This window comes from Gordoniibacillus kamchatkensis, assembly GCF_000829455.1.
GTDB classification, from domain to species: Bacteria; Bacillota; Bacilli; order Paenibacillales; family NBRC-103111; genus Gordoniibacillus; species Gordoniibacillus kamchatkensis.
In genome coordinates, this window is record NZ_JXAK01000020.1 from 57,136 (window position 1) to 102,134 (window position 44,999).

A 44,999-nucleotide genomic window follows, 5' to 3' on the forward strand; every position below is an offset into this window, starting at 1 on the left:
AATGCGGTTCTCGGCAGCTACGAAGACTTGGCCAATCTCGTCCTGTTTCTTTCCGCCGACGAAGCGCGATATTTGAACGGAGCGGATATCCGAATGGACGGAGGATTTTTGATGCACTACATGGATTTTAAAATGAAGCGGCCGGGGGGATCGGTATGAGTCTTTCCGGAAAAGTCGCAGTCGTTACCGGCGCCGGAACGGGAATCGGCAAAGGAGTCGCCATCGAGCTGGCGAAGCGCGGCGTTAAGGTGGCCATTTCGTACAATTCCAGCGACGCCGGAGCGAACGATACCCGGCAGCGGATTGAAGAGATTGGCGGAGAATCGGTTATCGTCAGGGCCAACGTAGCGATTAAGCAAGAAATCGACGATATGGTGAACGCGGTCGCGGATCATTTCGGCGGAATCGACATCTTGGTGAACAACGCCGCCCTGCAGCTCAATTACAACTTCGAGCATAGTGACGAACAGTACGATCGAATGATGAACATTAATCTGAAAGGCTATTGGCAGTGCATGCAGGCCGTAGTCCCCTATATGAAGGCCAAACAATCCGGCAGAATCATCAATATTTCTTCCGTTCACGGCAAGCGGCCGACCGACTTCGATACCGTCTACTCAATGACGAAGGGCGGCATCAAAATGCTCGGAAGAGAAGCCGCCATCGAGCTGGCCAAGTACGGCATTACGGTCAATACGATTGAGCCCGGCGCGGTCAACGTCGGCAAACAGGGAACGAAGGAAACGAAGCCGATCGTCCCTGCGGAAGCGGCGGATAGGCTGAAGAAGGAACCGCCTCGCGATATCCGCAAAAAGTTCCCGCTAGGCCGGGTCGGATTGCCCAAGGATGTCGGCAGTCTCGTTTGTTATCTCGCATCCGACGAGACCGAATTTTTGACCGGCGCCGCAATACGATTGGACGGCGCCAGCATGCTGCTGTGAAGCGGTCCTTTAAACGGAAAACCGGCATGCCCATGAAGATGCGCATTCATGGGCATGCCGGAATTTCTTTGCTGCATTGCGCGATAACCAGGCCCGGGCGTTCTACAAGTATTTCTTTAAATTTTGGGCGCTGATTCGAGCATTTTCGAGCGAGTCGGGTTCATTCCAAAGTTCGGTCACTGCCCATTTGGTACCGCATTCCTCTGCGGCTCTTACAATGGGGGCAATGTCCAGCACGCCACTGTCTCCGACGGCACATCCGAAATGATAATCATTCACCGTATCGTGACGTACTAAAATATACTCGCTGTCTTCATCCTTCGAGAGAGGACGATAATCCTTAAAGTGCAGGATATCCACATAACCCTTATACTTATGAAGATACTCCGCCGGGTCCACACCGCCGCAAATCATCCATGCCGTATCAAATTCAGGCTGCAAATATTCGAGGCCTACATCTTCAAACATGCCATCGACGGTATAGCGTCCTTTGTAATCATGCAAATATCCGTAAGCAGCACAATGGACCTGCAGCTGAACGCCGTTGCTTTTAAAGATCTTGGCAGCCTTTTCAACCTTTTTGATGATTTCAATCTGTTTCTTATGAGGCGTCCTGTCTCCATAGAAAGCGGGTCCAATCGCTGCATAAGGTATTTCGAGTTCCACGCATTCTTTTAAAATCGGATCGGGATTTTCAAAAAGCAATCTGGAAGAGGCGTGGTATCCAATCCCCTTTACATCGTTTGCTTGAAGTGCCTTTTTTACTTCTGCCGGCTTAACCCCAAACAGCTCTTCCACCGTGCCGCGATCGTTTATAGCGAATTCAAAGCCGTCATACCCTAACTCTTTGACAATCTCAATCGCTTTGCAGATGCCTTCTTTCATGCACACATCATGAATGCTCCACATCTGCAGGCCAAGTTTCATTTTGCCCATTGCGTTATCTCCTTTATCATTTAAAATTGGCTTATTTCTTCAAACAGCACTTCCCTGTTCAGTTTTCCGGAAAGGTAGAAAGCCTCCATAACGGCAACGACATTGAGCACTTCTTCCCGTTTAATGATGCATTCTTCCTTGCCGTCGAGAACGTCGATGATATGTTCGATGAGCAGATCGTGCCCGACTCCCTTGACAGCGCCGGGTTTGGCAATGTCAATGTCGGGAACGGTATCCGCCTGATATTGATTCATGCTCGTATAAATCGCAATCGGATGATCTCCCTGGGCTTTCTTATTATAGACCAAGCCCCCCTCTGTCCCGGCGATCCGATACCCGTCAACAGGCGGAAGATTGAGCGCCCACGAAAATTTGAAATTGACGAGCAGGTCGCCTTCAAACCGCATGCTGCCTGCGGCATGGTCTTCGACGGCGAACTCGCGGTAATCATAAGCTCTGGGCACATATTGTAAATTGGTCCCGGTTTTCGATTTTCCCGCGTTGGGATCGGCATTGGCGATCTTGGTCCACGTTTTGCCGGAGACCGATATCAGCTTGGGGTTTCCAAGAATAAACATCAGAGCATCCACATAGTGAACTCCAACATCGCAGAACGGTCCCCCGCCATTTTCTTTCGCCAGGTGGAACTGCCCCCAAGTAGGGACCCCCCTGCGGCGAACATTTTCAATTTCCGCAAAATAGATGTCCCCCAACCGGCCGGAATCTACCAGATCTTTAACCGCTTGAATAGCGCCCATCCGATTGTTTTGACAGGCAATCAGCATACGCCCCGCCTTATCCGCTTCTTCGTACATCTCCCGCGCATCTTGCAAATTCAGCGCAATCGGCTTCTCGCACAGGACGTGAGCCCCTGCCCGAAGAGCCGCTATCGTCCATTGCTTATGGGTTTTGTTTGCGGTGCAGACCGAAACCAAATCCGGCTTACACTCATCGAGCATTTGCTGCGGATCGGTATAATAGTTAGGGATTTGAAACAGCTTGGCAGCATGGATGCACGCCTCTTCCCGGTTATCGGCGACAGCGACAATTTCTACCCTTTTGCCCAGGCCCAAATAGGCCGGAATATGAGCGGTTCCGGCAATAAATCCGGCACCGATAATGGCTACGCGGTAAGTATCTCGATTGCCCAATGTGTTCCCTCCGTTAGCTGTTTTTCTTTTTATCTTCCAAAAATTGACTGAATTGCTTCTGATATTCAGCTACATACTTGTCAAGGCCGGCTGCTTTTAATTTCTTAAGAGCGTCCGGGAACGCTTTGTCATAATCCACAAAACCATATTTGATCGGCAATATGAGCTGCTTGTACAAATTGCTCAGATTGGTATACTCCTCGGCCACCGGAGTCGTATCGAACCTGAAACCGACTACAGGGCTCATCGTGACAGGCTCTTTAATCGGGTCTTTAAAGATATGAAATACTTTATCCGGAACGGTCGTCTCTATGCGTCTGTAATTGATATCGGGAATCATCCAGTTATCAAATTGGTACAGGTCTTTTCCGTCCTGGCCTTTCATAGGGGTAAACCGGTCCGATCCCGAGGCCGTATACGTTTTCCCCTCGATTCCATACATGAACAAATCGTGATTCTCTTTACTGCTGTAGAACCAGTTCAAGAACATCAAACCGGCTTCCGGATGCTTGGACGTTACAGGTATGGCGTTCGCGTTCAAATTGTAAAAGTAACCGAACAGGCCTTTTTCGGGATTCAGAACGCCATCCCCAAGTACGGCTTGAGGGTAGTTTTTGCTCATGGCAACCAGGTTCGAGGAATAATCGAAAGATTCGAAGCCCATGGCAAACCTTCCGTAGGAAGCTTCGCGACTAATATAATCTTTGTCAAGGGTAAGAAGATCAGGGTTGATCAAGCCCATTTGATTCATTCTTCTGTAAATCTGGGCGTCTTTCTTGAATTCATCCGATTCGAACCAAGAATGCACACTGCCGTCCTGATCGACCTCGATCAACTCCGAGTTCGTATTATCCACAAAGAAAGGATATTTCGCGTAAGTTCGATGCAGCCAAGAGAAAGGGCGGGTCATCGGATTATACACATAGGACATCTTGCCCTGCTCTTTAAAAATCGCATCTTGAAGCTTTTTGGCCGTATCGATCACTTCATCGACGGTTTTAGGTACAGGCAGCCCCAGCTTATCCAACAGGTCTTTTCGGAAATAAAACGCGCCGTCGGATTTGCCGTCCTTATTGGTCGTATGGGCCGGGACAGCGAGAATCTTTCCGTCAACCGTTACCTCGTCCCACATCGACTTCGGGAAATGTTCGTACAGCTTCGGATATTTCTTCAATAAATCGTTGAGCGGAATAATGGCATGCTTTCCGTATAAAACCCCTACAGGTTTCAAGTCCTGCATCACATGGAGAAGTTCGAACTCCTCGCCGGTCGAAAGCATCAGGTTCGATTTTTGATCCCAGGCATCCCAAGGTATGCGAATGAGCGAAATTTCGATCGGTACGCCGTCCGCTTTCAGTTTTTTGTTGACTGCATCCATGACTTCGTTTTCCAAAGCAAAATGATTCCCCGGGCTCAAATATCTCATTTTGATGACTTCATTCGAGGAGCTGCTTCCCGGCTCGGAGGCTTCATTGTTCTTGGTGCAGGAAGCCAGAAGCGAACAAGCCATAACGCCTGCTAGAACTATCGCAATTCGCTTTTGCCGAATTTTCACCCGTATTCCCTCCATGGATTCAATCTGTTCGCTCAGCTTACGATCAATATACAGTTTCGGCATCAAATAAGAAAACGACAATTTATGCAAAAAATCTTTTCCACCGAACCCCCTCCTCTCAGCCTTTAATTGCCCCAACAATCATGCCTTTGACAAAATATTTCTGTAAAAACGGGTAAAGCAGAACAATTGGACCTATAGTAACGATTGCTGTGGCCATTTTTAAACTTTCCGTAGGCGGATTCATCGCTATGATGGATGTTACTTCCGAAAGCATTTTCGAATCGGACTGAATTTTAAACAATGTCATTTGGAGCGGGTACAAATTGGCGTTATCCAATAACATAACCGCGTTAAACCAATCGTTCCAATAGCCTAAGGCGTAAAACAACGAAACTGTCGCAATGGCGGGCAAACAAAGCGGAAAGTAAATTTGAAACGCAATCCTGGTTTCTTTAGCTCCATCCATTTTCGCCGACTCCATAAGGGAATCCGGCAATCCCCGGATAAAATTGCGCATCAAAAATAAATTAAAAGGTGAAAAGACCAATGACGGTATGATCAGCGACCAAATATTGTTATAGAGGTGCAGCAGCTTGCACATCAGATACCACGGCACAAGACCGGAATTAAAAACGGTGGTGATGAAGAAAAATAACGCCAACTCGTTTCTGTACTTCACATGCCTATTGGCCAGGGCATAGGCCGCCAAATAAGTAATAAGAAGCGCGAGAATGGTGCCTGCGGCCGTAATAAAGACTGAGATCGCATAGCTTTTCAGTATAGGTGAACCAGGGTAAAAAATGGCGCGATACGCAGAAAGCGAAATTTCTTTCGGGAAAAATGAATAGCCGTAAGTGCCGATAGATTTCTCGCTTGCGATCGAGTTCGTAAATACCAAAAGAATTGGAAGGATGCAAATTAACGAGAAGAGCGACACGACACAAGTAATGAAGAGCTCGGACAATGTGAAGTTCTTTTTCATTACCGGAACCTCCCTAGAATAACGCTCCGTCAGGATATTTCTTTTTCGCCAAGGCGTTGCTTCCATAAACCATGAAGAATCCTACGGCTGACTGGAACAACCCAACCGCCATAGCCAGCGACGGTTCTCCTGTTACGCGCATCATTCTGAACACATAAGTATCAATGACATCCGCTACCGGCAACAGAAGGCCGTTATCTTTAATCAGGGCATACATCATGCCGAAGTCCGCAAAAAAGATTCTTCCGATTGACATCAAAGCCAGTATTGAAACGGTAGGCATGAGCAAAGGAAGCGTGATATGCTTCATTTGCTGCCACCGGTTGGCCCCGTCAATAACGGCCGCTTCGTACAATCCTTCATCGATGCTTGTGATCGACGCCAAATAAATAATGGACGTATAACCGGCGTTTTTGACGATATATAAAGCAACCAAGATCACATACCAAGCGTTTGGTTCGGAGTACCAGCGAACTGGGTTCCCGCCAAAGGCGGCGATCCAATGGTTCAACAAACCGTTCGTGCTCAAAAGCGCGTATAAAATGTAGCTCACGATAACCCACGATATAAAATGCGGAAACAGCATGAACGATTGTGCGGTTTTCAAAAACAATTTCTTTTTTACTTCATTAAACAAAAGCGCGAGGGCTATAGCGACGACCGTGCCGCAAACGATAAACAACCCGTTCAATACGATGGTGTTTCTCGTCACTACCCAGACTTCGGACGATTTGAAGAAAAACTCAAAATTTTTGAACCCGACCCACGGGCTTCCAATTCCCTTCGTGAAATCATATCTTTCAAAAGCTATGACCATATAGGGAAGCGTGAAATAGCCGAATAACAACGTATAAATGACGGCCGGCAGTAAAAATAGATAGCACATTCTGTTGGCGCATATTTCTTTCACAACTTTTTGTAACCCATTCAAACACATGTCCTCCTTCTGTTGAAATGGTCTAGCTCCGCAAAGATACGTTGCGAGGATAAATGGCAAGGCCTTACACAATCCAAGTTTATGGAACGGCACAAGTTCGGTAAACTCCAATTATTCGATTTTAGTGTAAATATTCGGTTCAAACCCGTTGCAATAATAAAATTTAGAGGCCGTCATCATTTTTGAAGTTTACCTATTGTCCGGACGTGCGATATACTTCATTGAAAAAGGAGGTATGACATGATTTATCGAGCAGAGGAAACGCGTTACGGCAAAATGAAGTATCATCGGGTAGGTAAATCGGGGCTGCTGCTTCCCGCCATTTCCATCGGGCTATGGCACAATTTCGGGGAGGTCGATACGTTTGAGAACGGTCGGGCCATATTGCGGCGAGCTTTCGATTTAGGAATCACCCATTTCGATCTGGCCAACAATTACGGCCCCCCGGCCGGTTCGGCGGAAGAAATGTTCGGCAGGATGCTCGCTTCCGATTTCGCGCCTTACCGCGACGAGATGATCATCTCCACGAAAGCGGGGTATTATATGTGGCCGGGCCCTTACGGCGAATGGGGCTCGAAAAAATATCTCGTCGCCAGCCTTAACCAGAGCCTGAAACGCATGGGTCTGGATTACGTTGATATTTTTTATTCGCACCGTCCCGATCCGGACACGCCGCTCGAAGAGACTATTGGAGCTCTTGATTTGATTGTTCGCCAAGGAAAAGCGCTGTATGTCGGCATCTCCAACTATAATGCGGACCAGACAGCGAAGGCGATCCGGATTGCGAATGAGCTGGGGACCCCCCTCCTTATTCACCAGCCTTCTTACAGCATGTTGAATCGTTGGATCGAAGACGGGTTGCAGCAAGTATTGGAGGAAAACGGAACCGGCTGCATTGTGTACAGCCCTCTGGCGCAAGGAATGCTGTCGGATAAATATTTGAACGGGATTCCGGCTGACTCCCGAGTAGCCAAATCGACCGGCTTCCTGAAACAAAGCTCGATAACGCCGGAGGTCGTAACGAAGCTGCAGAAGCTGAACCGGATTGCCGCAGAGCGCGGACAATCGCTCGCCCAAATGGCAATCGCTGGGTGCTTCGCGGAGGCCGCGTAACCTCAGCCCTGGTCGGCGCAAGCCGGGTAAGCCAGCTTGAAGATTGTGTTGCGGCCTTAAACCATCTGAGTTTCACTGAAGACGAACTATCCGGTATCGAACAAATTTTGAGAGGTTGATTTCGTTTCCAACAATCAATCCCCCCGGTATAGAGCCGGGGGGATTGATTTTCTCGGTTATGTGCCGTGTCTCTCGCGATCTTCGGCCGCCAGCAAGTGTGCGTGTTGTTCCCGATAGACCGCGGGGGAGATGGCATATGTTTTTTTAAATAAGGTGTAGAAATAATTCGTATTCAAGATCCCAACTTTTTCGCTGATAACGACTATAGGATCGTCCGTCTGCACAAGCAGTTCCTTGGCTTTCTCAAGTCTGATCGTTTTCAAATAATCGTTAAACGACGTCTGCGTATATCCTCTGAACAATTTCCCCAAATAACCGGGAGACAGCTTTACTTTATCGGCCATACTCTCGATTCCCAGATCGGGCCGGGCGTAGTTCTCCTGCAAATATCGGCAAACGATGCCGACTACTTCGTTATTTTTGTCGGCAGTTCTTTTCTCCATCAATGACTGGATCAGCCCGCAAAAGTTCCGGAGTAACGACGCTATTTCCGGCAAAGTTTCTTGCTGCTGCAGCCGGTGTACAATACTGTAGCATTCTTTGGAATACTCCTGCATGCTGCAGAGAGTGCCATCGAACTCCTTGAGTAACGTAATAAGCAGCTGATTGGCGTACGATAACACTTGATAATAGGCCATTTCGCTCAAATTGGCCATAAATTGGTCAAGCGACTGATAGATTTTTTGCGAATTGTTTACGCGCAACGCTTCGATTAATTTTTTTTCTGTTGCAGCAGGATACTGGTGTTCGCGCTCCGCATAATTTTGTACCATATTCGCCTGAATAATAGATCCATATCCGAATAACAGGCGATATTTGGCGTATTCTTGTGCGGATTGGTAAGAAAGACTGATCTGGTTTTGGTCGGAGACCGTATTCCCGATACTGAACGTGACCGTAAAATGGAAATAGTTTTGAATGACATTTTGGATTTCTTTCATGGTTAATATGATGTTCGTTGATAGTTTTACGCTTTTGGGCTGCAGCAAAACAGCAACCGTTTCTTCGTCCGCCGCAATCGGTTCATTGACAACATGTTTTCCCAGGAGTTCCTGACTAATATTGCAGAGAGAAAAGCGAAAGAGCCCGAGCTGTTTTCGGCTATGGCATTCGCTTAACTCGGCATACCGATCGATTCTTAACAAGACCACGACAAAGTATGGGCCGGTAAATTGTTGTTGAAAATCGGCCTGTATCGTGTGAGTACTCCAAAGATCATGCAGCGTTCCTTTCAGAGCATGCTCGAGATAGGTTTTCTTGAGCATAGGTATCGACTGTTTCATCTCTGCTTCGATATGGCTGGCCTGATCGACCACATTCGAGAACGCTTCCGATAACAGGGCATATTCATCGTATTTTCGATTGATATCGGATCCCAGCCCTCGCGAAAAGTCCCGAACCCGATGAATCAGTTTGCCGAGAGGATTGTAAATTCTGTTCGTCGCAATGTAGGCAAGCACAACGCCCAATACGATCATGGCAAGCGCAATATAAAGCGTAAAGTTGCGGATTGTCGCAATATCGGAAATGAGCAAGCGATAAGGTTTCAGGCTCACGAAATACCAGTTCGGCTCTTTGGATTTAACGTACGTGACGAGCTGCTTTTCCCCATTGATCGACGCTGTGAAATAGCCGGAGCTGCTTTTGGAAGACAGAATATTGCGGATATACGGCTTATCTGAGAAATCGCTCATAAATTCTCCGGAGTTGGTGTGAGACAGTACGATCCCATTCGAGTCCATAACGAACACGTTATTGTCTATACTTTGAATGGCCCGGATCGTTTGCTGAATATATCCTTCATCTACATGAATGATAATCGTTCCTCTTCCTTGATAATCCGAAGTCAGAGCGTAATTGGGCCTTAATATGAAGGTGAGCACGTTCATGGTATTGCTGTTTTCAACAGAATCCAGCTGAAGCTTCTGGGGATAAAAATCGATATATTGCTCGACATTGTCACCGGTTATTCTTTTTTCCTCGATACCTCTCAGGACGTAAGGCGGTCCGGCCGTATTTAAATACCGCTTGGTGTTATCGTTATAAACACCGATGTATTTGATGAAGGGATTGAGCGCTTTTATATTTTTTAGTACGTCCATGGCATCGCGGTCTTCAAGCGGGTCAATGCGTTTGTTCATGATGGCAGTCATTATATGATTATCGTTTAGCATTTGATCTCCGATTGTAAGAACTTGCTGCTGGACAATGCTCGAGGTATAGCTGGTTTGACGGAGCATGGAAACAACATTGTCGCTAATAGACTGTTCCGTTTTTACCGCAAAAACCATATATAAAGTGCCGCTTATCAACAGTATGACCAACGCGACAAGCAGTATAAAATAAATAAGCATGTTTCTATATACGGAGTAATGAAACCACAGCTTCCAATTGGTCATGGCAATGGCTCCTTTATGTATAAATCTCTAAAAAGATAGTAGGGTTTCTTCTGACTTTTTGCAATGGAATCGGAACCCTGTTATCAAAAATTGTAGGTTTATCCCGAAATTCGAGTAAGAAAAGCTCTGCAAGGCAAAACGCCAAGCCGGTCCTTGCGGAGGCTTGGCGTTTATTTTCGGCTATAGGTCGGCTGGCTTCCCTGCTGCTTTTGGAACCGTGCGGCTACACCTTCGCCGCTCCTTCGCGTAAGTCGCTATTGCGGCAACAGCTCCGATTAGGGCAAGGAGACTTCCAGCCAAATACGTCGTATGCGGCCCGAGATGCTCCATTGCATAACCTCCGGCGGAACTGCCGATAATGCCGCCCAAGCCGCCGAACGTAACGGAAAAAGCGGCTTGTCCGGTTGCCCGCAGTTCGGCAGGGACGATGTTCAATAAATATTGAATCGAGGACACCAGAAATAATGGGAACGTCAAACTGTGAAGCAGCTGGGAGACGATGAGCCAGGCAGGACTGTCCGCTTGACTGTAAACCGCCCAACGAACGGTATATGTGAGCGTAGCGACGATAAATATGCCAAGCTCATTCCATTTCTTCATCAGCTTCCCTACGAACATAAGAGCCGGGACGGTGCTTACCGTAGCTGCAAGCCAGGCAATGCCGAGCTGCGTATCCGTAGCTCCCAGTTGGTTAAGATAAATGGCCAGCATGCTGTCGTTCATCCGATGCGGTATCCCGACGGCAAGAACAAGCAGCAAAAACCGCAGCAGCTTCGGACCCGCGAACAATTGCCTCAGATCGGACAAGCGAACGGGCGGCGATGCGGATGTCGTGTTTTGGAGCAGCAAGGTTGCGGCAATGGCCAAGCATGAAGCCGCCATATAGATCATCCACAGATGCCGGATCCCGATGTGATCGACGATGATGCCCAGTACGAGAGACGAGGTCCCGACACCCACTTCCCCCCAGAGGCGCATCCGGCCAAACTCTTTATTGTTTTGCCTCGCATAGGCAATGCAGAGCGTTTCGGCCAATGGACCGGCTGAGCTGTTGAAAAAGGAAAATAGCGCATAAAACAACAAAATGAACAAAAACGTTGAGGCTGAAAAGAACCCCAGACTTATCAAAAAGCATGAAAGGAGCAGCACCAGCAAAATAGGTTTGACGGTCTTCTTTTTATCGCTAACGTATCCCCAGGCAGGTTGGGCAACTAAGGCTACCAACGACCCGACGGCGAGAATGTTGCCGATTTGTCCCGAATTCAGCCCTTTGCTTTGCAGGTAAGGAGCCATAAAGAAACCCATGACGCTAAAAGTGGAGAACAGCAAATACATAAACAAGCAAATTCGAATCATGTCACTTCTCCCTACTCCTGCGATAGCCTTGATCTTCACAACCACATCATAAAGTTACATGGATACCGCTTATGAGCATAGGCGGCAATATTATGATTTTGTTCGTTTTTTTCGGAGGAATTTTGCATGTCCGGGGGTGAGCTTATACTTGGCTGATGCAGTAAAAAATTCAACAAAATCATAAATTTACGGCATCGAATCGTGCCTGTCTCCCTTTGTATGATTAGGAATGAAAAGAACAATTACAGCAAAGGAGAATGTTCCATGATCAACCAGGAAACCTACGAAAGCACACTAGCTCACGTGAATACGAATTCCAAGCCGTCGGAGCTGCGAATTACAGACATACGTTTCGCCGATATCGCCGGTGCCCCGATGCATTGCAGTTTGATCAAAGTGTATACGAACCAGGGCTTGGTCGGCTTCGGCGAAGTGCGGGACGGCGCGGATAAGCTGTACGCCCTTCAGCTCAAAAGCCGTCTCATCGGCGAAAATCCGTGCAATATCGACAAGCTGTTCCGCCGCATCAAGCAATTTGGCGGGCATGCCCGGCAAGGCGGCGGCGTCAGCGGCATCGAAATCGCGCTGTGGGACTTGGCAGGCAAAGCCTACAACATTCCCATTTATCAAATGCTGGGCGGCAAATTCCGCGACAAAATCAGAATGTACTGCGACACGGACGTCGACGGCAAAAATACGGGCATCGCCATGGGGCAAGCTTTGAAAAAGCGGATGGAAAAAGGCTTCACCTTCCTGAAAATGGACCTCGGCCTCGGCATTCTCGCTGGCGAGCCCGGCACCGTCAGCGCCCCTCTCGGGTTTATGGAAGAGCTGAGAGAAGTTGCGAAGCAATGGTACAACCGGAAAAACTCCCAAATGCCGGAGCATGAGCTTCGCCGGCTCCGCAGCCGGTTCTACGACCTTTACAACATCGCGCACCCCTTCACGGGCATTCATATTACCGAGAAAGGCCTTGACGTGCTGGAGCAGTACGTTGCCGATGTCCGTTCCGTTGTCGGCTATGAAGTGCCGATCGCCATCGACCATTTCGGCCATATCGGCGTAGAAGATTGCATCAAGCTGGGCCGCAGAATTGACAAATTCAACCTTGCCTGGATGGAGGACATGATTCCTTGGCAGTACACGGACCAATACGTCCGGCTGGCCAATTCGGTATCCACGCCGATCTGCACGGGCGAAGACATCTATTTGAAGGAAAACTTCAGACCGCTCATCGAATCCGGCGGCGTATCCGTTATACATCCCGACGTCCTGAGCACCGGCGGCATACTCGAAACGAAAAAGATCGGGGATATGGCTCAGGAGCACGGCGTGGCTATGGCGATTCATATGGCGGAAAGCCCGATCGCCTGCCTGGCCGCCGTTCATGCTGCCGCTGCCACGGAAAACTTCCTGGCGCTGGAGTTCCATTCCAACGACGTGGACTGGTGGGACGACATCATCATCAGCAAGCTGCCGAAGCCGCTGCTGCAAAACGGTTTCATCGCCGTTCCCGACGCGCCCGGACTCGGCATCGAGGAGCTGAACGACGAAGTGATCGCCCAGCACTTGCACCCCGACATTCCCGGGCTTTGGGAAGAGACGGATTCGTGGAACAACTATTACGGGAATGACAGGCTGTGGAGCTAATCAAATCGTTCATGCAAAAGGGGTCAGGTCATCTTACGATGCACCTGACCCCTCGCTCTATCCCGCCTCATGCCCCTGAATCTCTGTACTCGCTTGGCGAAAGCCCTACTTTTCTTTTGAATATTTGGCTAAAATAGCGCGAATCTTTGTAGCCGACCTTTTCCGCCACTTCATAATTTTTCAAATGCGTGCTTTTCAGCATCTCCTTCGCCTTGTTAATCCGGATATCCGTTAACTGTTCGATAAACGTTTTGCCGGTGTTTATTTTAAACAGGGAGCTTAAGTAAGTAGGCGTCATGTAAACTTTTTGCGCTACGTTGAACAACGTTGCATGCTGGCATTCCTGTTCCATGTAAAGAAGCGTTTTCTTGATAATGCTTCGCTGGCTTTCTTTTTCGTTTTGCATCAAAGCTTCCCGCAATACGGCCAAGTAGCCGGTAACGTACGTTTTCACTTGATGCATCGTTTTCATTTGCACTACTGCTGTGATTTCGCATTTCTTGTAACCGCTTGCGACTTCCGGATCGGCAACGACCCGTTGTTCGATTCCGAGCAAAAGCCGGATGGTCAGCTCGTAAATCGATTTTGAGTCGACAGGCCCGTCTTGCAAAATATGCCCGTAGAAACAGTCGACGGCTTTCTCGATCTCATCCATATCCCGCGCACATGTCAAGCGCTCGAACAGTTCTTTTTCTTTGTCGGCGGGATATTCGTCAATATGATGATACCGGGTCGTTTCGTTGTAGTAGGCGACTTCTCCGTCGCCTGTATAAAATTTGCCCTGCAGCGCCGCCAAAGCTTGGCGGTAAGAAAGGTGCACATCGGCAAGCTGGGAACAAGGTTTGCCTACGCCGATATTGACAGGATGGGAGAACGCGCCGTTTACCCTTTTGTGCATCACCTCGATGCGCTCCCGGGAAACCCAGGAGAACAACAGGCCGAGCCGATCTTCCCCATCCATAAAAATAACGCTGTTGCCGGTATCGCATTCATGCTTCTGCAAATAATCTCTAAGCTCTTTCAAAAACTTGCGTTTTTCTTTCTCCTCGGGGAACGTCCCGGCACTCTCAACCAATGCAAGCGCAGGAAAGGTGAAGTACGGATTTAATTTCAAATAAGAACAGATTTCCTTAAACCGATGCTTATAATGGTTTTCCCTGGATACCAGACTGGTCAGGAAACGGTCTCTCATCAAGTCCAACATCTCGTCATCGCTCAAAAACAGTTCTTTATTCAGCAAAATCCATTTCCCCTTTCGGAACGCGGGTGCAGATCCGGGCGTTCCTTAGTTTAAATGAATCCTATGTGCGCATGCTTGATGTGCTCGAGAAAGTGCTTTTCCGCCTTGCCGACGTTTCCCGACCTTAAGGATTGGATCAGAGCCATATGCCCCTCGGCCAGCTTGTCGGTCGAATGCCGTTTATTGGATATAGCCATAAACCACATCACTTTGGCGCTCATATGCTCCCAGGCTTTCAGAATGGCATGATTGCCGCAGTTTTTGTAAAAGAATCCGTGAAACTCCGTATCGATCTCCACGGTTTTCATCAAGTCGTTCCGTTCGATCGCTTCGCCCATGCGGCACACGACGTCTTCCAAATATAGGAGATCCCCTTCCGTAAGGAGGGGCATCGTTTTCCGCACGGCAAATACCTCAAGCATCCCCCTTAAAATATAGACATCATGAATTTCTTTGGCTGTAACGTTGGCAACGACCGAACCTTTGTTAGCTTTGCCGATAATTAATCCTTCCTGCTTTAATCTTTCCAGCGCTTCGCGTACGGGAGCCTGGCTGATTTGAAATCTGCCTGCAATATCCATGACGATGAGCCGCTCGCCGGGAGGCAGAATCCCTTCGAGGATCTCTCGTTTTAGCGTGGAATACACTTGCGCGCTTATAGAATGGGGGAGAATACACATCACGTCGTCAAACAATTTCCTTCATCCCCTTTATTATCGATTATCGATAATACAAAATAAAAAAATTAAGCGCTATTAGGTTCAGCGAGTCGTTCGTCGCCCATTAAACAGCTCTGCAGCACCACGCTTTCTTATGCAGGCGTTAATTATCGATAATCGATTATCTATCGTACTTTTATTATAAGCTCCCTTCCTTCATTTGGGAATAGCGAATTACGCCATCATTTGTCGAACTCCAATTTTGTTTAAAAGAAAAAGACAAGGCTGCCCTTGTCTCCCGATTGCGCTTCATTTAATTCGTATATCGTTTATAGAAATCCAATCCGCGGATCAACTTATGCTCTGCCTCGTCAATGTTGCCGGATTTAATGATGCCTAGCAGCTCGGCATGCGAATTCGGAATGCTGTAGCCGGAATGATCCTGGTTCGTTACCGAGATAAACCGCATAATCTTAGTCTTGATGCCGTCCCAAATACCGAGGAAGAGATCGTTGCCGCTCCGTTTGTAAAAATGGCCGTGAAACTGCATATCGAGCTCCACCAGACGGTACGAATCGTTTTCATCGACGGCCGTTTTCATATCGCGCAAAATTTGTTCCAAAAATTCGATGTCTTGCGGAGTCATCACTTTCATCGTTTCGCGCAGCGCATATCCTTCGATAAGCTGCCGCAGCTCGTATATATCGCGAATTTCTTTATGTGTGATCTCGGCAACGACGGACCCTTTGTTCGTCTTTCCGACGATTAAACCTTCCTGCTTCAGCCGCTCTAACGCTTCGCGTACAGGGGCTTGGCTGATGTCATAGATTTTGGCGATATCCATAACAATAAGCCGGTGTCCGGGGGGAAGATCCCCTTTCAATATTTGCTTTTTTAAAGACAAATACACCTGTTCGCTTAAGGAAGTAGGGGTTAGCGCATTTTGGGCCTTATCCATTAAAGGGGTCGGAGCCTCCAATCAGATGGTTACTGTGTTGTCAACTTTTAGATGAATTTATCTTAATGAAACATATCCCCGTTCGTCAAGTAGCGGCTCATCCCGTTGCAAACGGAGCGGTTATACGGAAAAGACCGGAAATCCGCCAGCACACTGATGGGTTCCGGTCTTTTTAATTCAGATATCGCTTTACCGGGGATCACAAAAAGCGCTTCATGCTCCCGCCGCAGCCGCAGCTTCCATTAACCCTTTGATATAGCCGACGCCGAATAAACGGCCGAGCAGCTCGTAACCGGGGTTGGCATTGTCTTCGCCTTCCATCGTCGGCACATGGTCGGGCCTTGCCGGGCCTTTAAATCCGACCTCGTAATACGTTTTCATCGCTTCCAGCATATCGGTTTTCCCGTCGTCGTGGAACGTTTCTTCGAACTTCTCGGCCGTGCCGCGCACGTCCCGGAAATGGACGAAGAAGATTTTGTCCTGTGCGGCGAATTTGCGGATGACGGCGGGAATATGTTCCCCGGCTGTCGCGAGCGTGCCTTGGCACAGCGTAATTCCGCTATATTCGCTCGGCACCAAATCGATGGCGCGCTGCAAAGCGTCGGCGCTGCGCAAAATTCGCGATACGCCGCGTATCGGGGAAATCGGCGGGTCGTCGGGATGGAGCGCCAGCTTCACCTTCGCCTTTTCGGCGACCGGCACGATTTTCTCCAAATAATACTTCAGGTTGTCCCAGAGCCGCTCTTCCGTCACGATCCCCGCTTCGGTTAACGGTGCGTTTCGCATCAAGGAATGATCGTAGCTGGATACGAGCGCCCCGCCTCTCGTACGGGTTGTCGTCGAAGTGCGAAACCAATTGAACTGGGCCATAAAGTTATAGCATAGCACGGGAATCCCCAAAGCCCCCATGTTGGTAATGAACTGCTGCATCACTTCGATTTCTTCGTCGCGCCCCGGCAGGCCCAGCTTGATTTTGTTCGTGGGCGGAGCCGATTCGATGACGGCCAGCTCGAGCCCGAAATTTTCGAACCGCTGCTTCATGTGCAGCAGATTCATATAGTCCCACGGCTTCCAGCCGTTTTCTTCCCTCGGCAGCGGCCCTACGGCATAGTTCACTCCCATCTGCTTGGCAAGATGCCAGAGCCGGTTCGGATGAGAGGGAAAAAATTCGGCAAGCTGCATCTTTCAACACTCCTCCGTTTGAGCTTTATTTTTTGCTGAGCTTGGCTTCCGTTTCCTTGCCCTTGGCGACGATTTTCTCGTAGGCTTGGTCGAGAGTTTCCTTATTGAACCGGACGGCATCCATTTCCGAAGTATACGTTTTGACGAAATCTTCCCATCCGGGAGGGGCCGGGTAGAAAGGCAGCGCTTTGCCGAGCGCCACATCGAGCAAAGCTTTGCCGATCTTGTCCGTCGGCTGCAAATTCGGCTCAAGCTCTTTATAAATTTCATCGTTAATCGGAATGCCGCGCGTCGTGCCGAGCACTTTCCCGGCTTCCTTATCCGTAATAAACCACTTGATGAACCGCTTGGCCTCATCTTTATATTTGGAAGTCGTGCTAACGCTCAGGAAAATCGTAGCCTGCGCCCAGCCGCCGCCGGAAGGGCCGACAGGGTTGTTGACAACCGCGACTTTGCCGGGGAGCAGCTGCTCGAGGACGCTTACCGAGCCAACCGTTTTCCCGGTCGTCATCACTGTGCCGGAAGCCATCGGGTCGGCCTCGGATCATTTTCTTTGAACGCGGCCTGCACTTCGGCGGGAGGAACGACGCCGTCTTTGCGGAACTGCGCGTAGGTTTGCTGATACTTGTACCATAAGTCCTTATCCAGATTGAATTTCGTTCCGTCTACCATCATCGGCCCTTTTCCGTAGGAAGTCTGATAAAATTGGTAGGAGTCCCACCCGCTGGAGCCGTCGCTGATCGGATATTTGTCTTTGGGCAATTTCTGCCGCGCTTCTTTGGCGAAGGCAAAGTAGTCGTCCCAGGTCCAATCTTTGAACGGCAGCTTGATTCCCGCCGCTTCGAGTTCGACTTTATTGTAAGCAATCCCCGCCCCGTTATGAGCGAGAGGAATGCCGTAGAGCTTCCCGTTTATTTTCAGATTCTCAATGATTTTCGGATCGACGATGCCTTTCAGATCGATACTGGACAAGTCCTCGAGCAGCCCTCGCTTCGCATAATCCTGAATGTAAGCGCCGTCCATTTGCAGAACGTCCGTCATCGATTTGGATGCCGCAAGCGTCGTCAATTTCGTCCAGTACCCGTCCCATGCCAAATATTCCGGCGTAAACTTGACGTTCGGATTTTGCTTCGTGTACAAATCAAGCGCCTTCAACGTAGCTTGATGCCTGGCGTCCGGCCCCCACCACATCATTTTCAGGTTCACCGCTTTATTGGATTTGCCGGTATCCCCCGCATCGGATTTCGCACCCGCATCGGATGCGCCTGAGCCGCTCTGTCCGCTGCTGCTGCAGCCCGCCGCCAAAGCCATCCAAGCGGCAAGGGACACTACCGAAACCGCTTTGCCCCATTTCTTCCCGACATTCATCTTCTCGTACCCCTTTCGTCAAATGAAATGTATATTGGGTCAGCCTTTGATGCCGGTCGTCGCAATGCCTTCCACAAAATGCTTCTGGGCAGCGAAGAAGACGATAACCGAAGGCAGAATCGAGAGCAGCGACATGGCCAGCAGCTGCCCCCATTGAATTTCGAACTGGTCGACAAACATCCGCAGCCCGAGGCCCACCGTATATTTTTCGATGGAACTTAAATAGAGCACCTGTCCGAAGAAGTCGTCCCAGCTCCAAATAAACGTAAAGATCGCGACGGTGACCAAAGCCGGCTTGATCAGCGGGAAAATAACGCGCAAAAAGATGCCGTAAACCGAAGCTCCGTCGATCTTGGCCGCTTCGTCCAACTCTCTCGGAATGCCTCGTATGAATTGAACGAGAAGGAAGACGAAAAATGCGCCGCCGCCGAGAAAATGGGGCAAAATGAGCGGAATATAGCTGTTCACGAGCCCCAGATTGTTGTACATAATGTATTGCGGCACGATCGTCACCTGCCCCGGGAGCATCATGGTCAGAAGCAGAATGGAAAACCAGAAACCGCGAAGCTTGAATTGCAGCCGGCCGAAGCCGTAAGCGACCAGTGCGCTCGTAATGATGGCCCCTAGCACGTTCCAAAATTCCATCGCCAAGGTGTTTTTGAAAAAGGTAGTAAACGAATATTCTGCGGAAAAATTCCAGCCTTTCGTGAAATTTTCCCACATCGGCTGCTCCGGCCATATGGTCGGCAAGCTCATTTCCGAATTTTTCTTCAAAGAAGCTCCGAGCCACCAAAACACCGGATACAGCATCAGCAGCGACGTAGCGAGCAGCATCACATGGCTCCCGGCGTGAGAAGCTTTGAAGCCGGATCCCCTCATTTCGCCCGTCCCCCTTCCGACTCGTAAAATACCCAGTATTTGGACATCAGGAAGTTGATTGCCGTAAGAGCGGCAATGATGACGAGCAAGATCCACGCAAGTGCCGAGGCATAGCCCATCTGATAGTTTTTGAACGCCTTTTCGAACAGGAACAGCGCATACATATAGGTGGAGTTTACAGGACCGCCATTCGTAATAACGAAGGCTGACGTAAACATTTGAAACGAGCCGATAACGCCCAGGACCAAGTTGAAAAACATGACAGGAGACAGCATAGGAAGCGTAATATTAAAAAACCTGCGCACTTTCCCCGCTCCGTCGACCGCAGCGGATTCGTACAAGTCCTGCGGAATTTGCTTGAGTCCCGCAAGAAAAATGACCATCGTCGAACCGAATTGCCACGCATTCAAAAGCACGAGCGTTCCGAGCGAAGTATCGGGATTGGTCAGCCAGCCTACGCCTTTGATGTGGAACCATCCCAATACGTGGTTGATATATCCGTTCAGATCAAACATGTTTCTCCAGAGCACGGATACCGCGATGCTGCCGCCAATGAGCGAAGGGAAATAGATCGCCGTCCGGTAAAAATTGATGCCCCGTATACTTTTGTTCAGCGCCATCGCCACCATAAGCGAACAAAACAATTTCACCGGCACGGAGAAAACGACAAACGTAAACGTTACGCCAAGCGACGTTCGAAACAGCTCATCTTTAAACAATATTTCCGAGTAATTGCCGAGCCCCACCCATGTCGGATCTTCCAGCAAGGAGTACTCCGTAAACGAAAGGTAAAAAGACCGTACGATCGGCCAAAGCGTAAGCAGGAAAAATCCGATCAACCAAGGAGCTATGAACAGATAACCGGCCGCATTATGTTCGTTTGAGTTCGCCATCCGTTTCTTCCGAACAAGCCGATGTCTGAATGAACCCCTTTGTGCGGACGCTTGAGGATTCATTTTTGACCTCCCTTCAGTTTATATGTTGCCGTAAGCGCTTACAGATGAACGCTGTATTACTAAAATATCAAACCGCTTTTCCCATGCACAGCAGACATTTTTATGATAATGTTTGTTTTTTTAACAATGCGTTTGCGGGAACCAGCTCAGCCAGTTGTCGTTCGGAATCCAGCCTGTCGAAATGACTATTATCGCGTATAATGTGGATACGAAGGACTGCTGATCGAGGTGGTTTCATTGCGTTTACAACGATTTCGTCCTATATGGGGTACAGCCGCGGCGGAATTGCAGGAGCGGCTCGGCAACACCAATACGGCGGAAGAGAAGGTCGCTTGCTTGCAAAGCTTTTACGCCGGCAATTGGAAAAATCCGCTCGCAGCAACGCATTCGTCGAATTTGCCGTCCGGCACATTATGAATGGCCAAGGGCAAGTTTGGGTAGAAGAACTATGCAGGCAGGCCGGTTACACGAGACGGCATTTGGATCGCACATTTGCCGAGCTCGTTGGCGTCAGCCCGAAACAGCTTGCAGGCATCGTGAGGTTTCACCGATATTATCGAATGATGAATGCCGCCGGCGGTACAAGCTTTTCCCAGCTGAAGGAATGGTACGACGCCTACTACGACCGTTCCCATTTCGTGAAGGAGTTTCAAAAATATACGGGCCTCTCGCCTCGGGAGTACAAGATGCGGCCTAACTCCTTCGGAACTATCTTTTTGCAATAACCTGAGGGCTGCCGAGAAGCTATGTCCCATTTTTACAATTCCATCGGCTTATGATGCGCTATACTTGGCATGAAAGGAGATGGGAGCTATGGATAGCAAGCTGTTTCTACATCAAATGGAGTTTTCACGGAAAGGTCTATTTCGAGTCATTGCGGATGTGACCGAGGAGGAAGCCAGGGTCGTCCCGCAAGGGTTCAACAATTCAATTTTGTGGAACGCGGGTCATATCGTCTTGTCCGTCGAGCAATTTCTTTTTTTCGGAACGCACCGGCAAGCCGCTTTGCCCTCCGCGTACATGGGCTTATTTTGGCGTGGCACCAAGCCTTCGGAGTGGAAAACCGACCCGCCTTCGCTGCAAGATGTCGTGCAGCTGATAAAGGAGCAGACGCAGCGGGTCAAGCATGAGTTCCAAGAAGCTTTGGACGCTTCCCTGCCCTCGCCGATGGATTTCCCGGGGATGCCTCCAATCCGAACCGTCAGCGAACTGATGTGCATGACTCTATACCACGAAGCGCTCCATATCGGCTATATCAAGGCGTTGTTAAAATCCGCTCGCGCATCATAAATATGAGCTCGTAAATAAAAATGGGGGCTGTCCCTAGCAGGATTTATCCTGCAGGGACAGCCCCCATTTCCAACCTCGAAATGGATACAACCGTCATTGAACATAGCCAAGATTTTGCGTTACGCGGAAGTTTACTGAAGTGAAATCGCCGTCTCCAGAGCCACTTCCATCATTTCCTTAAACGTCGTTTGCCGCTCTTCGGCCGTCGTCTCTTCTCCGGTGAGCAAATGATCGCTAACCGTTAAAACAGTTAGCGCACTAACGCCGTATTTGGCGGCAATGGTATAGAGGGCGGCCGTTTCCATCTCGACGCCGAGCACACCGTAATCCATCAGCTTTTGCACGATGGATTTATCGTCCCGGTAGAACATATCCGACGTGAAGATGTTTCCGACATGCAGCTTCAGCCCTTTTGCCGTTCCACGGTCATAGGCCTCCTTTAGCAGCTGGAAGCTGGCGATAGGCGCAAAATCGAAGCCGCCGAAAATATTCCGGTTCATGCCGGAATCCGTACAGGAAGCTTGCGCGAGTATAACGTCGCGCACGCGAACGTGCTCTTGCATTGCGCCGCACGTTCCTACGCGAAACAGATTTTTGACGCCATATTCGCTGATCAGTTCGTTCACATAAATGCTGATCGAAGGGACTCCCATCCCTGTGCCCTGAACGGATATGCGCTTGCCGTTGTACGTTCCCGTAAAGCCGAGCATGCCCCGGACGTTATTGTAGCAATTTACATCCGTTAAATACGTTTCCGCTATGAACTTTGCCCGCAGAGGATCTCCGGGCAATAAAATCGTTTCGGCAATATCTCCTCGTTTAGCTCCAATATGTACGCTCATGAAATGGTTCCTCCATATTTTCTTAGTTTCGTCGTGATACATCATATCATAAGATTGAACTCGCTTCACGAGAGCAGGTCGGCCTGCTGCTCTTTGCGCCAATCCGATGCGGCTGCTCCTTCCTGCAGCATAAACCATCGGCTGAACGAATGGACGCTGGCAAAGCCGACGGCTTCGGCGATCTGTTTGATCGGTTTGTCCGACGAGCGCAGCAGCCATTTCGCTTCGGTGAGTCTGCACTGCTGCTGATATTGCTTGGGGGACATGCCGTATGCCGCCGTGAAAGCGCTGCGGAAAGCGGACTCGGACAGCTTGGTCCGTTTGGCCAATTCGGCAACGCGAATGTCGCGGTTCAAGTTGCCGCGAATGTAATCGGCGGCGTCGGGCACCGAAGCCGCGTGATCCGTCCTGCTCGCATGCTGCAGTAAAAACAGCAGCAGCACCCTGGTCCACGTTCCGTAACAGTCGGCCCTGTCGGCGAGCGGCCTGGAGGCGATTTTGAGAAAGCTGCGATACAGCGTTTCGTACATGTCCAGCTCGCTTCGCGGCAGGGCGACGAGCGACAGCTTGCCGGGGAGCGCGAGCCGCCCGAACAGCTGCAATAGGGAAGGCGTCATCCGGTTCGCCTGAAAAACGCCGAAACGGATCGGGGTAACGGACCAGAACCGGTGCGGCAAGCATGGCGGGATCAGCACGACATGTCCGGCGGCAATCGGCAACGTCAGCTCTCCGGCCTGAACCATACCTTGTCCCTCAAGCACTACGGAAAATTCGGCATCGTCGTGAGCGTGGAAGCCCATATCCCAGCCGCGGTCATGCGAGACGATGCCGCTTTTGATGGCAATTTCGGACAATGGATCGCACCTCGCCCGTCTCGTCGTGTTGTTCCGATACTTCATACAAACAAGTCTATTATAACAGGCGTTTCGGTTACATGCTTCGGCGATTTCGCTAAATACTTCCTTTGTCCCTCTTTCTATACTTGAACATGTAACGATACAGGGCGGAGGGATTTCAATGAAACTGACTATGGGAAATGCGGAACTGACGATGGGGACGAAGTATTTGACGGAGCTGCGAAGCTCGAACGAGCTGCTGCACGATACGGAAGCGCTGCGCACCCGTCTGAACGAGGACGGCTATTTGCTCCTTCGCGGCTTTCATGACCGGGAGCAGGTGCTGAAGGCGCGGCAAGGCATTCTCCGCAAGCTGGCGGCGATGGGCAAGATCGATGCCGCGCACCCGCTGGACGAAGGCGTCATAGCTCCCGGCGCGAAAGGCGCCATGTTCGGCGGACCGGCCAACCCGAGCGATCCGGACATGCAACCGTTCTACAGTCTGGTCAGCGGCCGGAACGTCATGAGCTTTTTTGACCGGTTGCTTGGCGGGGAGTCGATAACCTACGATTACAAGTGGCCGCGCGCGGTCGGAAGCGGCGACAATACGGGAGCCCACTATGACGTCGTCTATATGGGGCGCGGTACGAAACTTGTTTACACGATGTGGACTCCTCTCGGAGACATTCCGTATGAGCTCGGTACCTTGGCGATGTGCCTCGGCTCCCGACACTTCGAAAACATCAGGCGGACGTACGGCGAAATGGACGTCGACCGGGACAACGTAGCGACAGGCTGGTTTTCGAACGATCCTATCGAAATGGTCGAAAAGTTCGGCGGGCAATGGGCGACGACTTCTTTTGCCGCGGGGGACGTTATCATTTTCGGCATGTTTATGATGCATGCTTCCACGAACAATACGACGAACCGATTCCGGATCAGCTCGGATACGCGCTACCAGCTCCGCTCGGAACCGGTTGACGAGCGCTGGATCGGCTCCAAGCCGAAAGGGCATTACGCCTGGGGACGGGGCGACGTGAAGAGCGTGGAACAAGCCCGCAAGGAATGGGGCGTGTGAACGTCAGAGCTGGTGGGCGCGGCAGGAACAGCTTTCTTAGATCGAACTGACGGCATGGCCCATTAACGTGCCAAAAAAGAGCGCCACGCGTCCGAATCCGGATGCGTGGCGCCCCGCCCTTTGCCATGTAACGTTTTGCGGCGCCCGCCGACGACCTTCAATTGCCGTCAACGCGCCGTCATGCCAAGCCGTTCGTACACTTCCGCGGGAGCCTGCATGTCGGCGAGCGCCACCAGAAGCAGTTGCTTCATGCGCCGCAGCTGCCCTGGTTCGCGGTCAAGCAAGTTATCGTTCTGCCACGCATCCTCCTGTACATGATACAGTGCCGTTTCATAGTGCGATTTAAAAAATGCTTTGAACTCTTCCGGCACCTTCGCTTCATATTTCCACACCATCGCATCCGTATAGGGCAAATACCGGCCTGCCTCGACCTTGTCCGGGACGTTGACGGGGAGCATGGAAGCGACCGGATTCATGTACATGGTGGAGTAGTTGTAGACGGGCGCCTCGGTGTTTGGAGCGACATGGTACGTATACTCCCCGTCCGTAATATTGACCGCCTTGCCGAAATAGCCGTACAGCGCCCAATCCCTGACCGACTCCGCCTGTCCGAGTACAAGGGGAAGCAAGCTGCGGCTGTGCACCTGATGCTTGATGCCGATACCCATCGCCTCCAGCATCGTTGCGTATACATCTACGGAAGACGACAATGCCGATATCCGCTTGCGGTTATGGGTGCCTAGCGGGTGCCAGACGATGAGCGGAATGTTGGCCAGCACGTTGTAGGTCGTGCACGCCGGCTTGCCCATCCAGCCCTTTTCCCCGAGGAAATGCCCGTGATCGGAAGTGACGATCACCATCGTGTTGTCCCAAAGCCGGTGCTCGTCCAGCTTGTCCAGCACTTTGCCGAACCATTTGTCCACCAAAGTCAGCTTCGCCGCAAATTGCGAACGAACGAAAGCAACCTGCCGTTCGTTCAGCTTGGCGTGCCCATCCAGCTGCGTGTTGCCGTAAACCGGCCATAGCGGCATGTCCGGATCGTGAATATTCTCTTCCGTGTATAAGGACGCGAATTCGTCCGGATTGTGAAACGGCTCGTGCACGTCGTAGCTGTCAACGACCAGCATGAATTTTTCGTGGGTATGATTGCTCTCCAGCCATTCGGCGGCGCTGGTAAACACTTTGGGCGCGAAGAAATCTATTTCTTCCTTCAGGTGCTCCACATTTTTGGCATAGGCGAGCCGGTTGAAGGGCGCCGTCTCCGGCTGGCCCCCGTATTTGAGCTGCTTGAGAAACGGAGTGTCCGGATTTTGCAAAGGAGCCGTTTTCCACGCATCCAGCTCGTGTCCCCGGATCAGCTCGAAGCCTTGGTAATCGCTGAAATAGCCATGGCTGCCGTTGTTGAAATGGTGAAATTGATCCGTTATAAATTGCGTCACATACCCGTTCTGGCGGGCCGCCCGCGCTACCGGCACGTCGTAAGCTTCCACCGGCCCCCACGCTCTCCACAAAAACTCCTGAATGCCCGTATAAAATTCGCGGCGAGCCGGAATGCACGGCAGGCTGCCCACGTAATGCTTATCGAAAACCGCAGCCTTGGCGGCAAAGCGATCCAAATTCGGCGTCTTCACGTCGAGTTCAATCGGTTGACCGTATGCCTTTAAAAAATGACGGTTCAGGCTGTCGATCGTAATAAAAATGACATTCATCGCCCGTCCACTCCTTCTCTACACTACGTATTTGCCTTCTTTCATCGTTACTTTGGCGAGGCTGCCCGCAGCAACGCCCGGAAGCTCGACGAGCATCACCTCGTCAATGGCGTAAATTTGCTCTATGGCCTCCGTCAATTGTACAAGCTCCGGTTTCTGCAAGCGGAAATGGAAAAGCGTCGTCTGCGTTTGAGCGCTGCTGTCTTTTCCCGATTCTATCTTGACGCTCGCGATACGAATGCCCGATTGCTGGAGCCTGGCCGTGACTTGCCCGAGAATCCCGGGCCGGTCCGCTCCGATCCGGACCAGCATTTCTTGCCGCTTTCGCCTTCCTAGAAGCCGCTTCTCCCACTTATTCAAAAAAAACAAGCTGACGAGCACGAGAAAAGTCACCACGACGGCGCCATAATAAAAACCTGCCCCAACGCATAAGCCAATAGCTGCCACGACCCAAACGGATGCCGCCGTCGTGAGGCCGGAAACGGTCGCACCTGTCCGCATAATCGCTCCCGCGCCCAGAAAGCCGATGCCCGAAATGACTTGCGCCGCCAGCCGGGCGGGATCCATTCTGACGTTCGGCTCGCCGGCGAACTCGCCGAAGCCGTAGATCGACAACAGCATAATCGTCGTAGATCCGAGACATACCAGAATATGCGTGCGAAAGCCGGCCGCATGATTGCTCCACTCGCGCTCCATGCCGACGAGCCCCCCGAGCAGCAGCGAAACAAGGACACGAAGCGTTAACTCGAAATGCGAAATATGCCATATACTCGTACTGACCGTTGCCACTAGCGCATCACTTCCCGTTTCACCTTACTGATATAGCCTGCAGCGGACTTGCTGTCCGTCTCCCGCCGCTACGAGGGGAATATCGTGCTTACAGGCTTCCGCAGCAAACGGGCAGCGGTGCCGGAAGCTGCAGCCGTCGCTTGGCACGCCCGCCTTGAGGTCGATCACCTCGATAGTTGCCTCCGGGTCCTTCCACGGATCGGGAGAAGAGTGCAGGAGCAGCCGCGTGTAAGGGTGCTTCGGATTCGCAATGACAGCCTCCGTCTCCCCCGACTCCACCACTTGCCCGGCAAACATGACGATCATTTTATCAGCCATATAGCGCGCGCTGCCCAAATTGTGCGTAATCAGTATATAGGCCATTTGGCTGTCCGCCTTCAGGTCGAGCATCAGGTTCATGACATCGACGCCAATGGACACATCGAGCATGGAGGTCGGTTCGTCCGCAACGATAATTTTCGGATTCAGCCCGAGCACCTTGGCAATCACGACGCGCTGCTTCTGCCCGCCGGAAAGCTGATACGGGTGCTTTTCGATAAATTCCTCCGCGGGCGTTAAACCTACCTTGGTCAGCAGCTCCAGCACTTTCCCCCGCACATCGTTCACCTGCTTGTTATGAAGCTGCAAAGGTCTGCCGATAATATAGCCGATCGTATGCTGAGGGTTAAGGGCGGCGAACGGGTCCTGAAAAATCATCTGCACATGGCGGGGCAGCTCTTTTTGCAGCTGCCGGTTGTGCCGGAGCGAAATCCCGTCGTAAATAATGTCGCCATCGGTCGGGGGAATCAAGTTCGCGACCATGCGGGCGATCGTGCTTTTGCCGCTCCCCGATTCGCCTACAACCGCCAACACTTCCCCTTGCCGGACGGTAAAATTCACATCTCTGACCGCATGGAATTCGCTCTTCCGAAACAGCTTGCGTGTTGTAAACGTTTTACTGAGCCCTTTCACTTCCAGCAGAGACCTGCTCATGCGCGATTTCTCCTTCCGTGTAGAGATGGCAGGCTACATACTTCGACCGGCCCGTTTGGCCCGCCGGTTCGGCCGTATGGCATTGCGGCATGGCATGCTTGCAGCGGGGCGCGAATCTGCAGCCGGGCGGCGGCGAGATCAGATCCGGAGGACTGCCCGGAATGCCCTCCAGCTTTATTTTGGGGCCGGTAAGCGCAGGAAACGCACCGAGCAAGCCTTGCGTGTAAGGATGCTGCGCCCCCTTCAGCAGCTCCCCGCGGCCGGCGACTTCGACCAGTTTTCCCGCATACATGACGCCGATACGGTCGCACATTTCCAGCATGAGCGGCAAATCGTGCGTAATAAACAGAACGGAGAACCCGAATTTTTGCTGCAGCTCCATCACTTTCTTGATAATGCCGTTCTGGACTACGACATCGAGCGCTGTCGTCGGTTCGTCCATAATCACGAGGCTCGGCTCTAGCGCCAACGCCATGGCGATGACGACACGCTGCCGCATGCCGCCGGAAAGCTCGTGCGGGTAGCTGTTCAGCCGATCCGGAGGCAGGTTGACCAGTCCGAAGAGCTCCTTGCACGCTGTAGAGCGTCGCCGGCCGACATTTTGCGATGCGTCACAATCGTATCGACCATCTGCTCGCGAATACGCATCACCGGGTTCAGATTGTTCATGGCGCTTTGCAGCACGAATGAAATCCGCGACCAGCGCAACCGGTCAAATTCGGCATCCGTTAAAGCGGTAAGTTCGGTGCCCTCCAGCCGGATGCTGCCTTTCGTCAATTGCGCAGGGGGGCGCAGCAAGCGACTGATGCCGAACGCGGTTGTCGATTTGCCGCAGCCGGACTCGCCGGCCAGGCGAATATTTCGCCTTTTCCGATCGATAGGCTGACATGATCAACTGCCCGGACGTTACCGCGATGGGAAACATATTCGATGCACAGGTCTTTAACTTGAAGTAAATCCGGCACGTTATTCTCCTCCTGACGATGAAGCAAATCTACAACGCGGCGTTGCCCCGGTTGGCCCGGTATTTTTCCAATATCCCGTTCCCGATCAGAATAAACCCGAAGCAAAGGAAGGCAATGGAAAGACCGGGAGGCACGATCCACCACCAAGCTCCGTACATGATGGCATTATTGGCGTTAGCCAAAGAGAGCATTTGGCCCCAGCTTACGCTGAGCGGATCGCCGAGACCGAGAAAAGTGAGCCCGGCCTCGGCCAATACGGCCCCGGTCGCCAGCAGCACGAGGTTCGCTAAAATAATCGGAATCAGATTCGGCATAATTTCCTTGAACATAATTTCCCAGTCGCTCATGCCGACCATTCGGGCCGCTTCCACATAACCGCCGCTTCGTTCCGCCATCGCTTGGCTGCGAATGCTTCGCGCCATGCCGAGCCAGCTGATCATCCCGATAATGAGTATGGTTGTGCCGACATTAACGCTCGGAAGGAAAGAAGCCAAAATGATGAGCAGTACGAGCGCAGGGATAATGTTGAACAAATCCACGAAGCGCATAAGCACCTCGCCGATCCATCCGCCCTTGAAGCCCGAAAGCAGGCCGACCGTCACACCCAGTACGGTAGCGAGCGCACCGGCGCAAATCCCGACGAGAAAAGAGGTGCGGGTGCCGTAAATCAATTGGCTGAGCACATCTTGGCCGTAGCTGTCCGTTCCGAGCCAGTGCCCGGCGGACGGCTTCATCCAGGTCGGAAACCCGAGCTTGTTGACGGGATACGGGGCCAAATAAGGGCCAAGCAGCGCAACTACCGCAAACAGCACAAACAAAACGAAGCCGGCCTTGCCTTTCTTGCCCGGGATCAACGACCAAAGCGAAGCTGTTTTGCGAAGTACGGATTCCATAGGCTATGGTCCTCCCTTTATTCCAGCGCTACCCGCGGATCGATCAAAGGATAGATCAAATCGGCGAGCAGGTTGAAGAAGATGACGGATACGGCAATACAAAGAAAGATGCCTTGGATCAGCGGAAAATCGTGATTGAGCACGGCGTTCAAGGTCAGCATCCCGACGCCCGGGTACGAAAAGACGATTTCCGCCGTAAGCGCTCCGCCGATCACATGGCCGAGCGAGTTCATCAGCCCCGTGAACGAAGGCAGCAGCGCATTTCTGGCACCGTACATATACTTTCTGCGCCTTACGGATACGCCTTTGGCTTTGGCCAGCAGCATATAATCCTCCGAAAGCACGCGCATCAAATTGTTGCGAAGCACGAGGATATGGCCGGCGATCGATGCGAGCATTAGGGTCGTAACCGGCAGGATCGCATGGTGCAAAATGTCTTTCGTCTTCCCCCACGGCGTGAAGATGTCATGCTGCGCCGCCATGGCCCGCCCCATCGGAAACCAGCCCAGCTTGAGGGAGAAAATAAGGATAATGACTATCGCTACCCAAAAGTAAGGAATCGAATTGAGAAAGAAAGAGCCGAACAAGGTGGTGTTGTCGAACGCCGAACCTGCCTTCCAGGCGCCTTTGACCCCGATGAGCCAACCGAGCAAATAACTGAGGAACGTTGCGGTTAACACAATGCCGAGCGTCCACGGCAAAGCCTTCATGACGATCTCCAAAACCGGGGTAGGATAGTTGACGTAGGAGATCCCCAGATTGCCGTGCAGGAGCTGCCACAAATATTGCTTGTATTGATACAAGAGACTCGGATTATCGAGGCCGAATTGAACTTTCAACGCCTTGATCGTCTCGGGCGAGCCGAGCCCCCGGGACGAGGCCAAGTAATCGGCAGGGTCTCCCCCGACGACGCGGGGGAGAACGAAGTTCAGCGTAATGGCTGCAAAAAAAGTGACAAGAGCAAAGCCTATTCGTCTCAATAAGTAAGAAGAGTTATATCGCATCGCTTGCCCTCCCGGCTGTTCACTTTTTCTTCATCGTCCGGATGGCGATTGCGGAAGTGAGCGGCACTTGCTCGTTCAGATCGGTCAGCCGATCCGTCCGATAAATCGCCTTCCCGCCGACGGTGTACATAACGGCCAGCGGCGCAAGGTCGGCGATTTTTTTCTGTACTTTCTGATACAATTGTTTCCGTGTGTTCGCGTCCGCCGACGCGGCTTCATCGAGCCATTTATCCACTTCGGCATCGCGGAAACGCATATAGTTCAAGCCGGGGGTCGGAGTGCCGGACGGCGCCGTCGCTTTGCTGTGGAAAATTTCAAGCTGCGCTTGCGGATCGGAAGGCGCATTGATGACGAGCTGCACGATGTCATAGTCTCCGCTCATCATCAATTTCGTCAGCTCCGGGACCGTTGCCGTTTTGATCGTTGTTTCGATGCCGATTTCTTTCAGATTCGCGGTAATCATCGCACCTTGCTTGTTTTGAGTGGCGGAGTTGGCGGTCATGTAGTAGGTGAACGATAACGGCTTGCCGCCCTTTTCATAGATGCCCTTCGCATTTTTCGTGTAGCCCGCATCGGTTAAATATTTTTCAGCCGCCTTCAAATTAAACTGATACTCCGGATTGTCCGGCAAGCTTTTGTTGACAAGGTCGCCGAACACAATGGATAGGTATCCCGGATTCGGAATAAATACGCCGTTAAACTCGGTCGATTCTTTCAGCGTTTTGCGGTCAATCGCCAGCTGGATCGCTCTGCGCACCGCAACGTCGTTCAGGCCCGGCTTTTCATTGTTCATAACCAAGTTGTAACTAAGGGGCGCAGGATACAGCTGCATCTTGCTTACCGGATTCTCCAATACTTTCGGCAAGCTTGCGCTCGATATTTGCGCAGCCAGATCAATATCGCCCTTCTCAATCGCGAGCGATAGCGACGCCGTATTGTTGAAGCGGTTAATGATCAATTGGTCGATATTGGCCGCGCCCGCAAAGAAGTCCGGATTTTTCTCCAAAATGATAGCGCTCTCATTTATGCTCTTGAATTTGTAAAGGCCTGTCCCGACAGGATTCTTGTTTTGGAACGCAGCCGCGTTTTCTTTCTCGAAAATGTGCTTGGGCATAATGTACGTATTGGGGGCCGACAAATAGTACGGCAAAGACGGAAATTTGGCGCCTAATTTGAATATAACCGTGTCTTTGCCTTCCGCGACAACTTCCTTCAGCCGTTTCTCTCCCCACAGGTTCGTTAAATCCAAAGCTTTGTTGTCCCTCAGCACGTTAAAGGTGTAGACGACATCGTCCGCTGTAAACGGCTGCCCGTCATGCCACTTGGCCTTCGTGTTCAGTTTCACTTTAAACGTCAGGTCGTTGTCCAGCCACGAGCTTTCCAGCGCCAAATCCGGCTGAATTTCTCCCTTGACCGCGTTGAAGTAAAACAAATGGTTGAAGACGTAATCGAAGAAGTCCGGGTACGTCGCGGTGAGATTCCCCGTCGGCAGCAAGGGATTGAAGTTGGTTACCGACTCCGGATTGATAATACCGGACAAATTGATGAACGTAGGCGGACCGGACGGCTTTGGCGAGCTTGTTGCGGCATTATTCCCGCTCGCTGCTGTATTGCCCGTTCCTGTGCTCCCCCCCGAGCATCCCGCCAGCGCGCTGAGCGATAGTGCCAGCGAAAGGAGCAGCGCGGCTGTTCGTGTTGTTTTCCCGATTCTCATTTCGTGAAAAACCTCCCTTTGTGTTATCGTCGGGCCTGAGTCAGGCTCGCATTCCCTCAAGCCACGGTCCGATCATAGCCGGGCGGGGCGAGCGCCGTAAATAAACGATTTCTGATATGTTTAACGTCTTCCCGTTTGGCGCTTGTTCGGCGGGAGGGTAGTTTTCTGACATCATGAACCTTTTTGCAATTTCAATAAATTTCGTCATCCTTCAGCTTGTTCGGCGCATGATGCTCGCGGTATTCCCCGGGGGTCAAGCCTTCGTATTTTTTAAAAATCCGGTTGAAGCTTTGCTGGTTCGCGTAGCCTACCGATTCGCCGATCGCCTTCACACTGAGCGAGCTTTCCAGCAGCAGTTTCTTGGCCCGCTCCAGACGAAGCGAGATCAAATATTCCATAAAGTTCATGCTGATCTCGTGCTTAAACAACCGGCTCACATAAGAAGGATCCATGTTTAACTTATCGGCAATCCCGCCCAGAGAAATATCTTTGTCGAAGTTGGCTTGAATGTAAGCGACGATTTCCTGGCCCACATTGCTTTTCTTGGCTTCGTATAACTGATTCAGGCTCTCTTTTGCCTCACGATAGTAGGCTCTGAACCACTCTGACAATTGATCGATAGTCTCCTGCTTCATCACCTTGTCGTACAGCTGGGGCAGCCCTATATCCCCCTCTGGCGTTAGTCCGAGCTCCAACGATCTTTGATACACCTCTTCCGTCAACTGCAAGTAAGCGTGCTGGATAAATCCGAACGGATAGCTCTCCAGCGTCTTCATAAAATCATGAAACGCTTCCAGCCCCGATTCCGCCCGCGAATCCTCCGCTTCCCTCAGCTCGGCGAGAAGGTCTCGCTTGAATTCCTTCAGCCGATTCACGACGGAGATGCTTGGGCCGTGCTCGCCCTTCATCGACGAGTGGACGGCGATGACCTCATAGCCTTTGAAGGCCCGTATTTCCAAAGCCTCGAGCGCCTCCTGATACGACACAGGGATATCCCCGCTATGCGGTTTCATGCTGCCGATCCCGATGCTCACTGTGATAGGCAAATAGCTGCGGATGTGCTGCAAAATGGTTCTCATCGCATCTACCGATTGTACGGAAAAGTCCTCCTTCGAAAGCTCTCCGCGCAAATTACAGATCAGAATGACATCCTTGCTTTCCGTATTGACGGGCATTACGTGAAAGTAGGTTTCGGCCAGCTCCTCCGCCAGCTTGGAAATAAAGTACCGCAGCAAGCTTTGGTCTTGGCTCGAATAGGCCGACACAAACGTCGGGTAATTGTCAATCCGCAGTATGGCGACAAAGAAAGCGTACCGGGTGACCGGCATCCCGTAATATTCGAAATTGCGGTTTCTATCCTCGTGGTTTCTCGTCTGCTCATGCAGCACGGAGCCGAGAAAGCTTTGCCGCAGCACCGGCATGTTTTCCTTCAACCGGTGCTCCAATACTTCTCCTTTTTCCTTCATCGTCCGCATAGCCGAAAACAAAAACGAAAATTCGCTTTTATCGTCCTTGCGAAAAGCTTCCCCCGCATCCTTGCGTTTATTTTGCGCATATTCGAACAGGGAGTAGATGGGCTGATAAATAGCCTTGGCCATTAATAAAGCACATATTACCGCCACGATCATGCTGAATGCAGCCAACACATACATGAACGTCTGTATCTTCTCGCCGCGCGCGAGCATAATGCGGGTAGGCAGCACATCGATGTACTTCCATCCGGTGTAAGGCGACGTAACCGAACTGAAGGACAACTCCGTATCGCCGATGGATTGAGTGAACGAATCGATATCGCTACCCAGCAGCTTTTGGATCCGGCCGAATTGTTCGGGGGCGACTTCTTGTCCGCTTTTATTATTGTAGGCGTGCAGGCCATCCGGGCTGACCATCCATATTTCCTCCCCTTCCCTCAGCAGGCGGAAAGACGGGCTTTGGAAGACGGATTGCTGATTCACATTGACGACGATCGCCCCGGAAAAGTCGTTCCCGACGAGCGGAACAGGACGGATTAACGATACCTGCGACGACTGTTGCGGATTCCCTCCAATCCCCGCCTGGGAGCCGCGTACGACCCATTTGCCTTCCGTGCGCTTCATCCTGTTGAAAATCGGGAGCCAATCCTTATCTTGGAAATCGGCGATCTTTTCCATGCCGGTAAGGGTTACCTGTACCATGCCCGAATTTTTATAATAAACATAGATGGAAGTTATGTAGGGAGACGAGGCATAATAATTATTCAAATAATCCTGCACGGTCGAAAGTTCCTTGCTCATGTCCTCAACGCTGCCGGCCGCCATTAAGTCCGACAGCTTCCTGTCCTTGGCGAGTTGAATCGCCATTTTATCCATATCGTCCAGAAGGTTGTCCATCAACCGGCGGGTTTGCTCCAGCATTTGCAAGCTGGATTGCCCGACCTCCTTTTGAATCGACGATTGGCTGTACCAATTTCCGAAGAAACCGACAACCAATACGGGCATAACGACCAAGGCGAGTAGACTCAATAAAACGCGGAAAAACAAGCTGCGAAAACGAAAATTGGTAAATGCGAGACGCAGCAGGGCTACCATCGACCAGATCCCCCTCTATTTTGGAGCATTCTATATCAACCATGATAATTCGAATGCTGCACTCCCGTCTATCATTGTTGGCGGCGGCAACTTCCGGCGCGGGCATTATTATAAAAATCGAAAAACCCTGTACCAACCGGTACAGGGCTTTTCGCGCTTCGGAAGCGATTATTTTTTCGTTACAAGCTCCAAATCAACCGGGATAAATTTCTCCACTTTCTCCCCTTTTAACACTTTCAAAGCGGTTTTTACGGCCGTGTCGCCGATAGCTGCCGGTTTTTGCGCTACCGTGGCAGCCATTTTACCGTCATTCACCGCTTTTACCGCATCGTCCGTAGCGTCGAAACCGACCACTACGATGTTTTTCCCGGCGGCTTGAATAGCTTGCAAGGCACCGAGCGCCATTTCGTCGTTGTGAGCGAATACTGCCTGAATGTCTTTATTTCCTTGCAAAATGTTTTCCATAACCGACAAGCCTTTGGCACGGTCAAAATCGGCCGGCTGCGAAGCTACGACTTTTACGCCATCCTTGCCATCCACCGCATCGTGGAACCCTTTGCCGCGATCGCGGGCAGCGGACGTTCCGGCAATCCCTTGCAGCTCGACGATATTTCCTTTGCCTCCGAGCGTCTTGAGAATAAAATCGCCGGCCATTTTGCCGCCTTTGACGTTATCCGAGGCGATATGCGTCACTACGTCGCCGCCATTAGCCGCTCTGTCGACGGTAATGACCGGAATGCCGGCTGCATTTGCCGACTTGACAGCCGTTACGATCGCATCGCTATCGGTCGGGTTGATCAAAATCAAATTGACTTTTTTCTGAATCAGGTCTTCGATGCCGCTGATTTGCTTGGCCGTATCGTTTTGGGAATCCACGACAATAAGCGAGGCCCCTGCTTCCTTGGCGGCCTTATCGGCGCCGTCCTTCAATGTGACGAAGAAAGGATTGTTCAAAGTAGAAACGGATAAACCAATCGTGATTTTGTTGGACGCGGTACCGTCTTTGGCCGGCTCGGCCGTCTTGCTTCCGCTTTCGAGCTTCGATTGTGTCGAACAACCGGCAAGTACCATAAATACGGCAACAATTAAGGCCAAAATCACATTCGTTTTTTTCATTTTCCCATGTCTCCCTTGGTGTCATATTTAGCTTCGCGATTTCGAGCGGTCCAACAACACTGCGATCAGAATGACGGCGCCTTTGACAACCTGCTGATAAAAAGAAGATACGTTCAACAGATTAAGACCGTTGTCAAGCACTCCGATAATCATGGCGCCGATTAGCGTTCCTACCAACCACCCCCTGCCACCGGATAAGCTGGTGCCTCCCAAAACGACCGCAGCAATGGCATCCAATTCATAGGAAGTGCCTGCCGTCGGCTGGGCCGAATTCAACCGCGAAGTCAAAATAATTCCGCTGAATGCAGCCAGCAATCCGCTGATGGAATAGACCCATATTTTAATGTTGGAAGTGTTGATCCCCGATAGCCATGTCGCGTCTTCGTTGCTGCCCAAGGCGTAAACCCGTCTTCCGAACGTCGTATGTTTCAGCACAATGTAGAGCACGATAAAAGAGCATACCATCCATACGATAGGCATCGGAATATTGAAGAAGAAGCCTCTGCCGATCAGCGCGAAAGCATCGCTCAATCCGGTAATCGGTCTTCCTTGCGTATACACCAGCGTCAACCCTCGAAAAACCGTCATTGTAGCGAGAGTAGCGATAAACGGCGCCACTCTGCCCTTAGCCACCAAAAGCCCATTGACGGCTCCCATCAGCGCGCCGCAAACAAGTCCTGCCAGAACGGCTACCCAAGTGTTCGTTCCTCCGGCCATCATCCCTGCGGTAACAGCGCTTGACAAAGCCAAGACGGATCCAACGGATAAATCAATCCCGCCGGTTAGGATGACGAACGTCATCCCAAACGCAATCAACGCATTGATGGAAATTTGCCGAAGGACGTTAAATATATTCGAAACCGTAAGAAAATCGGAATTCACGATCGACAGTACGATAATGATCAGCAGCAAACCGAGCGTTGGACCCAAACTCTGTATTTTGACCGCCGCTTTTGAATTCGCTTTCATCTTCGCCTCGTTTAACAAAGCGTTTCCCTCCCTGTAGCGCACAGCATAATATTTTCCTGACTCGCTTCCGCTCTTGCAAATTCCCCTGTAATGCGCCCTTCATGCATCACCAGTATGCGGTCGCTCATCCCCAGCACCTCGGGAAGCTCGGAAGAGATCATAATGATCGCGACCCCTTGCGAAACGAGTTCGTTCATCAAATCATAAATTTCTTTTTTGGCCCCGATATCGACGCCCCGTGTAGGCTCATCCAAAATTAGCACCTGGGGCTTGGCGGCAAGCCACTTGCCGATGACCACTTTTTGTTGGTTGCCGCCGCTTAAAGAGCCCGCTTTTTGTTCGCCGTTCGAGGTTTTAATCAGGAGCTGCCGAATCGAATTTTCCGTCAGCTGATTTTCCTTCTTGTACTTCATAAAGCCGAAGCGGGATAAGGCGTTCAGATTAGGTAGCGCCAAATTTTCTCTCACGGATAAAGAGAGCAATAACCCCTCTCCCTTCCGGTCCTCGGTAATCAAGGCGATGCCCGCCCGAATTGCGTCAACCGGACTCTTGATGGCTACCGGCCTCCCGTCGAGGGATACTGTCCCCTTATCGGCCGGGGCAACCCCGCAAATCGCTTTGGCCAGCTCGGTTCGCCCCGCGCCCATGAGCCCCGCGATCCCCAAAATTTCGCCGCTCCGCACAGCAAAAGAAATATCGTGCAGCTTGCCTTTCAGCGACAATCCGCTAACCTTCATTTTCTCTTGCCCCGGCTGGACTTGAACTTTAGGAAAACGGTCTTTGATTTCACGGCCGACCATCATTTTGACGAGCCGGTCCATCGACGTGTCCGAAATTCGTTCTGTCCCTATATACTGCCCGTCCCTTAAAACGGTAACCCGATCGCACATTCGGAATATTTCTTCCATGCGGTGGGAAATATAGACCATGCCCACCCCTTTAGCTTTCAGGGTCGTAATGACTTCGAACAGCGCATCGATTTCCCGGTCCGTAAGTGCTGCCGTCGGTTCGTCCAACACCAATACTTTGGCGTCCATCGAAAGTGCTTTCGCAATTTCTATCAGCTGCTGCTGGCCGACGGACAATTCGCTGACCTGCATGCCCGGATCCAGTTCAAGCCCGAGCTGCCGCAAATACGACCTCGCTTCGTCTTTCATTTTTCGCCAATTGATCCAAGGGGTTCGACCCACTTTAAATTCTCGGCCTAAAAAAATATTTTCCATGATGCTTAGATGAGGAATAAGGTTCAGCTCCTGATGGATGATTGCGATCCCCAGGCGCTGCGCAGCCGAGGGAGAAGCAATCTGGACGGTCGAACCTTCCACCGCAATGCTGCCGCGATCCATCCTATAAATGCCGCCGACTATTTTCATCAGCGTCGATTTTCCCGCCCCATTCTCCCCCATAAGCGCGTGGAGCTCGCCTTTGCGCAACTCGAATTGGACGTTTTCGAGCACTTTCACGCCGGGAAAGCTTTTACAGACGTCTTTCATTGCAAGCAATATTTCGGACACCCGGATCACCTCCTAGAAAATAACACCCGATTCAAGGACAATATTGGCATATGGCGTACATTCTCCGGTACGGATCACCGCTTTGGCCTGATGAGTCAACAATTTAAGCTCCTCGTGGCTAAGGGTGCTCTCTGCAATGCCCGACATGGCCGTTTGAATTTGGCGATGAATGTCGGGATTGCGGGTTCTCGTCTCTTGCGCGATGTAATATTTTTCGACCTGCATCTCCTCCAGAACAGTCCTCAGCGTATCCATAAAGGAGGGCGTTCCGTTCTTCAATGCCAAATCGATTCGTCTGACGTGGCTGGGAATCGATAATCCGCTGTCGCAAATCACGATTTTATCGGTATGGCCCAATTCGCTAATCGTTTGGGAGAGCAAGCTGTTCAATGTCCCTATCTTCTTCATGCTGTTCCTGCCTCCAATGATTGTGTAAATCGCTCCACTTCTTGAATGGTCGGCATTCCTTCCTGCGCTCCGTATTTGGTCACCGCTAACGCGGACACTCGGGATGCAAAGGCAACGGCTTCTTTCAAGGTATAGCCTGTAGACAGCGCGTAAGCCAGTCCCGCATTGTACGAATCGCCGGCTCCTACAGTATCAACCACGGGGACTTTGTACCCCGGCAGTTTGCCGAATTCGCCGTCTTCCGTCAAATAAGCGGAACCTTCGGCTCCAAGCGTCGTGATGACATTGCGGACACCTTTATTTTTTAGAGCCAACATGGCTGCTTGCAAGGAACCTGGCTCCGTCTCCAAGTCGAGTCCGGTTAACACGCCGAGCTCCGTCCGATTCGGTGTCATATAATCAATGAGCGGATACAGATCTTCCGGGAGAGCTTGCGCCGGAGCCGGATTCAACAAGATGGGCTTCCCGAGCTCGCTCGCTTTTCGCACCGCGTAATCGACGGTCTCGACAGGAATTTCCAGCTGAAGCAAAATCAGATCCGCAGCGTTCAGCAGCTGCTCGTGCAGCTCGATTTCTTCCGGCCTCAATTGCCCGTTGGCTCCCGGAACGACGACAATGCAGTTGTCCCCGCCCGACAACAAGATGGAGCGATGCCGGTTGCCGCATGCGGCACTTGCTTGACCGCATTTCGCGTTACGCCATTTCTCTGCAAAGAAGACAACAGCTCTTGACCGAAAATGTCGTCCCCGACCGCGCCGATCATCGTGCTGCCTGCTCCCAGCCGGGCGGCGGCGACCGCTTGATTGGCGCCTTTCCCGCCTGGCAGGAATTGGACGTTTTCGCCCAAAAGAGTCTCGCCAACGTGGGGGAACGCCGGCGATTTAACAATAATATCCATATTCAGACTTCCGATAACGACTAGATTTGGTCTGCTCATAGTTGCGCCTCTTTTTGCGTTGATTTTCTCGGGACAAGCGTGACATCCAATTCATAAATTTCGTTCGTATCCAGACTGCCTTCGATTTTCTTGATCAATAATCGGGATACGATGGCGCCCATTTCGTAAATAGGCTGGGCAACCGTAGTTAATTCGGGCTCCATGATTTCCGCCATTTGAATTCCGTCGAAGCCGCATACCTTCACTTGATCCGGCACCCTGATTTGCATACGGTGAAGCGCTTTTAGAGTCCCAATAGCCATAAGGTCGTTACCGGCGAAAATCCCGTCGATATCCGGGTGGCCGTGAAGCAGCGTCTCTGTCGCTTGCATCCCTCCGTCGATTCGGAAGTTTCCCGGCACCATCAGACTCGGGCTGTACCAAGGCAACGATTTCACGGCATCTTCGTACCCTTTCATTCGCTCCTGCGCCGTAATCAAATCCCTCGGCCCATAAATATGAGCTATTTTACGGCAGCCGGACTCCAATAAATGCTCGACGGCCAGCCGGGCACCTTCCCGGTTTTTGGAGCGGACCACGCTGCAAATATGGTTGTCGGGCGCCCGGTCCAGGCACACGATAGGAATGCCGTTCACATTGATTTGCTCCGCGTCGTGCTTATTCAGCGTATTGGATGCGAATATGATGCCGTCGATATATTTCTTTTTGAGCAGCTCGATATAGGTTCGTTCTTTCGCCCCCTGATCGTCGGAATTGCAAAATATGACGGTATACCCGTATGTCGACGCCACATCCTCCACGGCTCTTGCGAGCTCCGGAAAAAAAGGGTTGGAAATGTCGGGAAGAATAAGCGCGATCGTTTTCGTTTGTTTCCCCGCCAACCCCCGCGCAACGGAACTTGGCTCATAGTTCAATGTCTCAATCGCTTTTTTGATTTTAAGCTCCGTATCGATGTTGACATATCCCGTTTTGTTTAAGTAACGCGATATGGTGGCGACGGAAACACCCGCCAGTTTGGCGACATCGCGAATCGTAGCCATTTGCTCTCACCCGGCTTCCAGCTGATATAAGTAAACGGTACCATATATGTTTCATTAGTACAAAGATTGATAAAAATTGATATGTTTCAAATTTCAAATCGTATATGTGGTACCGGTTACACATTCAATATAAATCGGTATCGGCAAATAGTCAACTCCTAAAATCCGATTACCGTTATTTGCCTCCATCATTGGATTCAAAAAACAAAAAAACTCTTCCGAAGAAGAGTTTTTCGCGAATATGCAATGCGGTCGAGAGGACTCGAACCTCCACGGCTGTTACACCACTAGAACCTGAATCTAGCGCGTCTGCCAATTCCGCCACGACCGCACGATAGTATCGGTTGCCGCTGCCACGCCGCTTGCGCTGGCGCAGCCCGTTTCAACCGGCGAAAGTTATAGTACCACGGCCCCGGGGGCACTGTCAAGCTTGCCGCAAATCTAAATATTGGCGGCTTGCTGCTGCGCTGCCGCGGACTTGTCGATGCGCTTGGCGCGCACGAGAAAAGCGATGGAAATAAGCGCAACGCCGTTGAGCGCGAACACGAACGGAATGGAGATGGCGCTGCCGAGAAAGCCCCCGACCATCGGCCCGATCATTATGCCGATCTGGTTGGCCGACTGGTTCAGCGAGAACGCCCGCCCGCGGTACGACGGCTCGGTCAGCCGTACGATAAGCGCATTGAGCGACGGATAAACGGCCGCGAAAAACAGCCCGTACACGAAGCGCAGCACCCCGAAAGCGATATAATGATGAAACGCGATTTGCAGCAGGTTGCCGATCCCGCCGCCGATGAGGCCGAAGAACAGCATCCGCCCGTATCCGAACTTCGTCCCCAGCTTGCCCCATTGCGGCGAGGCGAGTGCGGTAGCGATTCCGACTGCGGAAAAAATGATGCCCGACGCCACCTTCGCATCGTTCGCGTTGACGCCCAGCTTCAACACGTACAGCGTAAGCAGCGGCTCGACGATCATGACGGACATCGAAACGATCGACACCATGCCGAAGACGGATATGAGCAGCCGGTTATGGGATAGCTCCTTCAGGTCGCTGATTACGCCGGCGCGCTTGCCCGAGCGCTTGAAGTTCTCTTCTTTCGCGCCGAACCAGGCGATGAAAAAAGCGAACAGGACGACGCACCCCGCGACGAGAAACGACTCGCGGTTGCCGACCCAGCGGCTGACGAAGCCGCCCACGACCGGGCCGACGATGCTGCCGACGGCGTTCGAGGTCGCCATGACGCCGAGCGCGTAGCCCACTTTATTTTCCGGCGTATTCGTTCCTACCATGCGATCGCCGACGGTACATAGCCGGCTAGCAGCCCTTGAAACAAGCGGACGACGATGAGCTCGTACGGATTATGCACAAAATAGACGATAAAATACAGTATAGCGAGACTTAATCCGGAGCGGAGCAGCATCGGCTTGCGTCCGTACTTGTCGGCGAGCGAGCCCCAGAACGGGGAGATCAAGGCGCTGGCGAAAAACGTAATGCCGAAAACAAACCCCGACCACGTCTCAAGATGGTCGTTCACGCCGAGCTCGTCATGCAGAAACAAAGGCAAAAACGGGATAACGATCGAATACGCGGTGCTGCAAAAAAAGACGCCCGTCCATAGTACGAGCAGGTTGCGTTTCCAAGAAAAGGACATGCTTTCCACCACTTCCTGTCCGTTCATGTATGGCTGCTAGTCGTATCATATCACGTTCGGACAGCCGCGGGTGATCACGGTTCGTTGTCACCCGTGAAAGAAAATTTATTTGACACACTAACTAAACCGATTTGATCGCTTGTATGATACCGTTTAACAGCTGTTCCGGCATCTCCACATCGGATGAATACGCCGTAGCCGCGACGATAAGCTGCAGGGCGGGAACGACAAAAATCCGTTGTCCGAAAGACCCGGCCGCATAGAACGTATCGTATTGCTTCGTTTGGCCTTGGACCAGCCCGGGAGCGAGCGGCTTGAGCCACCAAAAATAGCCGTATCCGCCTTGGCTGCCGTCCGGATAATTGAGCCATGCGCGCTTCATCAGCGACTCTCGGATCCAGCGTTTCGGAATGACCGTTCTGCCTTCCCACAGTCCTCCCTTTAAGTAGAGCAAGCCTATTTTGGCCATATCGCGAAGGGTTAGCGCCATCGCCCAAGCACCGATGCTGTAGCCTTGCGGATCGGAATTCCACAGCACATTCGTGATGCCGAGAGGCGCGAACAACCGGGACTTCGCATAGTCCAAGAGCGGCTGCCCAGTCGCTTTGTGCAGCACGGCCGACATCAAATGCGCATCGCCGTTGCTGTAGTTATATTTCGAGCCGGGGGGGTATTGCTGCGGCTGCTCCAAAACAGTCCGAATCCAATCCGGCGAATACATCATCGCTTCCGACGATTGATTGCGGTCATCGGCCCACTCCAAGCCCGAAGTCATGCTGAGCAAATGCTTGATCCGGATTTGCGATTTGAGCGGATGCTTGTTCAGCTCCGGAAAAAAATCGGCGAGCCGCTGGTCGACGCTTTTCAGCTTACGGTCGGCCAAAGCAATGCCGGCCAGCGCGGACGTGATGCTTTTCGTTACCGAATACATGTTTTGCGGCTTATCGGCGCCTGTTCCCTCGCTGTAATGCTCGGCCACCAGGCAGCCGTTACGGACGACGGCAACGCTGCGCACTTGGCGCTCACGGAACGCTTCAATCGTCCGCTCGATCGCGGCCGAATCCATCCCTTGCGCTTCAGGCGACGTTACCTTCCATCCTTCTGTCGGCCAGTATGAAAGCGAATCGGCGTTCGCGGCGGAAGGGCCGGACGTTCCGGCGGCCTCTGTGTTCGACGTACGCCACGGTTTCTGGTGTCCGCCCCCTGCCACAGCCGGCAGAGCGACATCCAATCCCCTTCCTGCGCGCTTTTTCTTTTTCATTCCACTCGTTATCCTTCCGATAATAAAAATTTTATGTTTGTCATGTCAACATGTTACTCCTCATATATGAACCGTTTGTGAAGCTAACTTAAAAATTTGCTGAAAGGAAGCTTAATTTAAGATTAAAAAAAGAACCCTTCGCGGGATCCGTTTGGCTGGAATATGCAGCTAAAACGCTTTGCGGCGCTACCGTTTAAAGGGCTTGGAAGCGGCTTCGATTTTGCTTGACAAATCCTTATTTGAAAACGGGATTATATGACTAAAATCGATAAGCACGCTCGTTGAATAGCGCACGGCCCGGAGGGCATGTTAGGAGAAGGATTCACAACGTTGCGGCAGAGGAGGAACCGATCATGAAGAAAGAACAAATTCGCGCGCTGGAGCCGAAATATACCGGCAATACGCGTCATCTGAGCGAAGGGGAAGCGGCGGCCATCGTCCATGACCCGGCGAATGAAGCGGCCGGCGCCGGTTTGCCGGACGCTCCGTTACTGCCTCTCGGAGCCGCCACATCCGCCAACCGCAACCCATAATCAGGCGGCGAAAACGTCTACCGCAGCCCGGCCCTCTGTGCTATACTTTTTACAAAGCGTCAATATGGAGCTGCTATAGGGCAAGGGGGATTTGCATGAAAACGTACTTCGTCCGGCTGTTCGAACGCATCGTCTTCTTGGGATTTACGTTCGGCTTGCTGTGGGTGCTGTTTATTTTGGCCGATAGAGGCAGCGGAAGCTCGCTGCTCGGCAGTGCGAAATATTATTTTTGGATGGTGCTTCCGCTTGTCGTGTTCGGCATCATCTACCATGCGGCGGAGCTTTTGTTCAAGCGGGGCGGCAACGAAGCCGCGGAATAAAACGCCCGTGCGAAAAGGCCGGATCCCTGTCATCGGGGATCCGGCCTTTTCGCATTCGCGGCTTCGCGCGCATAAGCCTGGTAGCGGCGCCCTGCGTCAAGCACGGCGTCGTAAACGGTGCGGCCGATGAGATAGCCGACTTCGGTCGCGGTGCCGGCATAGCGGTGCAAAGGGCCGCGGCCTGTGGCCGCGACGAGCACCGCATCGGTCGTCGTGCCCGTGGCGTAGGCGGGCGCGTCAGGCG

44 protein-coding genes, 1 tRNA gene and 2 pseudogenes (1 of these 47 running past the window's edge) are annotated in these 44,999 nt (G+C 51.6%); 10 read left to right on the forward strand and 37 right to left on the reverse strand.

Annotated features, from left to right (window positions below; genetic code table 11):
- Positions 1–159: the final stretch of an SDR family NAD(P)-dependent oxidoreductase gene (locus SD70_RS13080; RefSeq protein WP_041047995.1), read on the forward strand. Its footprint begins 633 nt before the window's first position; 159 of the gene's 792 nt are visible here — the last part of the coding sequence; the start codon falls outside the window, past its left edge; it ends in the stop codon at positions 157–159.
- Positions 156–941, forward strand: coding sequence for an SDR family NAD(P)-dependent oxidoreductase (locus SD70_RS13085; protein ID WP_041047996.1), 786 nt, complete (start codon positions 156–158; stop codon positions 939–941). Before SD70_RS13080 ends, SD70_RS13085 begins: the two co-directional genes overlap by 4 nt.
- A gap of 102 nt (positions 942–1,043) precedes the next feature.
- On the opposite strand, the gene SD70_RS13090 is transcribed toward SD70_RS13085, so the two are convergent.
- The 5 genes from SD70_RS13090 to SD70_RS13110 all read right to left on the reverse strand — a co-directional run bounded on the left by SD70_RS13090 (position 1,044) and on the right by SD70_RS13110 (position 6,598).
- The gene (locus SD70_RS13090; RefSeq protein WP_041047997.1) at positions 1,044–1,877 is read right to left on the reverse strand and encodes a sugar phosphate isomerase/epimerase family protein; all 834 of its coding nucleotides are present in this window, start codon (positions 1,875–1,877) and stop codon (positions 1,044–1,046) included.
- 20 nt (positions 1,878–1,897) lie between these two features.
- Positions 1,898–3,028 carry a Gfo/Idh/MocA family protein gene (locus tag SD70_RS13095; RefSeq protein WP_052487384.1) on the reverse strand — a complete coding sequence of 377 codons (1,131 nt, stop codon included), beginning with the start codon at positions 3,026–3,028 and terminating at the stop codon, positions 1,898–1,900.
- Between the two features lie 13 nt (positions 3,029–3,041).
- Positions 3,042–4,454 carry an extracellular solute-binding protein gene (locus SD70_RS13100; protein ID WP_197081025.1) on the reverse strand — a complete coding sequence of 471 codons (1,413 nt, stop codon included), beginning with the start codon at positions 4,452–4,454 and terminating at the stop codon, positions 3,042–3,044.
- Between the two features lie 247 nt (positions 4,455–4,701).
- Positions 4,702–5,568, reverse strand: coding sequence for a carbohydrate ABC transporter permease (locus SD70_RS13105; protein WP_052487385.1), 867 nt, complete (start codon positions 5,566–5,568; stop codon positions 4,702–4,704).
- Positions 5,569–5,581: 13 nt separating this feature from the next.
- Entirely contained in the window at positions 5,582–6,598 is a 1,017-nt protein-coding gene (locus SD70_RS13110; RefSeq protein WP_231571197.1) for an ABC transporter permease, read from the reverse strand.
- Positions 6,599–6,745: 147 nt separating this feature from the next.
- Between SD70_RS13110 and mgrA the strand changes: the two are divergent.
- Positions 6,746–7,737: pseudogene (gene mgrA / locus SD70_RS13115) on the forward strand (L-glyceraldehyde 3-phosphate reductase).
- Positions 7,738–7,794: 57 nt separating this feature from the next.
- On the opposite strand, the gene SD70_RS13120 reads toward mgrA, so the two are convergent.
- On the reverse strand, positions 7,795–10,137 hold the full coding sequence (locus tag SD70_RS13120; protein ID WP_041048000.1) for a helix-turn-helix domain-containing protein: 2,343 nt from the start codon (positions 10,135–10,137) through the stop codon (positions 7,795–7,797).
- Positions 10,138–10,317: 180 nt separating this feature from the next.
- A complete protein-coding gene (locus tag SD70_RS13125; protein ID WP_041048001.1) occupies positions 10,318–11,493 on the reverse strand; it encodes an MFS transporter in 1,176 nt (391 codons plus the stop codon).
- A 264-nt stretch (positions 11,494–11,757) separates the two neighbouring features.
- Here SD70_RS13125 and SD70_RS13130 point away from each other — a divergent pair, with 264 nt between their 5' ends.
- Positions 11,758–13,143 (forward strand): mandelate racemase/muconate lactonizing enzyme family protein, encoded by a 1,386-nt coding sequence (locus tag SD70_RS13130; RefSeq protein ID WP_041048002.1) that lies wholly within the window; start codon positions 11,758–11,760, stop codon positions 13,141–13,143.
- A gap of 67 nt (positions 13,144–13,210) precedes the next feature.
- On the opposite strand, the gene SD70_RS13135 is transcribed toward SD70_RS13130, so the two are convergent.
- From SD70_RS13135 to SD70_RS13165, 8 genes are all read right to left on the reverse strand, one after another.
- A complete protein-coding gene (locus SD70_RS13135) occupies positions 13,211–14,383 on the reverse strand; it encodes a helix-turn-helix domain-containing protein (protein ID WP_041048003.1) in 1,173 nt (390 codons plus the stop codon).
- A 50-nt stretch (positions 14,384–14,433) separates the two neighbouring features.
- The gene (locus SD70_RS13140) at positions 14,434–15,078 is read right to left on the reverse strand and encodes a GntR family transcriptional regulator (protein ID WP_231571198.1); all 645 of its coding nucleotides are present in this window, start codon (positions 15,076–15,078) and stop codon (positions 14,434–14,436) included.
- 277 nt (positions 15,079–15,355) lie between these two features.
- Positions 15,356–16,000 carry a GntR family transcriptional regulator gene (locus tag SD70_RS13145; protein WP_041048004.1) on the reverse strand — a complete coding sequence of 215 codons (645 nt, stop codon included), beginning with the start codon at positions 15,998–16,000 and terminating at the stop codon, positions 15,356–15,358.
- A gap of 213 nt (positions 16,001–16,213) precedes the next feature.
- On the reverse strand, positions 16,214–17,182 hold the full coding sequence (locus SD70_RS13150) for a mannonate dehydratase (RefSeq protein ID WP_041048005.1): 969 nt from the start codon (positions 17,180–17,182) through the stop codon (positions 16,214–16,216).
- A gap of 25 nt (positions 17,183–17,207) precedes the next feature.
- On the reverse strand, positions 17,208–17,711 hold the full coding sequence (locus SD70_RS37995) for a hypothetical protein (protein WP_231571199.1): 504 nt from the start codon (positions 17,709–17,711) through the stop codon (positions 17,208–17,210).
- Positions 17,693–18,550 carry an ABC transporter substrate-binding protein gene (locus SD70_RS38000; RefSeq protein WP_231571200.1) on the reverse strand — a complete coding sequence of 286 codons (858 nt, stop codon included), beginning with the start codon at positions 18,548–18,550 and terminating at the stop codon, positions 17,693–17,695. Before SD70_RS38000 ends, SD70_RS37995 begins: the two co-directional genes overlap by 19 nt.
- Positions 18,551–18,589: 39 nt before the next feature.
- Positions 18,590–19,429: a carbohydrate ABC transporter permease gene (locus tag SD70_RS13160; RefSeq protein ID WP_041048006.1), complete on the reverse strand. Its 840-nt coding sequence runs from the start codon at positions 19,427–19,429 to the stop codon at positions 18,590–18,592.
- Positions 19,426–20,322: a carbohydrate ABC transporter permease gene (locus SD70_RS13165; RefSeq protein ID WP_041048007.1), complete on the reverse strand. Its 897-nt coding sequence runs from the start codon at positions 20,320–20,322 to the stop codon at positions 19,426–19,428. The genes SD70_RS13160 and SD70_RS13165 overlap by 4 nt, the downstream gene beginning before the upstream one ends.
- A gap of 300 nt (positions 20,323–20,622) precedes the next feature.
- Between SD70_RS13165 and SD70_RS36910 the strand changes: the two genes are divergently transcribed.
- From SD70_RS36910 to SD70_RS13175, 3 genes are all read left to right on the forward strand, one after another.
- A complete protein-coding gene (locus SD70_RS36910) occupies positions 20,623–20,802 on the forward strand; it encodes a hypothetical protein (RefSeq protein WP_197081026.1) in 180 nt (59 codons plus the stop codon).
- Positions 20,799–21,110, forward strand: a complete 312-nt coding sequence (locus SD70_RS36915; RefSeq protein WP_269432464.1) for a helix-turn-helix domain-containing protein — start codon at positions 20,799–20,801, stop codon at positions 21,108–21,110. Before SD70_RS36910 ends, SD70_RS36915 begins: the two co-directional genes overlap by 4 nt.
- A gap of 88 nt (positions 21,111–21,198) precedes the next feature.
- Positions 21,199–21,675: a DinB family protein gene (locus SD70_RS13175; protein ID WP_052487386.1), complete on the forward strand. Its 477-nt coding sequence runs from the start codon at positions 21,199–21,201 to the stop codon at positions 21,673–21,675.
- A gap of 131 nt (positions 21,676–21,806) precedes the next feature.
- Here SD70_RS13175 and deoD read toward each other — a convergent pair whose 3' ends face one another.
- Together deoD and SD70_RS13185 are read right to left on the reverse strand one after the other, a co-directional pair.
- The gene (gene deoD, locus SD70_RS13180) at positions 21,807–22,517 is read right to left on the reverse strand and encodes a purine-nucleoside phosphorylase (protein ID WP_041048009.1); all 711 of its coding nucleotides are present in this window, start codon (positions 22,515–22,517) and stop codon (positions 21,807–21,809) included.
- Between the two features lie 65 nt (positions 22,518–22,582).
- Positions 22,583–23,371 carry a helix-turn-helix transcriptional regulator gene (locus tag SD70_RS13185; protein ID WP_041048011.1) on the reverse strand — a complete coding sequence of 263 codons (789 nt, stop codon included), beginning with the start codon at positions 23,369–23,371 and terminating at the stop codon, positions 22,583–22,585.
- A 163-nt stretch (positions 23,372–23,534) separates the two neighbouring features.
- Between SD70_RS13185 and SD70_RS13190 the strand changes: the two genes are divergently transcribed.
- Positions 23,535–24,431, forward strand: coding sequence for a phytanoyl-CoA dioxygenase family protein (locus SD70_RS13190; protein WP_041048012.1), 897 nt, complete (start codon positions 23,535–23,537; stop codon positions 24,429–24,431).
- A gap of 167 nt (positions 24,432–24,598) precedes the next feature.
- Here SD70_RS13190 and SD70_RS13195 read toward each other — a convergent pair whose 3' ends face one another.
- The 19 genes and pseudogenes from SD70_RS13195 to SD70_RS13275 form a co-directional block, all read right to left on the reverse strand.
- Entirely contained in the window at positions 24,599–26,140 is a 1,542-nt protein-coding gene (locus SD70_RS13195; protein WP_041048013.1) for a sulfatase, read from the reverse strand.
- An 18-nt stretch (positions 26,141–26,158) separates the two neighbouring features.
- The gene (locus tag SD70_RS13200; protein ID WP_156158010.1) at positions 26,159–26,929 is read right to left on the reverse strand and encodes an MgtC/SapB family protein; all 771 of its coding nucleotides are present in this window, start codon (positions 26,927–26,929) and stop codon (positions 26,159–26,161) included.
- A 24-nt stretch (positions 26,930–26,953) separates the two neighbouring features.
- Complete coding sequence (locus SD70_RS13205) at positions 26,954–27,901, reverse strand: ABC transporter ATP-binding protein (RefSeq protein ID WP_041048014.1); 948 nt, start codon at positions 27,899–27,901, stop codon at positions 26,954–26,956.
- A complete protein-coding gene (locus SD70_RS38005) occupies positions 27,864–28,400 on the reverse strand; it encodes an oligopeptide/dipeptide ABC transporter ATP-binding protein (protein WP_394297962.1) in 537 nt (178 codons plus the stop codon). The genes SD70_RS13205 and SD70_RS38005 overlap by 38 nt, the downstream gene beginning before the upstream one ends.
- 29 nt (positions 28,401–28,429) lie before the next feature.
- Entirely contained in the window at positions 28,430–28,780 is a 351-nt protein-coding gene (locus SD70_RS38010) for an ATP-binding cassette domain-containing protein (RefSeq protein WP_394297964.1), read from the reverse strand.
- A 115-nt stretch (positions 28,781–28,895) separates the two neighbouring features.
- Positions 28,896–29,759: an ABC transporter permease gene (locus SD70_RS13215; RefSeq protein WP_052487387.1), complete on the reverse strand. Its 864-nt coding sequence runs from the start codon at positions 29,757–29,759 to the stop codon at positions 28,896–28,898.
- Between the two features lie 17 nt (positions 29,760–29,776).
- On the reverse strand, positions 29,777–30,763 hold the full coding sequence (locus tag SD70_RS13220) for an ABC transporter permease (RefSeq protein WP_041048015.1): 987 nt from the start codon (positions 30,761–30,763) through the stop codon (positions 29,777–29,779).
- Positions 30,764–30,782: 19 nt separating this feature from the next.
- Entirely contained in the window at positions 30,783–32,477 is a 1,695-nt protein-coding gene (locus SD70_RS13225) for an ABC transporter substrate-binding protein (RefSeq protein WP_041048016.1), read from the reverse strand.
- Positions 32,478–32,668: 191 nt separating this feature from the next.
- Positions 32,669–35,044 (reverse strand): helix-turn-helix domain-containing protein, encoded by a 2,376-nt coding sequence (locus SD70_RS13230; RefSeq protein ID WP_041048017.1) that lies wholly within the window; start codon positions 35,042–35,044, stop codon positions 32,669–32,671.
- A gap of 168 nt (positions 35,045–35,212) precedes the next feature.
- Positions 35,213–36,160, reverse strand: coding sequence for a ribose ABC transporter substrate-binding protein RbsB (gene rbsB / locus SD70_RS13235; protein WP_041048018.1), 948 nt, complete (start codon positions 36,158–36,160; stop codon positions 35,213–35,215).
- A gap of 27 nt (positions 36,161–36,187) precedes the next feature.
- Complete coding sequence (locus SD70_RS13240; RefSeq protein ID WP_041048046.1) at positions 36,188–37,129, reverse strand: ABC transporter permease subunit; 942 nt, start codon at positions 37,127–37,129, stop codon at positions 36,188–36,190.
- An 11-nt stretch (positions 37,130–37,140) separates the two neighbouring features.
- Entirely contained in the window at positions 37,141–38,643 is a 1,503-nt protein-coding gene (locus SD70_RS13245) for a sugar ABC transporter ATP-binding protein (RefSeq protein ID WP_041048019.1), read from the reverse strand.
- Between the two features lie 12 nt (positions 38,644–38,655).
- Positions 38,656–39,051 (reverse strand): D-ribose pyranase, encoded by a 396-nt coding sequence (gene rbsD / locus SD70_RS13250; RefSeq protein ID WP_041048020.1) that lies wholly within the window; start codon positions 39,049–39,051, stop codon positions 38,656–38,658.
- Positions 39,048–39,638 carry a PfkB family carbohydrate kinase gene (locus SD70_RS39795; RefSeq protein WP_331436779.1) on the reverse strand — a complete coding sequence of 197 codons (591 nt, stop codon included), beginning with the start codon at positions 39,636–39,638 and terminating at the stop codon, positions 39,048–39,050. The genes rbsD and SD70_RS39795 overlap by 4 nt, the downstream gene beginning before the upstream one ends.
- The gene (locus SD70_RS39800) at positions 39,635–39,988 is read right to left on the reverse strand and encodes a PfkB family carbohydrate kinase (protein ID WP_156158012.1); all 354 of its coding nucleotides are present in this window, start codon (positions 39,986–39,988) and stop codon (positions 39,635–39,637) included. The genes SD70_RS39795 and SD70_RS39800 overlap by 4 nt, the downstream gene beginning before the upstream one ends.
- On the reverse strand, positions 39,985–40,989 hold the full coding sequence (locus SD70_RS13260; RefSeq protein WP_041048021.1) for a LacI family DNA-binding transcriptional regulator: 1,005 nt from the start codon (positions 40,987–40,989) through the stop codon (positions 39,985–39,987). Before SD70_RS13260 ends, SD70_RS39800 begins: the two co-directional genes overlap by 4 nt.
- A 247-nt stretch (positions 40,990–41,236) precedes the next feature.
- Positions 41,237–41,320 (reverse strand) — tRNA-Leu (locus tag SD70_RS13265).
- Positions 41,321–41,430: 110 nt separating this feature from the next.
- Positions 41,431–42,641: pseudogene (locus SD70_RS13270) on the reverse strand (MFS transporter).
- Positions 42,642–42,762: 121 nt separating this feature from the next.
- Positions 42,763–43,902 carry a serine hydrolase domain-containing protein gene (locus tag SD70_RS13275; RefSeq protein WP_052487388.1) on the reverse strand — a complete coding sequence of 380 codons (1,140 nt, stop codon included), beginning with the start codon at positions 43,900–43,902 and terminating at the stop codon, positions 42,763–42,765.
- A 353-nt stretch (positions 43,903–44,255) separates the two neighbouring features.
- Here SD70_RS13275 and SD70_RS13280 point away from each other — a divergent pair, with 353 nt between their 5' ends.
- Positions 44,256–44,435 (forward strand): hypothetical protein, encoded by a 180-nt coding sequence (locus tag SD70_RS13280; protein ID WP_041048022.1) that lies wholly within the window; start codon positions 44,256–44,258, stop codon positions 44,433–44,435.
- 95 nt (positions 44,436–44,530) lie between these two features.
- Positions 44,531–44,755 carry a hypothetical protein gene (locus SD70_RS13285; protein ID WP_041048023.1) on the forward strand — a complete coding sequence of 75 codons (225 nt, stop codon included), beginning with the start codon at positions 44,531–44,533 and terminating at the stop codon, positions 44,753–44,755.
- 29 nt (positions 44,756–44,784) lie between these two features.
- Here SD70_RS13285 and SD70_RS13290 read toward each other — a convergent pair.
- The coding region (locus SD70_RS13290) for an adenosylcobinamide amidohydrolase (RefSeq protein WP_041048024.1) at positions 44,785–44,999 on the reverse strand (215 nt) is incomplete at its 5' end.

Excerpts from the sequence above, each read along its gene's own strand:
- SD70_RS13085 (WP_041047996.1), top strand. The coding sequence starts at position 156 with ATGAGTCTTTCCGGAAAAGTCGCAGTCGTTACCGGCGCCGGAACGGGA.
- SD70_RS13090 (WP_041047997.1), bottom strand. The coding sequence starts at position 1,877 with ATGGGCAAAATGAAACTTGGCCTGCAGATGTGGAGCATTCATGATGTG.
- SD70_RS13100 (WP_197081025.1), bottom strand. The coding sequence starts at position 4,454 with ATGAGATATTTGAGCCCGGGGAATCATTTTGCTTTGGAAAACGAAGTC.
- SD70_RS13105 (WP_052487385.1), bottom strand. The coding sequence starts at position 5,568 with ATGAAAAAGAACTTCACATTGTCCGAGCTCTTCATTACTTGTGTCGTG.
- SD70_RS13120 (WP_041048000.1), bottom strand. The coding sequence starts at position 10,137 with ATGACCAATTGGAAGCTGTGGTTTCATTACTCCGTATATAGAAACATG.
- SD70_RS13125 (WP_041048001.1), bottom strand. The coding sequence starts at position 11,493 with ATGATTCGAATTTGCTTGTTTATGTATTTGCTGTTCTCCACTTTTAGC.
- SD70_RS13130 (WP_041048002.1), top strand. The coding sequence starts at position 11,758 with ATGATCAACCAGGAAACCTACGAAAGCACACTAGCTCACGTGAATACG.
- SD70_RS13145 (WP_041048004.1), bottom strand. The coding sequence starts at position 16,000 with ATGGATAAGGCCCAAAATGCGCTAACCCCTACTTCCTTAAGCGAACAG.
- SD70_RS13150 (WP_041048005.1), bottom strand. The coding sequence starts at position 17,182 with ATGCAGCTTGCCGAATTTTTTCCCTCTCATCCGAACCGGCTCTGGCAT.
- SD70_RS37995 (WP_231571199.1), bottom strand. The coding sequence starts at position 17,711 with ATGGCTTCCGGCACAGTGATGACGACCGGGAAAACGGTTGGCTCGGTA.
- SD70_RS38000 (WP_231571200.1), bottom strand. The coding sequence starts at position 18,550 with ATGAATGTCGGGAAGAAATGGGGCAAAGCGGTTTCGGTAGTGTCCCTT.
- SD70_RS13160 (WP_041048006.1), bottom strand. The coding sequence starts at position 19,429 with ATGAGGGGATCCGGCTTCAAAGCTTCTCACGCCGGGAGCCATGTGATG.
- SD70_RS13165 (WP_041048007.1), bottom strand. The coding sequence starts at position 20,322 with ATGGCGAACTCAAACGAACATAATGCGGCCGGTTATCTGTTCATAGCT.
- SD70_RS36915 (WP_269432464.1), top strand. The coding sequence starts at position 20,799 with ATGAATGGCCAAGGGCAAGTTTGGGTAGAAGAACTATGCAGGCAGGCC.
- SD70_RS13175 (WP_052487386.1), top strand. The coding sequence starts at position 21,199 with ATGGATAGCAAGCTGTTTCTACATCAAATGGAGTTTTCACGGAAAGGT.
- deoD (WP_041048009.1), bottom strand. The coding sequence starts at position 22,517 with ATGAGCGTACATATTGGAGCTAAACGAGGAGATATTGCCGAAACGATT.
- SD70_RS13190 (WP_041048012.1), top strand. The coding sequence starts at position 23,535 with ATGAAACTGACTATGGGAAATGCGGAACTGACGATGGGGACGAAGTAT.
- SD70_RS13195 (WP_041048013.1), bottom strand. The coding sequence starts at position 26,140 with ATGAATGTCATTTTTATTACGATCGACAGCCTGAACCGTCATTTTTTA.
- SD70_RS13205 (WP_041048014.1), bottom strand. The coding sequence starts at position 27,901 with ATGAGCAGGTCTCTGCTGGAAGTGAAAGGGCTCAGTAAAACGTTTACA.
- SD70_RS38005 (WP_394297962.1), bottom strand. The coding sequence starts at position 28,400 with ATGCGGCAGCGTGTCGTCATCGCCATGGCGTTGGCGCTAGAGCCGAGC.
- SD70_RS13215 (WP_052487387.1), bottom strand. The coding sequence starts at position 29,759 with ATGGAATCCGTACTTCGCAAAACAGCTTCGCTTTGGTCGTTGATCCCG.
- SD70_RS13220 (WP_041048015.1), bottom strand. The coding sequence starts at position 30,763 with ATGCGATATAACTCTTCTTACTTATTGAGACGAATAGGCTTTGCTCTT.
- SD70_RS13225 (WP_041048016.1), bottom strand. The coding sequence starts at position 32,477 with ATGAGAATCGGGAAAACAACACGAACAGCCGCGCTGCTCCTTTCGCTG.
- SD70_RS13230 (WP_041048017.1), bottom strand. The coding sequence starts at position 35,044 with ATGGTAGCCCTGCTGCGTCTCGCATTTACCAATTTTCGTTTTCGCAGC.
- rbsB (WP_041048018.1), bottom strand. The coding sequence starts at position 36,160 with ATGAAAAAAACGAATGTGATTTTGGCCTTAATTGTTGCCGTATTTATG.
- SD70_RS13240 (WP_041048046.1), bottom strand. The coding sequence starts at position 37,129 with ATGAAAGCGAATTCAAAAGCGGCGGTCAAAATACAGAGTTTGGGTCCA.
- rbsD (WP_041048020.1), bottom strand. The coding sequence starts at position 39,051 with ATGAAGAAGATAGGGACATTGAACAGCTTGCTCTCCCAAACGATTAGC.
- SD70_RS39800 (WP_156158012.1), bottom strand. The coding sequence starts at position 39,988 with ATGAGCAGACCAAATCTAGTCGTTATCGGAAGTCTGAATATGGATATT.
- SD70_RS13260 (WP_041048021.1), bottom strand. The coding sequence starts at position 40,989 with ATGGCTACGATTCGCGATGTCGCCAAACTGGCGGGTGTTTCCGTCGCC.
- SD70_RS13275 (WP_052487388.1), bottom strand. The coding sequence starts at position 43,902 with ATGAAAAAGAAAAAGCGCGCAGGAAGGGGATTGGATGTCGCTCTGCCG.
- SD70_RS13280 (WP_041048022.1), top strand. The coding sequence starts at position 44,256 with ATGAAGAAAGAACAAATTCGCGCGCTGGAGCCGAAATATACCGGCAAT.
- SD70_RS13285 (WP_041048023.1), top strand. The coding sequence starts at position 44,531 with ATGAAAACGTACTTCGTCCGGCTGTTCGAACGCATCGTCTTCTTGGGA.